Here is a 57,671-nt window from a genome sequence, read left to right as displayed (position 1 = left end):
GGCAACATGCAGACCACCGGCATTACTTATGCCAGCGACATCATGCGCCGTTTCGGCATCGCCTTTGGTGCGCGGGTAGAACAGTTCCCGGTGCCCGCCTTCTTCGACCATGCCTCCACGAAGACCGCCATGTGGAATGAGCGCAGCGTCCAACGCGTGCTCGATCTGCAAGCCAGGATGAGCATCGCCATCTTCGGTGTCGGCTCGGTGCATTCGGACTACCCCAGCCACGTCTACGCAGGTGGGTACCTCGATGAAACGGACTTGAACTTGTTGGCCAGCTCGGACGTCGTGGGCGACGTTGCCACCGTCTTTTTCCGCGCCGACGGCTCTTCCGACGGCATCACCCTCAACGAGCGGTCAACCGGCCCAAGCCACGAGCAACTACGGCAGGTGCGTCGCCGGATCTGCGTCGTCTCTGGTGCATCCAAGATCAACGGGCTTCGCGGAGCACTCGAAGCGAAACTGGCAACAGATCTGATCCTGGACGAGGCCACGGCGAAGCGCCTGGTCAGTTTCGGCAGCCCTTCCTGAATAATTGAAGGACCCTGAAACATTCCCGGCATCGAGGTAGGTAGAGTCTTGGCTATGAAACCCTCGCCTAGGCTCAGTCTCAACAATGGTGTCTTGATTGACCAGTTGGGGTTCGGGCTCTACAAGGTGCCGCCGGCGGATGCCACTTCTTTGGTCGCCACTGCGCTGGGCGCCGGCTACAGGCATTTCGATACAGCGTCCATGTACGGCAACGAGACCGGGGTCGGACGCGGCATCGGCAGTGCGGTCATACCCCCGCCCGGCATCGACAGCAACACGGGAGGCTCCGGGGAAGGAACTCACGGCCTCTCCCGCGAAGACGTCTTTGTCACCACCAAGCTCTGGAACGACGACCAGGGGTACGACTCCACGCTGCGCGCCTTCGATACCTCCATGGCCAATCTCGGCCTCGACTACGTCGACCTGTACCTGATCCATTGGCCTTGCGCTGGGCGTGGATTGTTCCAGGAGAGCTACCGGGCAATGGAAACCCTGTACCGTGAGGGCCGGGTGCGCGCGATCGGCGTCTCCAACTTCCAGCCGGCCCACCTCGAAGCGCTCATGCAAAAAGCCGAAGTGGTTCCTGCGGTGAACCAGATTGAGCTGCACCCGTGGTTGCAGCAGACCAGGCTCCGGACCCTCCACGAGCAGTTGCGCATCCGCACGGAGGCGTGGAGCCCGTTGGGGCGTGGCCAGGTCCTCCAGGATCCGGCAGTCAGTGCTCTCGCGGATAAATATGGAAAGACACCTGCCCAAATCATCATCCGCTGGCACCTCCAGCTCGGAAATATCGTGATTCCCAAAGCCAGTACCGCGGCACGCATCCAGGAGAACTTCGACGTCTTCGGCTTCGAGCTTGATGCCGACGACATGGATGGCTTGGCCGCCCTCGAACGCCACCACCGCACCGGGTCACACCCGGACAACGTCAACTAGGACCTGCCGAATGGAACAAGTGGACACCAACCACTCCCCCGAACCCGCACCAGCCTCCCTACGGGAGTTCTTCAGCAAGGCCTTGGCCTCTAGGACGAGTGCCTCGGACATCGACCTCGACGGCAGCAACGTCGCCTATTGGTGCTACGAACCGGTCACGGTGACCCCGGCGACGCGCACCATACTGGTCATTCACGGTTTCCGCGGCGACCACCACGGCCTGCTCCGCGTAGTGGACCACCTGCCGGAAATGCGCGTCATCATGCCCGACCTTCCCGGCTTTGGCAGCTCGGAGCCTTTCGCCGGAGACACCCACACCGTGGAACGCTACGGGAAGTTCATCACCGGTTTCATGGCGGCCTTGGGCCTCGGAGCGGACACAGTTCTCTTGGGGCACTCCTTCGGATCCATCGTCGCCAGCCACTTCGCCGCCGCGAACCCGGGCGCCATCCGCCCGCTGATCCTGGTCAATCCCATCGCCGCCCCCGCGCTTGAGGGCCCCAAAGGCCTCATGACCAAGCTCGCGGTCCTGTACTACCAGGTCTCCGCCAAGCTCCCGCGCCGGCTTGGACTCGCCGTCTTGCGCAGCCGCCTCATTGTCCGCGTCATGAGCGCCGCGATGGCCAAGACCCGGGACAAGGAACTCCGGGCCTTTGTCCATGGCCAGCACGATGCGTACTTCTCCGCGTTCGCCGACCGCGCTAGCCTGCTGGAGTCTTTCCGGGCTTCGGTGTCCAGCCATGTGGCCGAGGTCGCCGGGCAATTGGACCTTCCTGTGTTGTTGGTGGCCGGCGAGAAAGACGAGATCGCGCTGCTCAAGGACCAGCACAAGCTACTGGAGATGCTCCCGGACGGCGCGCTGGAAGTGATTCCCGACGTCGGGCATTTGATCCATTACGAGACACCGGCGCCGGCCGCCGCCGCCATCCGCAGTTTCCTGGAGGAACACCCCGCGTGAAAATCGTCATAGATGCCCGCTTCACCCGCACGGACCATCATGACGGGATCAGCCGCTACGGATCGAGCCTCATCGCGGCGACGTCCAAGATCGCGGATGTCACCATGCTCATCAGTGACAAGCGCCAATTGGCGCTCCTCCCGGACGTCCCCTACGTTCACATCAGCAGCCCGCTGTCCCCCCGCGAACTGTTCGTGGCGCGTGAAGTCAACAAGCTCGGCGCCGACGTCGTGGTCTGCCCCATGCAGACCATGGGAACCTGGGGCCGCAAGTACGGGCTGGTCCTGACCCTGCACGACCTCATCTACTATGAGCACCCTGCCCCTCCGGGCTTCCTGCCCGCACCCGTGCGGCTGCTCTGGCGGCTCTACCACAAGGCCTACTGGCCGCAGCGATTGCTTCTCAACCGGGCCGACATTGTGGCGACCATCAGCCACACCACCGAGTCGCTCATGGCGAAGTTCAATCTCACGCGCCGCCCGGTCCGGATCGTGGGCAACGCGCCACAGCCGGGCCAGAAGCCGCGCGATCCCGCAGCCGGCGCCGAGAAATCCCTGCTCTACATGGGCTCTTTCATGCCCTACAAAAACGTGGAGACCATGATCCAGGGAATGGCCGATTTGCCAGGATTCACGCTGCATCTGCTCAGCAGGATCACCCCCCAGCGCCGTGCGGAGCTGGAGCCCCTGGTCCCGCCTGGCGCCCAGGTCGAGTTCCACAACGGCGTCACGGATGCCGAATACGATTCCCTCCTGCTCCGGGCCACCGCCCTCGTCAGCCTGTCCAAGGCAGAAGGTTACGGGCTGCCCCTGGTCGAGGCGATGGCACTTGGCACTCCCGTGATCGCCAGCGACACCCCCATCTTCCGTGAGGTCGGCGGGGACGCCGTGAGCTACGTACACCCCGAATCGCCCGGCGAGTTCGCCGCAGCGGTCAAGGCCCTTGAAGACGGCGAATTGTGGCAGGCACGGTCGCGCCGCTCCGTGGAACGCGCGGCTGATTTCAATTGGGACGAGTCTGCGCGCCAACTGCTGGCGGTGGCCGAAGAGATCGTTGCGATGCGGAGCCGCAAACGGCGCTGAGGACGCTAGAGGACGTCGACGCCGTCGAGCCGCAGTTGCACCGGTCCTGAGGTGCGCTTCGCCGCACTGGCGGCTTTGACGGCCCTCATGGAACGGGTGGCAACGGCTGCTTGGGCATACGGAATGAAGATCAGCGTCCGGACGTCCGGATCGTCGTCCCTCCCTGAAGCGCGCTGCGCCGATAGTGCAAGGGAGACCGGCGCTGGGCCCGCAGTGCGGAGCTGGATGGTGTCGGCCAGGCTTTCGGTGAAATGCACGACGTCGGCCCGCTTGCCCGTCACTGAGGCGATCCGCACGGCGGGCGGTAACTGGAGTTCCTGCCGCAGTGCCAGTTCTCGGGAGGCATATCCAGCGGGGTCCCAGCGCAGCAGGGCACCCGTCGCGGCGGTGTCGTCTGCGGTGACAACGACGAGCCCGCCTTCGTTCGCGGGCCGCACGAGGGCCGCGGCATTGAACCATCGCCGAACGGTGTCCTCCCCGGCACGCAGGTTTTCCCTGCGCAGGAGCGAATTGCCATCCAGGAGCAGCGCCGCTGCGTAGCCGCCGGCTGCGATCGGCTCAGCCCCCACGGTCGCCACCACCAGGGCGCGGGCATCGGACACTGTGGCTTTGACTTGGTCTCCCGACGATGTCACCACAGCCTTGCCTGGAAAAGCCCTGCCCAGTTCTTCCGCTGTCCGCAGCACACCGGCTGCGCCTCTGCGAAGGCGGCCTGCGCCGCAATGCCGGCAGCGCCATTCCGGGGCCGGCGTGGAGCACCAGCGGCACTGCGGCAGGGCCGATTGTCCGGCGATTGCGAGGGGTCCCTGGCAGTTGTTGCACCTGGCGGTTTCGCGGCACTCCTCGCAGACAAGGGAGGGGGCGTAGCCGGCCCGGGCCACCTGCACCAGGACGGGGCCGCGTTCCAGTCCCTCTTTGGCGGCCCGCCAGGCGGCGCCGGGCAATCGTGCGATCTTCGCCAAGGGGTCGTGCTCCTGCTCGAAGCTGTCAGCCGTATTGAGCACCCGGGGCGTCCTGGCGCGGACCACTTGCCGGGGAGCTTCCACCGGCACGGCCCACCCGCCCTCAACGAGCCGTTGAAGCTCGGTGCTGCGGCTATGCGCAGCCATGAGGCACGCCGCTGATTCCTGTTCGGAACGCAAGAGCAGGATTTCCCTGGTGTGGGCGTAGGGAGCGCGCTGGTCAATGTGGAGGTCGTCGCCGTCGTCCCAGCACACCACGAGGCCAAGGTCCTGCACCGGAGCGTACGCGGCGGAGCGGGTGCCGACAGCCACCTGTGCCGCGCCGCTGAGGAGCCGGAGGTAGCTCCGGTACCGCGGCGTCTGGCCGTCGTCGGCCGTCAGCCGCGCGACGTCTCCTGGTGGCAGGACAGCGCGCAGTGCCGCCTCCATGCGGTCGAGATCACGATAGTCGGGAACGACGACGACGGCGCCCCGCCCTGAGGAGCGGACTGCCGCCACCGCGGATGCCACGAGCTCGGGCCAGCCTGCGGTTCCAAAACCCTGCGTTGCCGTCAAGACCGCGCGGGGTGAGCCACCCCCGGCCAGGTGTTGCAAGTATGGCGCTCCGTTGGTGTAGGAAGCCCACGCCGCGTGCGCCTGCGAGGCCGAGCCCTGGGGCGCCTCGGTGTGTTCGGCAGGGGTGGCCGGCTCGTCCGAAAGGGAATCGCCGGACAGGAGCAGCTTCTCCAGCCGCGCGACGCGGGGCGGAATGGCGGTCCGGAGGACATCGCTGAGCGTTCCGGCGTAGCGGGCCGCGACACTCGTGGCAAGGTCCAGCAACGCCGGAGTCAGCACCGGGACGGCTGAAACCACCTTAAGAAGGGGAGTCAGGGCATGCCCGGCTTCCGACGATTCCATGCGCTCCAGGACGTAGCCGCTGAGTTCCTGGCCGCTGAAGCGGACTTTGACCCGGACGCCTGCCAGGGCCGTCTTCTCCAACTCGGCCGGGACACTGTAGTCAAAGGGCCTGTCGAGATGCGGCAAGGATGATTCGATCAAGATCCGCGCCACCGGGTTGCTCGCCGCGAGCGGCGGCCCGCCGACGTCGTTCGCGCGCGAGGGGAAGCCTTGGAGCAAGGACGGCTGATGGGCCGGCGAAGACGACACCATGGCAAACGGAAGCAGCGAACCATCGCTCATGCTTGTCACCTCCCTGGAGTGCCGGATGCCTTCGTCCAATCCAAGCAGGCCCCACCGACAATTCCGGATTCCGGCCGGCACCGACTGTCACGGGCAAGCCGATTCAGGCGTTGAAGAATTCCTTCAATTCGTCCACGCGGTCCAATCGTTCCCACGTGAAATCCGGCTCGTCGCGGCCGAAGTGGCCATGCGCCGCCGTCTTGGCGTAGATGGGGCGCTTGAGGTCGAGGGCGTCAATGATGGCGCGCGGACGGAGGTCGAAGATCTCCGCAATCGCTTCGCTGATCTTGGCCGGGTCGACAGTCTCGGTACCAAAGGTTTCCACGTAGGTACCCACCGGACGTGCCTGGCCGATCGCGTAGGCGATCTGGATTTCGGCCCGCTTGGCCAAGCCTGCTGCCACAACGTTCTTTGCTACCCAGCGCATCGCGTAGGCCGCCGAGCGGTCCACCTTCGACGGATCCTTGCCGGAGAAGGCACCGCCACCGTGGCGGGCCATGCCGCCGTACGTATCAACGATGATCTTGCGGCCTGTCAGCCCGGCATCGCCGACGGGACCGCCGATGACGAAGGCGCCGGCGGGATTCAGGATATTCGCGACGTGGGAGATATCCAGGTTGGCCGCAGCCAGGACGGGGTCGATCACGTGCGAGGCGAGATCGGCGCGCAAGAGATCGAGGTGGGTTCCCTCTGCGTGCTGGCTGGAGATAACCACCGTTTCAACGGAAACCGGACGGTCACGGTCGTAGCCGACCGTCACCTGGGTCTTGCCGTCGGGGCGCAAGTAGGCCAGTTCGCCGCTCTTGCGGACTTCGGTAAGGCGCTCCGAAAGGCGGTGTGCGAGCCAAATGGGCGTCGGCATGTAGGACGGGGTCTCATCGCTCGCGTAGCCGAACATGATGCCCTGGTCACCGGCGCCCTGAAGGTCGTAGTCGTCCTCCTGGCGGCCTTCGCGGGCTTCGAGCGAATTGAAGACGCCACCGGCGATGTCGTTGGACTGCTGTCCGATGGAGACAGACACCCCGCAACGGGCGCCGTCAAAGCCATTGGCCGACGAGTCGTACCCTATTCCGAGGATGGTCTCGCGGACGATCTGCGGGATTTCAACATACGCGTCCGTCGTGACTTCACCGGCTACATGCACCAAGCCCGTGGTGGCCATGGTTTCAACAGCCACGCGCGACTCAGGGTCTGCCGCCAGGAGCGCATCAAGGATGGCGTCGCTGATCTGGTCGCAGATTTTGTCCGGGTGCCCTTCCGTAACCGACTCCGAGGTGAAGAGCCGGAGCTTGGACGGGGTGCCGTGGGATTCATGGTGCAGCGGTAAAGTCACTCGACTACCTTACTCGGTTGGGGGCGGCCGGCTTCCGCCGTATGTCCCTATGCTAAGGATGGACCAGCCAGGAAATGAGCCTCGCCCGGCGCCTACGTCGCCGGGCGTACTCGGCTTAGTTCAGTGCTGATCCGGTCAATGACAGCGGCCGCGACGTCGGATTTGGAACCCGCCGCCGACTGCGGCGCCGCGCCATGGCCGGAGAGAATGATCACAGAGTTCTGGTCCTGGCCGAACACTCGCCCGACGCCGACCTGGTTGACCACCAAAAGGTCACAGCCTTTGCGTTTGAGCTTGGCGGTGGCGTGTTCCAGGACGTCGCCGTCTTCGTCCCCGGTTTCGGCCGCAAACCCGATGATCAACTGCGTGGATGCCGCGGCGTCGCGTCGCACTACCAGTTCATGCAGGATGTCCGGGTTCTGCACGAGGCGTACCACGGGGGCGTCGTTGCCGTTCACCTTCTTGATTTTCGTGTCTGAAACCTCGGCAGGACGGAAATCCGCGACAGCCGCGGCCATGATCACGACGTCGGAGCCGACGGCGGCTTCCAGCGCGGCGTCACGGAGCTCCAGTGCGGATTCAACCTGGACCAGTTCGACGCCGGCAGGTGCCTGGACGTCCATGTGGGCAGCGAGGAACCTCACACGCGCTCCTGCGTCAAGGGCCGCGGCGGCCAGCGCAACACCCTGCTTGCCGGAAGACCTGTTCCCAAGGAAACGGACCGGATCCAGGGCTTCCCGGGTGCCGCCTGCGGAAATCGTGATGGTGCGCCCTGCCAGGGGTTTGGGTCCAGCAAGCGGGGTTGAGGGCGAGGAGGCGTCGACCAAAGCCATGGCCGCCGCGAAGATCGCTTCCGGCTCGGGCAGCCTGCCCGGCCCGGAATCCGCTCCTGTCAGACGGCCCACCGCGGGTTCCAGGACGGTGATGCCCCTGCTGCGCAGTGTTTCCACATTCGCCTGGGTGGCTTGGTTGTGCCACATTTCGGTGTGCATCGCCGGAGCGAAAAGCACCGGACCATGCGCCATGAGCAGTGTGTTGGTGAGCAGATCCCCCGCTTGGCCGGTTGCCGCCTTGGCCAGCAGGTCGGCAGTTGCCGGGGCGACCACAATGAGATCCGCTTCATGGCCGAGGCGGACGTGGTTGACCTTCTCGACGTCGTCAAAGACGCTGTTGCTCACCGGATTGCCCGAGAGGGCCTCCCACGTAGCCACGCCGACAAAGCGGATGGCGGCCTCCGTGGGAATGACCGTGACGTTGTGTCCGGCTTCAGTAAAAAGCCGGAGGAGCGATGCAACCTTGTAGGCTGCGATCCCTCCCCCGACTCCGAGGACTATGCGCACGTGACCTCCGTCAACAGGCAGTCTGTTTACTCTGCGGGCTCGATGGGCGTGGAAACCAGCAGGCCTTCGTTGATCTCGCGCAGGGCGATGGAAAGCGACTTCTCGTTCAGCTTGGTGTCGACCAGCGGGCCAACGTACTCGAAGAGGCCCTCGTGCAGCTGGGCGTAGTACGCGTTGATCTGGCGCGCGCGCTTGGCGCCGAAAATCACCAGGCCGTACTTTGAATCGGCAGCAGCAAGCAGCTCGTCGATCGGCGGGTTGATGATGCCTTCAAGGTTCGTGGACACGAATTCTCCAAATTCTAACGGGCTGACAAGTGCTAGCGCTTAGCGCTGGTGCGGGGTAAGCCCCATGAGTGAAACAAGCTCGTCCGCTGCCCGGCGTACGTCGTCATTGATGACGGTGTGGTCAAACTCCGGTTCAGCGGCAAGTTCCAGTTTAGCGGTTTCCAGCCGTCGCTGCTGTTCCTCCGGGGTTTCGGTGCCGCGGCCCACCAAGCGGCGGACCATTTCGTCCCAGCTGGGCGGAGCGAGGAACACGAAGTTGGCGTCCGGAACTGCCGCCTTGACCTGGCGGGCGCCCTGCAGATCGATCTCCAACAGCACGGACTTGCCTTCGGCGATGGCAGCGTCCACGGTGCTGCGGAGCGTGCCGTAGCGGTTCTTTCCGTGGACGACGGCCCACTCAAGCAACTGGCCGTCCGCAACGAGTGCGTCGAATTCTTCGGCGGACTTGAAGTAGTAGTGGACACCGTCCTTCTCCCCCGGCCGCGGTGCGCGGGTGGTGGCTGAAACCGACAGCCAGACCTCGGGGTAATTGTCCCGGATGTATGTAGATACTGTTCCCTTGCCAACGGCAGTGGGGCCTGCGAGGACGGTCAGTCCCGGATTCTTGCTCACATCGTCCTTCGTGGAGATTCTATATATGCTGCGTATCTTCTAAACGCTGCATTTGTTGAACGCTGCATTCGTTTAAACTCTGTATTTGTCTTCCATAAAATCTATCAGCGACCGGGATTGGTGAATTCCCAGGCCCCTGAGCCTGCGTGAAGGAGCGATCCCGATCTCCGCCATGATGGCCGCTGCCCGTACGGGGCCAATGCCCGGTACGGCCTCGATCAGCTCGGAAACGCGCATTCGGGCGATGGCCTCGTCAGTCTGCGCCGACTTGATCAGACCGGCAATGCTGAGTTCGCCCGTCCTAAGCTGTTCCTTCGCGAGTGCGCGTCTTGCCCGGGCTCTCGCTGCCTTTTCCAAGGCATCGGAACGTTCCTCTGGCGACAGAGCCTTTAAGGTCACTGACACATCCCCCTTTGGCCGGCATCGAGTGCGTAGCGGATTGGACTGATCCCGAAGCTATCGCGTGCCCAGTGCGGAGCGCAATGCATTGGACCGACGAAGATCAGGCTCAGGCTTCCAGCAAGCCGTCGCGGGTGGACTCGGTGGCGGATCGTAGTCCGGCAATTGTTGGACCAGCCGCCAGGATTCCGCGGCTCGACGTCCCGAGGACCGCCGGGTATGCCGCGCCGAAAGTGGCACGCAGATCCGCCGGCGTGGCTCCTTGCGCGCCCAGCCCGGGCGCAAGGATGGGCCCATGGACGGCGTCGAGGTCCAGCCCGAGTTCCACGAGCGCCCTGCCGATCGTGGCACCCACCACGAGACCGACAGACCCCATGGCACCGGGATAACGGCGGTTCTCCTCGGCCGCGGCTTCGGCGATCCGCCGGGCCACCGATTCCGTACCGCCAACATGCTGCACGGACTTGCCCTCCGGGTTGGACGTCAGGGCGAGCACGAAAACACCACGGCCGGACTCCGCCGCGAGGTCGAGCGCCGGGCGCAGCGACTCGAAGCCGAGGTACGGGCTCAGCGTCACCGAGTCTGCTGCCAAGGCGGAGCCATCCCGTAGCCAGGCGTCGGCGTAGGCAGCCATCGTGGAGCCTATGTCTCCGCGCTTGGCGTCGGCGATGCTCAATACTCCGGCGTCCGATGCGGCCGCAAGGGTCCGTTCCAGGACCGCCATGCCTGCCGAGCCGTGACGCTCATAGAGTGCCACCTGCGGCTTGACCGCGGCAGCGAGCGTTGCCACGGCCTCCACGACGGTGAGCGAAAAGCGCTCCAGGCCGGCGACGTCGTCGTTCAATCCCCAGTCCGCCAAGAGCCCCGGGTGGGGGTCAATGCCGACGCACAAGGGGCCGCGGGCGGCCATTGCGGCAGCCAGGCGGGAACCGAAAGGCTCCCTTCCCGGCTGCGCAAGTGAACGCTGCCCGGCTGCGGCAGACTCAGGCATTGACGGCCTCGGCTGCCGCGGCCTGGGAAGCTGACAGTGCCGCTGCGTGCTCCTGCAGGCTCGTCACCGACCACTCGTAGGTGCGCAGTGCCTCGATGGCCTGCACGGCGGCGTTGAACTCGGCAACCGTAGTGATGCAGGGGATGCCGATGGACGTTGCGGCCGCCCGGAGTTCGTAGCCGTCGCTGCGGGCCTCGCCGCCGGAAGGCGTGTTGAAGACCATGTCGATTTCGCCGGCGATGATGAGGTCCGCGATGGTTCCTTCGCCTTCGGCGCTGCTGCCTTCGGCGACCTTGCGGACCGGGGTGGCCTGGATGCCGTTGCGGCGCAGGACATCCGCGGTGCCACCCGTCGAGACGATCTCGAAACCGAGATCGGACAGGCGCTTGACGCCCATGATCACCGATCGCTTGTCCCGGTTGGCCACAGAGACGAAGATCTTGCCTTCGGTGGGCAACGCGTTGTTGGCCGCGGCCTGGCTCTTGGCGAAAGCGGTGTCGAAGTGCTTGTCGATGCCCATGACCTCACCGGTGGAGCGCATTTCCGGGCCGAGCAGCGAGTCCACTACCTTGCCTTCCGGGGTCCTGAAGCGGCTGAACGGCAGCACGGCCTCCTTCACCGCGACAGGCGCGTCGAGGGGCAGGGTTGAACCGTCGCCCGTCTCCGGCAGCATCTTGTAGGCGCTGCGGAGCTGGTTGATGGTGACGCCGGTGCCGATCAGGGCCGCAGCCTTGGCCATTTGCACGCCCGTTGCCTTTGAGACGAACGGAACGGTGCGGGAAGCGCGCGGGTTGGCCTCGAGCACGTAGAGCACGTCTGAAGCCAGCGCGAACTGGATGTTGATGAGGCCACGGACGCCGACGCCTTCAGCGATGGCCCGGGTGGCCGTGCGGACGCGTTCGATCACGTTGCTGCCCAGGGTGATCGGGGGCAGGACGCACGCGGAGTCACCGGAGTGGATGCCGGCTTCCTCGATGTGCTCCATGATGCCGCCGAGGTACATGTCCGTGCCGTCGAAGAGCGCGTCGACGTCGATTTCGACGGCGTCCTCGAGGAAGCGGTCGATCAGCACCGGGTGGTCCGGGGTGATTTCGGTGGCGTTGGCGATGTAGCGCGAGAGGTTGGCCTCGTCGTAGACGATCTCCATGCCGCGTCCGCCCAGCACGTAGGACGGGCGGACGAGGACCGGGTAGCCGATTTCGTCGGCGATCTTCTTCGCGTCCTCGAAGGACACAGCGGTGCCGTTCTTCGGGGCGATCAGTCCGGCCTGGTCAAGCACTCGCGAGAACATGCCGCGGTGCTCGGCAAGGTCGATCGCTTCCGGGGAGGTACCCAGGATCGGCACGCCGGCGTCCGCCAGCTGCTGTGCGAGCTTGAGCGGGGTCTGTCCGCCGAGCTGCACGAACACGCCCATGACGCCGCCCGTGCGCTCCTCGGCCGCGATGACTTCGAGGACATCCTCGAGAGTCAACGGTTCGAAGTAGAGGCGCGTTGAGACGTCGTAGTCCGTGGAGACGGTTTCCGGGTTGCAGTTGACCATGACGGTCTCGTAACCGGCCTTGCGCAACGCCATGGAGGCGTGGACGCACGAGTAATCGAACTCGATGCCCTGGCCGATGCGGTTCGGTCCCGAACCCAGGATGATGACGGAAGGCTTGGAGTGCAGGCCGACCTCGTCCTCCTCGTCATATGACGAGTAGTGGTACGGGGTGTAGGCAGCAAATTCAGCGGCACAGGTGTCCACCGTCTTGTAAACCGGACGGATGCCCAGGGCCTGCCGGACGCCGCGGACAACGGCCTCCGGGTTGTGCGTCAGGGCGCCGATCTGCTCGTCCGAGAAACCGTGGCGCTTGGCGTTGCGGAGCATGTCTTCCGTCAGGGCGCCGGCCTTGCGGATCTCGTGGGACATTTCGTTGAGCAGCTGCAGCTGGTCGAGGAACCACGGATCGATCTTGGTTGCGGCGTAGAGTTCCTCAACCGAGGCGCCGCCGAGCAGGGCGCGCTGGACCTGGTGGAGGCGGTCCGTCGTCGGGCGCTTGGACTTCTCGATGAGTTCCGGAACTTCCCATTCGGGAACGTGGCTGAAGTCCAGCTGCGAGCCCTTCTGCTCGAGGGAGCGAAGGGCCTTCTGCAGGGCTTCCGTGAAGTTGCGGCCCATGGCCATGGCTTCACCGACGGACTTCATGGTGGTGGTCAGCGTGTTGTCCGCGGCCGGGAACTTCTCGAACGCGAATCGCGGAACCTTGACGACGACGTAGTCGAGCGTCGGCTCGAACGATGCCGGAGTCTTCTGCGTGATGTCGTTGGGGATCTCGTCCAGGGTGTAGCCCAGGGAGAGCTTGGTGGCGATCTTGGCGATCGCGAAGCCGGTGGCCTTGGAAGCCAGCGCCGAGGATCGCGAAACCCGCGGGTTCATTTCGATGACGACGACGCGTCCTGTGTCCGGCTCAATGGCGAACTGGATGTTGCAGCCACCCGTGTCGACGCCGACTTCGCGGATGACGGCGATGGAGATGTCGCGCAGCCTCTGGTACTCGCGGTCCGTCAGGGTCAGGGCCGGGGCAACCGTGATGGAGTCGCCCGTGTGGACACCCACCGGATCGAAGTTCTCGATGGAGCAGACAACAACGACGTTGTCGTTCTTGTCGCGCATCATCTCCAGCTCGTACTCTTTCCAGCCAAGGATGCTCTCTTCGAGCAGGACCTCGGAGGTGGGGCTGTACTGCAGGCCCTGGCCCACGATGCGGCGCAGGTCGTCCTCGTTGTACGCCAGGCCCGAGCCCAGGCCGCCCATGGTGAAGGATGGGCGGACAACCATCGGGTAGCCGAGGTCTTCCGCCGCAGTCAGTGCTTCATCCATGGTGTGGATGATGTGGCTGCGCGCCGACTCGGCGCCGCAGCGTTCCACGACGCCCTTGAACTTTTCGCGGTCCTCGCCGAGTTCGATCGCGGCAATGTTGGCACCGATGAGTTCGACGTTGTACTTCTCGAGCACGCCGTTCTTGTCGAGCGCGATGGCCGTGTTGAGGGCCGTCTGTCCACCCAAGGTAGGCAGGACGGCGTCCGGGCGCTCCTTGGCGATGATCTTTTCCACTACCTCCGGGGTGATGGGCTCCACGTAGGTGGCATCGGCGAACTCGGGGTCCGTCATGATGGTGGCCGGGTTGGAGTTCACGAGGATGACGCGCAGGCCCTCCTCTTTGAGCACCCGCAGGGCCTGGGTTCCGGAGTAGTCGAATTCGGCCGCCTGGCCGATGACGATCGGGCCGGACCCGATAACGAGGACGCTCTTGAGATCTGTACGCTTTGGCATTACTTGGTGTCCTCGTTCTTCGCGGAGTTCGATGTCTGAGTGTCGGTGCCCTGTGCGGCGTCCTGGCCGTTCTTCGTGCTCTCCATCAGCTCGATGAAGCGGTCGAAGAGGTAGGCGGCGTCGTGCGGTCCGGCCGCGGCTTCGGGGTGGTACTGGACCGAGAAGGCCGGAATGTCGAGGCAGGCGAGTCCTTCGACGACGTCGTCGTTGAGGCTCACGTGGCTGACCTCGACCCGGCCGAAGCGCTCTTCGGGAGCCATGGTGGCACCGTCCATGGGAGCGTCGACGGCGAAGCCGTGGTTCTGCGAGGTGATTTCGACTTTGCCCGTGCGGCGGTCCATCACCGGCTGGTTGATTCCGCGGTGGCCGTACTTGAGCTTGTAGGTACCGAATCCGAGGGCGCGGCCCAGGATCTGGTTGCCGAAGCAGATTCCGAAGTACGGCAGCTTCTCATCGAGCACGGAGCGGAGCAGTTTCACCTGGGCATCCGCCGTGGCGGGGTCTCCGGGGCCGTTGGACATGAAGAAGCCGTCAGGGTTGACTGCCTTGACGTCTTCCAGTGTTGCGGTGGCCGGCAGGACATGGACACGTACGCCGCGTTCGGCGAAGCGGACCGGGGTCATGGCCTTGATGCCAAGGTCGATCGCGGCGATGCTGAATTTCGGCTCGCCGTCCCAGCCATGGTCCGCGGGCTCGACGACGTATGCTTCGTCGATGCTCACTTCTTCGGCCAAGCGGGCACCTTCCATGGGTGCGCTGGCCAGGACGGTGTCCAGGAGCTCCTTGTCGGTGGCCTGGGCTGCCTCGCCGGAGAAGATTCCGGCCCGCATGGTCTTGTGCTCACGCAGGTGCCGGGTGATGGCGCGGGTGTCCACGGCCTGGATGCCGACGATGCCCTGTTCGACGAGCTCTGCGTCGAGGCTGCGCTCCGAGCGCCAGTTCGATGGGCGGCGCGCGGCGTCGCGGACCACGTAGCCGGCCACCCAGATGCGGCGGGACTCGGCGTCTTCTTTGTTCACACCGGTGTTCCCGATATGCGGAGCCGTCTGGACCACCAGTTGGCGGGCGTAGGAGGGGTCCGTAATGGTTTCCTGGTAGCCGGTCATACCGGTGGCGAAGACCGCCTCGCCCAGGGCCACGCCCGTGGCGCCGTAGCTGCGGCCGCGGAACGTGCGGCCGTCTTCGAGGACCAGCACTGCCGCGGAGGACTCTGCTGGGTTGGTATTGCCTGTCACTGCGTTGGTGTCCGTCACTTTGTTACTTTCCACTATCGGCATCTGCCTGGGGGGCTGCAGAGATCAAATCTTGAAGTGCTTCGAGGAGCGGTTGCTTGTCAGCGGCGCGCCTGGGCCTGAATCCGGTATCGAGTTCGTGTTCTCCAAGCATCCAGCTCAAGACCACGAGTCCATCCTTCTCCACGAACTTGCCTGCCATTCCGTTGGCGCTGCCGCAATCGGTCACGGCTTCCGCCGGAACGAACAATGGTGAGGTCCCCTTCCGGTCGAAGAGGATGCCTTCCGGATGGACGCTCATTTCCGCGTTGCCGCGGAAGCCAAGCCCGTGGACGGCCACCCGGTCGAGCCAGTCTCCCGCCGTCGTCGTGGCCACATACTGCCCTTCAGCCACAATGCCTGCCGGGCCGAGCGGTTCAGGTACATCCGGAAGCTGCCCGAGGCCGGCCTGCCGCTTGAGCCTGCCGCGCCAACCTATCGCAATGAGTCCGGCCGCGACCGCGGCGAGAACCACAACGAGGAGCAGCGAAGCAATCTTGGTGTCCATCAGTTGCTGCCGGCGCCGGCCGGCTCCGCTGCGTGGCGGTACGGCGTGTTGAGCTTTCCGTCCAGTACGGTCGGGTGGCCCTTGAAGAAGGTGGCGACGACGGCGCCCGGCAGCTCTTTGCCCGCAAAGGGTGAGTTCCGGCCCATGGTCGCCATCTTATGCGGATCCACGGTCCACCGGGCAGCCGGATCCACGAGGATGACGTTCGCGGGCTCGCCGGCCTCGAGCGGACGTCCCTGATCCGCCACGCGGCCAATGGCCGCGGGAACCGTGGACGTGACCCGGGCGAAGTCGGCCCACGTCATGAGTCCGGTTTCGATCATGGTTTCCTGGACTACCGACAAAGCAGTCTCCAGTCCCGTCATGCCCATGGCCGCCTGGGCCCACTCGCACTCTTTGTGCTCGCTCGGGTGCGGGGCATGGTCCGTGCCGACGACGTCGATGGTGCCGTCCGCGAGCCCGGCACGGAGCGCCTGGACATCCGCGTCGGTGCGCAGGGGCGGGTTGACTTTGTAGACGGGGTCGTAGCTGCGGACCAGTTCGTCGGTGAGCAGCAAGTGGTGGGGTGTGACCTCCGCGGTGACGTTGATCCCGCGTTCCTTGGCCCAACGGACGATCTCCACCGAGCCGGCGGTGGATACGTGGCAGACGTGGAGGCGCGAACCGACGTGCTGGGCCAGGAGGACGTCCCGGGCGATGATGCTTTCCTCGGCGACTGCCGGCCAACCGGCCAGGCCGAGGACCGCGGACACGGTGCCCTCGTTCATCTGGGCACCCGCGGTGAGGCGGGGTTCCTGCGCGTGCTGGGCTACGACGCCGTCGAACGCCTTGACGTACTCCAGGGCGCGGCGCATCAGCACGGGATCGTGGACGCAGATGCCGTCGTCGGAGAAGACCCGGACCTGCGCGCGGGAGTCCGCCATGGCGCCGAGTTCGGCGAGCTGCTCGCCGGCGAGCCCGACCGTAACGGCGCCCACCGGGCGGACGTCCACCCAACCGGAGGCGCGGCCCAGGCTGTGGACCTGCTCGACGACGCCGGCCGTGTCCGCCACCGGGTTGCTGTTGGCCATGGCGTGGACCGCGGTGTAGCCGCCAAGGGCCGCGGCGCGGGTACCCGTCTCCACGGTTTCCGCGTCTTCGCGGCCAGGTTCGCGCAAGTGCGTGTGGATGTCTACCATGCCCGGAAGCGCCACGAGGCCCGCGGCCTCGATCACGGTGGCACCGTCGGCGGTAAGGCCGGTGCCGCGCTCAGCGATGACGCCGTCGCGGATCAGCAGGTCCTCGGCGTCGCCACCCAGGATGGCCGCACCTCGGATCAAATAGGTACCCGTTGCTGTCCCTGTTGAGGTCTGGGTCATCAGTTGCTCTCCTTATCGGAACGGGCGGTGCCCGGCATGGGGGCGGCTTCACGGGAATCCCCCGAGAGCAGCAAGTACAGGGCGGCCATCCGGACCGACACGCCATTGCGGACCTGGGCCAGGACGGTGGAGCGCGGCGAATCGGCGGCGGCGGAAGAAATCTCCAGCCCGCGGTTCATGGGGCCGGGGTGCATGATGATGGTGTCCTTGAGCCCGAGGTCGTCGAGGGCGCGGAGGCGGGCATCGTCGAAGCCCCAGCGCCGCGAATACTCGCGGGTGGAAGGGAAGAAGGAAGCGTTCATGCGCTCACCTTGGACGCGCAGCATCATCATGGCGTCCACTCCGGCCTCGAGGGTCTCGTCGAGGTTGTAGCTGACCTTGCAAGGCCAGTGTTCGACGCCGATCGGCAGCAAAGTGGGCGGGGCCACCAGGGTTACTTCCGCACCAAGCGTGCGCAGGAGCCACACGTTGGATCGGGCGACGCGGGAGTGCAGGACGTCGCCGGCGATGGCGACGCGCATCCCCGTGAGGTCCGCGCCCGTGGACGCCGAGCCGTGCAACGCGGACCAGTGGCGGCGCATCGTGAAGGCGTCGAGGAGTGCCTGCGTGGGGTGTTCGTGGGTACCGTCCCCGGCGTTGATGACGGCCGCATCGATCCAGTCGGTGGCGGCCAGGCGGTGCGGAGCTCCGGAGGCCCAGTGGCGGATGACTACCGCATCGGCCCCCATGGCTGCGAGGGTCTGCGCGGTGTCCTTGAGGGACTCGCCTTTCGAAACCGAGGAACCCTTGGCTGCGAAGTTGATGACGTCGGCGGACAGCCGCTTCGCCGCGGCCTCGAAGGAAATGCGGGTGCGGGTGGAGTCCTCGAAGAAGAGGTTGACCACGGTGCGGCCGCGCAGGGCGGGCAGCTTCTTGACCTCCCTGTCCCCCACTGCGGCCATCTCTTCGGCGGTGTCCAGGATCCGGATGGCGTTCTCGGCACTCAGGTTCTCGGTGGAGAGCAGGTGTTTCATGCGCCCGCCTCGATCACTACTTCATTGATGGGCTGGCCATCAACGGAATCGAGTTCCTCGAGGTGGACCCGGACCTTTTCCGAAGAAGACGTGGGCAGGTTCTTGCCGACGTGGTCCGCGCGGATCGGCAGTTCACGGTGCCCGCGGTCCACGAGGACGGCAAGGCGGACGATGCGTGGCCTGCCGAGGTCGATGATGGCGTCGAGGGCTGCCCGGATGGTGCGGCCCGAGTACAGGACGTCGTCGATGAGGACAACAACCTTGTTGTCGATGCCGGACAACGGCAGCTTGGTGGGGTATGGAGGCCTGGCGGGCTGGTGCGAAAGATCGTCACGGAACATGGTGACGTCCAGCTGACCGACAATCGCGGAAGCGTTGACGGACGGATCCGCGGCGGCGATTTTCTCTGCCAGCCGCACTGCCAGCGGATAACCGCGGCGCGGGATGCCCAAAAGAACCAGGTCCTGGGAGCCTTTGTTGGCTTCGAGGATCTCGTGGGCGATACGAGTGAGCGCACGATCGATATCCGCGTGGTTGAGAACAACCCGGGACGGCACCGGCGCAGTGACTTCAGTCATCGCTCGTCTCCCCTTTCCCCGCCTCACGGGACGGAATTAAAAAAGGAACATTTGCTCTTCAAAATTACCACAGGGCTCAGGCCTGCCGGACGCGCCCGGGGCCAGGGCGCTGCGTTTTAGCTCACAGTTGCGGGTACGACGAAGGGCCGGTGCCCGCGGTTTCCCGTGGCTCCGGCCCTTCGTCTGCTTCCAATGCCGCTTATGCGAGCAGTGAAGGCTTCAGCGTCTGCAAGCGGCCGAGGAGGCCGTTGATGAACGCAGGAGATTCGTCGGTGGACATGACCTTGGCCAGGGCTACCGCTTCGCTGACTGCTACGCCGTCAGGCACGTCGTCGTTGTAGAGGAGTTCCCAGGCGCCGATCCGCAGGATGATGCGGTCTACCGCCGGCATCCGCTCCAAGGTCCAGCCCTGGGCGTAGGTCTGCAGGAACTCGTCGATGGTGGGCTGCATGGCAACCACGCCTTCCACGATGTCCACCGTGTACGGGTTGACGACGAGGTCGGTCATTTCCCGGCGGGCCTTCAAGACCTCGAAAGCGGAGGCGGAACGCTGCTCCGCCTCGAACAGTACTTCGAGGGCCCTGTTACGGGCCTTACCACGGGCGCTCACTAGTCGTTGACCCGGCCCAGGTAGCTGCCGTCGCGGGTGTCGACCTTGACCTTGGTGTTGTTCTCAACGAAGAGGGGCACCTGGATCTCGTAGCCGGTCTCGAGGGTAGCCGGCTTCGTTCCGGCCGAGGAGCGGTCGCCCTGCAGGCCCGGCTCGGTGTAGGTGATTTCGAGGACAACGCTCGGGGGCAGTTCGATGTAGAGCGGGGTGCCCTCGTGGATGGCGATGTTGACCATCTGGTTTTCCAGCATGAAGTTGGTGGCGTCGCCTACCGTGGCACCGGAAACCGTGATCTGGTCGAAGTCCTGGGTGTCCATGAACACGAAGTCCGCGCCGTCCTGGTACAGGTACTGGTAGTCGCGGCGGTCAACCGTGGCGGTTTCGATCTTGAGGCCGGCGTTGAAGGTCTTGTCGACCACTTTGCCCGACATGACGTTGCGCATCTTCGTGCGCACGAACGCGCCGCCCTTGCCCGGCTTGACGTGCTGGAACTCAATGATGTTCCAGAGCTGGCCCTCGAGCTTCAGCACGGTTCCATTCTTGATGTCATTTGTGGTTGCCACTAGTATCCTCTGGTTTCTCTCACTGGTGCTAGCTACTGCTTTAGCTACTGGTTTAGCTTCCAGCCGACTATGCCAAGCAGGCATGCCGTGACGGCCGCCAGCGCGTATTTATCAAAAATCCAAAGTCCATTCTACCGGCAAAATGCGCCGAGCCTGGCCGCGCCCGTGTCAGGAGGCGAACTCGAGGACGTTCCGGGCGCGCTGCAGGGCCACAGCAGAGGAGTAGATCAGCGAAGCGTCGGCCGCCAAGGCGACCCGCAGGTCCAAGGCCTTGGTAAACGATTCTGCAGCGGCGACGTGATTGCCGGCCACAAAATAAGCCCGCCCCAAGTATTGGTGCACCACAGGTTCCTTGGCGGTGCCGTGGACTTCGCCCAGGAGTTGGCGGAAGAGCTCCACGGCCCGGTCAAAGCGGTTGGTGGCACGGTGCAGTTCGGCCTCGAAGATCCGTAATTTGAACGACTCGGGATCGTTGTAGCGCGCCTCGGCCAACAACTCGGCGGCTTCACCCGGGTGGCCTTCGAGCATGAGGGCCATGATGCGGTCGGCCGGATCGCTCGACTCGGCCAGTGCGGACTGCATGGCTTCCTCGTTGACGATGGCCGGCAGGAGGGTGTCAGGGTTGGTGCGCACCCCGGGGAATCCGCCCGTGGGCCAATCGCTGATGCTGCTGAAGGTCTCGGTGGTCATGATGCGATCTCCTGGTAGGCAGCGAAGAGCAACGAGGTGTCCGGGACGTCAAGGATTCCGGGCTTTGCGACGCCGTCGAGCACCACGAAGCGCAAGAGGTCTCCGCGGGATTTCTTGTCACGGCGCATGCCGTCCAGCAGGCCCTGCCAGCGGTCCCGGCGGTAGGTGACCGGCAACCCGAGTCCCTCCAGGATGGTGCGGTGCCTGTCGGCGTCGACGTCGGAAAGCCGGCCGACGCTGCGGGCGAGCTCGGCGGCAAACATCATGCCGACCGAAACCGCTGCGCCGTGGCGCCACGAGTAGCGTTCCACGAGTTCGATCGCATGGCCAAGGGTGTGCCCGTAGTTGAGGATTTCACGCAGGCCGGATTCCTTGAGGTCTTCGGAAACCACCTTCGCTTTGACCGCGATGGCGCGTTCGATGAGCTCGCGGAGCACCGCCGAGCCTGGATCGGTGACTTCCTCCGGCTTGTTTTCGACGAGTTCCAGGATGGCGGGATCGGCAATGAATCCGCACTTGATGACCTCCGCCATTCCGGAGATCAACTCGTTCTTGGGCAGCGTCTGGAGTGTGTCCAGGTCCGCGAGGACAGCCGCGGGCGGATGGAAGGAACCTACCAGGTTCTTGCCTTCGGCCGTGTTGATGCCGGTCTTGCCGCCAACCGATGCGTCCACCATACCGAGGAGGCTCGTGGGCATGTGGATGACCTTGACGCCGCGCAGCCACGTTGCGGCGACGAATCCGGCCAGGTCGGTGACCGCGCCGCCGCCGACCGCCACGATGGCGTCGGAGCGGGTGAAGTCGTTCTGGCCAAGCACTTGCCAGCAGAAGGCGGCAACCTGGATGTGCTTGCCTTCTTCGGCGTCGGGGATCTCGGCTGTGAGGGCCGTGAACCCGGCAGCCTCGAGTTCGGCGCGGACCGTATCGCCCGTGAGGCGCAGGGCACGAGGGTGGATCACGAGAACCCGCCGGACCCGCTCGCCCAGCTTCGCGGGAAGGGTCTCCAGGAGCCCGCGCCCGACAACGACGTCATAGTTCTCGTTGGCGGACTGGCCAGTGACCTTGATGACAGTTGCTTCGTTGCTCACTTTTGCACTTCCTCTTTCAAGGCCGCGTATTCACGCAGTCTTTCCTCCACGTGGAGGGCGATTTCCGCCACTGTCCCGGACCGGACGTCGACGATGATGTCTGCAAGGCGTTCATAGACTGGACGCCGGGCGGCAAAAAGGGTCTCCCAGCGGGCCATGGCGTCACCGGCCAGGAGTGGCCGGCCTGTGTTGCGGGCAATGCGCTCGGCGACAGTCTCGGCGTCGCACTCAAGGTAGATCACGGTGCAGTCGCCCAGCAGCTGCTGCGTGCCCGAATCGAGCACTGCGCCGCCACCCAGCGAGACTACGGCACGGTTGATGTTCGCAGCGTCGACGGCGCGTGCCACCGTCCTGGCCTCGATCTCCCGGAATGCGTGTTCTCCGCGACCGGCGAAAATATCCGCAATCGTGCCGTGGTGCTCAACGATGACGGCGTCCGTGTCCACGAAGGGCACGCCCAATTGTTGGGCGAGTTGCTGGCCGATGACCGACTTGCCGACGGCCATTGGCCCAACCAAAACGATCGCGCGCCCATAACCGGCGCCCGAGTTACCGCGGACCACTAGTGGCCGACCGAGTCCAGGGTTGCCGGGATGCTGTCCAGGTAACCCCGAAGGTTCCGGGCGGTCTCAGCGACCGAGTCACCGCCGAACTTCTCGGCAACGGCCTCGGCCAACACCAGGGCAACCATGGCCTCGGCCACGACACCCGCCGCCGGAACGGCACAGACGTCGGAGCGCTGGTGGTGCGCCTTGGCTGCCTCACCGGTGCTCACGTCAATGGTCTTCAACGCACGCGGGACGGTGGCGATGGGCTTCATGGCGGCACGGACACGCAGGACTTCGCCGATGCTCATGCCGCCTTCGATGCCACCGGCCCGGTTGGTCTTGCGGACGATCCGGCCGGTCTTGTCCTTGACGATTTCATCGTGCGCGGCGGAGCCACGGCGGGCCGCTGTCAGGAAGCCATCGCCGACTTCGACGCCCTTGATTGCCTGGATGCCCATCAGGGCAGCGGCCAGGCGGGAGTCGAGGCGACGGTCCCAGTGCACGTAGCTTCCGAGCCCCGGCGGAAGGCCGTAGGCCAGGACTTCGACAACACCGCCGAGGGTTTCGCCTTCCTTGTGTGCTGCGTCGACCTCGGCCACCATGGCGTCGGAGGTCTCCCGGTCGAAACAACGCAAAGGATCGGCGTCGAGGGCCAGGACGTCGGACGGCACGGGCAGGGGGCGGCCCTCGGGCACGGTCACGCTCGCGATGGATACGGTGTGGCTCACGAGCTCGATGCCAAGCTGCTTCAGGAATTGCGAAGCGACGGTACCCAAGGCGACACGCGTGGCGGTCTCGCGGGCGCTGGCGCGTTCCAACACAGGGCGGGCCTCAGGGAATCCGTACTTCTGCATGCCTGTGAAGTCCGCATGGCCGGGCCGCGGACGTGTCAACGGCGCATTGCGGGCTTGGTCCGCGAGGACTGCGGGGTCCACCGGGTCGGCAGACATGATCTGCTCCCATTTGGGCCATTCGGTGTTGCCGATCTGGATCGCGACGGGGCCACCCTGCGTCACACCGTGCCTGACGCCGCCAAGGATGGTCACTTCGTCCTGCTCGAACTTCATCCGGGCGCCGCGGCCATAGCCGAGACGGCGACGCGCCAAGGCGTCACGTATTTCCTCGCTGGTCAGTTCAACACCGGCGGGGACGCCTTCAACAATTCCGAGCAGTGCCGGGCCATGGGATTCACCGGCAGTCAACCAACGCAACATATATCCAATCCTGCCATGTAAGGCCCCTACTAGACCCGCCGGGGAAGCCCGACTGAGTCACACATCACATCTATGACATCGGCGGTGACGTCGGCTCCTGAAAACAAACGGATTTGCTCCACGGCCTGATAGAGCAACATCTCGAGGCCCGGAACCACCACTCCGCCCCGCGAACGCCATGCTTCGGCAATACGGCTGGGCCAAGGATCGTAGGCCACATCGAGCAGCACACCTGTGCCGACGTCGGGAAGCGTGCCGACGGGAAGCTGCTCAAGCTGCGCCGCAATGCCGTCCGCCGCCCGCGGCGGAAGTGTGGAGATCACCAGATCCGCTCCTGCCATGCCAACAGCCGCTTCGGTCATCGGCCGGAGGTGGATGGAAAGCCCGACGGCGGCTGCCGCGGCTTTCGCCTCGGCGGCCCGCCCGGCGTCGCGCACAAAGACGTCAACGTGTTTCGAGCCGAGCTCCCGGAGCGCCGCAATAGCCGCTGCCGAGGTCCCTCCGCCGCCAAGGACCGCCGAGCCCGGCTGCTCCTTGACTCCTGCATTCCTGACGGCGTCGACTATGCCCGCCACATCCGTGTTGTGGCCGACCCGCCGCACGCCGTACTCAGTCGCTTCGAAAGCCACCGTGTTGATGACGCCCAAGTACGCACCGGCCCCCCGGACCTCGTCGACTTCGTCCACCATGGCGGTCTTGAGGGGCATGGTGACGGACAAACCGCACCAGTCATCCCCGTCCACGAGGCCCGCCATGAAGGCCGGGAGCCGCTCCACCGTTACATCGATCGCCGAGTATTCGATGTCGAGCCCGAGCTTCGCGTAGGCCGCTCGGTGGAGCGCTGGTGACTTCGAGTGGCTGATGGGGTGCCCCAGGACGGCAGCACGTCTACTCACACGCACCGTCCGGCGTTGGCAGCACACCAGGCGTTGTATTGGTCAACGTATTTGAGGTGTTCCGCCAGGGTGCTGGAGAACTTGGTTTCCTTGGTGTCGAGATTGATCGTCACCCAGTAAAGGTAGTTGTTGGCTGTCGGCTTGGCGGCGGCATCGATCGCCGTCTTGCCGGGTGAACCGATGGGGYCGACCGGCAGGCCCACGTTGGCGTAGGTGTTGTAGGGGTTGCCCTTGTCGGCCTTCTGGGCGTCGGTCAGGTGGAAGGTCTTGGTACCCAGGCCGTACGTAACGGTGGCGTCGGACTGGATGAGCCCGTTCGTCTCGGTGTTGCCCGGCTTGAGCCTGTTGTAAATGGCGCCGGCCACGTTGCCGTAATCGGCCTGCCCGCCTTCAGCCTGCACGATGCTGGCCACCGTGATGGTCTGGTACTGCTTGGCGGGATCCGTGACACCCTGGGCCTTGAGCTCGTCGGTAGTGGCCGTGACCAGCTTCTGGAGGATGTCCTTGGCAGAGGTTCCAACGGGGAAACGGTACTCCCCCGGTGCCAGGAAGCCTTCCAGGTTCTTTGCCTGGGCAGGGACGCCAAACTGGGCCGGCGAGTCGCTGAGCGCCTTCAACTCGGAGAGAGGTATGCCCGAACCCTTGGAGATCGCGTCAAGGGATTCACCGATGCGCAATCCGGCACTCAATGCGAAGTACATGATCTTGGAAGAATCCTTGCCGAGGAGCACATTCACCGCATCGGAGTTCTTCATTTCCGTTTTGAAAGTGAAATCACCGGGTGAGAGCTCACCACCGGCGGCAGTGAAGGCTGCCACGAAAGAATCGGCGTCGGCAATGACGTGCTGGCTCTGGAGGTTGCTCGCGACCAGCTTGGGGCCGGAGCCCGGAGCAACCGTGATGGTGACCGAGCCGGTGCCCGGGCCTGGGTAGTCGCTGACCTTGTCCATCCCGAGCAATGGCTTCAGGAACTGTGCACCAACGGCAACCGCTGCGACGAACACCGTGAGGGTGAGCAGGAGCGCGACAAGCCGACGGCGCCTGCGGACTTTCTTCGAGGGGACCTTCGGCGCAGGAGTCGCAGCTGCCATGAGGTCGTGCGCACCGTGCTCCTCGTGGACCCCGTAGTCGAACTGGGGGTCGTGGTGCGCATAACCTTCGTCATGGGCCTGCAGGTCGTGAAACTCGTCATCGTGTGCAACGTCGTAGCTGTGAACAGCGTCGTGCTCGACGACATCGGGGTGGAGAGTATCGTGCCTGACGTCGTCGGGGTGCGCCACGTCGTAGTGCTCGACCTCTGGCTGCACTGTGTCGTCGATGGGGTGCACAGCGTCAACGGGCTGCAGGGGAACTTCAGGCTGCGCTGGGTCAGGGTGCTCCTGCAGGTCCTCTTGGGACCGGACTGCTTCTCCATGGTTACCGTCGCCATGGATACCGTCGTCGTGGAGGTCAGCGGCGTGCGTGGTCGCTTCCGGGGCCGCCGGCGCATAGTCCGGGACGAATGCAGGCTGCGGTTTCGGGACTGCGACAGGTTCAAAGTGGACAGGCACAGGTGGTGGCAACACCTCCTGGTTCTGCGTCTCCAGGAATCGTTCCCTGGCACGGATTTCACGACGCGTCAGAGGCCGGGTACGGTCTTCTGCTGCGTCGTTGGAGGGGTCGTTGTTGACCGGGCTCACTATTGTCTTCCCCTCGTTGGAGAGTGTGGATCAATGCCGGAGGCCGGCAGCGGCGCACTGGCACCGTCAATGTGTTGGGGTGGCATTGGCGCCTGCACGCGCCTGCCCACATCCGCACCTCTGGCTTTTTGCATGTCGATCGCGTGCTGCAGAATTCCGGCAGCGGCAACCTGATCCACCACTTTACGATGATCCTTGCTGCTCATGCCAGCTTCATGGAGATTGCGGTGGGCCGTCACAGTACTGAGCCTCTCGTCCACCATGTTGACTGGAACATCGAGTCCTTGGCGCTGCAAGTGGGCTGCCAGCAAGTCCGCGTAGTCCGTGGCCATGGCCGCAGAAGCGTGTTCTTCGCCCTTCATCGTCCGCGGCAGGCCGACGAAGATCTGGACTACGCCGAGCTCCTCGGCATGCCGGACAATGACCCCGATATCGGAATTCTTCTTGGCGTCCCGGCTTACCGTCTTGAACGGCGTGGCCAGGATCCCGTCCGGGTCGCAGATGGCGACTCCCACACGGACGGTCCCGACGTCTACCCCCAGTTTGATGCCCCGGGGGTAGTCGTCGTTGCTCGCAATGGCCTCCAAAATCAGCGCTTGGCGATCGCGTCCACAACGGCCGCAAGGGCCGGTGCGATCTTCGCGTCGTCGGTTCCGCCGCCTTGGGCGACGTCGTCCTTGCCGCCACCGCCGCCACCGAGGATTCCTGCGGCCACGCGGACAAGGGCGCCTGCCTTGACGCCCGCTTCACGCGCTGCCTCGTTGGTGGCGATGATGATGACCGGACGATCGTTGCTGACACCGGCCACGGCAACCGTGGAAGCTTCGGAGCCGAGCCGGTTTCGGATGTCCATGGCGAGGCTGCGGAGGTCGTCCGCTCCCCCGACTTGGCCGGCGTCGTGCGCCACTACCCGGACGCCTGCGGCATCCTGGGCCGTGGCAACGAGGTTCGCAGCGGCTGCGGTCAGCTGTTCCTTGCGGAGGCGGTCGAGTTCCTTTTCCGTTGCCTTGAGCTTGGCCAAGGTGCTGGAGATCCGGTCCGCCAACTGGCCCGACGGGACCTTGAGCATCTCCGTAAGCTCGGTGACCAAGGCTCGCTCAGCTGCGAGGTGCCGGAAGGCGTCGAGGCCGACGAAGGCTTCCACGCGGCGGTTTCCCGAACCCACGGATTGCTCGCCGAGCAGCGACAGGCTCCCGATGAGGGAGGTGTTGGCCACATGGGTGCCACCGCAAAGCTCACGGGACCACGCGCCGTCGATCTCCACGACGCGGACTTCGCTGCCGTAGTTTTCGCCGAAGAGGGCCATGGCGCCCAGGGCCTTTGCCTCGGCGAGGCCCATCACCTTGGTGTCCACCCGGAAGTTATTGCGGATGGCGATGTTCGAGACCTCTTCGATCTCGGACTTCGTGGCTGCGCTCAATCCCTCGCCCCAGGCGAAGTCGAAGCGTAGGTAACCGGCCTTGTTGAAAGAGCCACGCTGGGTGGCTTCCGGGCCGAGGATCTGGTGCAGGGCGGCGTGCACGATGTGGGTGCCCGTGTGGGCCTGCTCGGCGGCGTGGCGGCGTTCGCGGTCGACGGCGGCACGCACCAAAGCGTCCGAGGCGATCTCGCCTTCGCGGACGATAGCCTTGTGGACGCTCAGGCCCTTCACGGGGCGCTGGACGTCGAGGACCTCGACGACGAAGCCGTCACCGGTGATGAGGCCCTTGTCGGCCGACTGGCCACCCGCCTCTGCGTAAAACGGGGTCTCGTTGAGCACGAGCTCGATTTCGTCGCCCGTGGAGGCGTGGGCAACACGCCGGCCGGAGCTCACGATGCCGCGGACCCGGGCCTCGCCTTCCAGTTCGGTGTAGCCGGTGAAGACCGTCTCGCCCTCGGCCAGGAGCTCCTGGAAGGCCGAGACGTCGGCGTGTCCACCCTTCTTGGCCTTGGCATCCGCCTGGGCGCGCTGGCGCTGCTCCAGCATGAGGCTGCGGAATTCGGCTTCGTCAACCTTCAAGCCGGCCTCCTCGGCCATTTCGAGGGTGAGGTCGATCGGGAATCCGTAGGTGTCGTGAAGGGCGAAGGCATCCTCGCCGGACAGAGGCTTTCCGGCGGCCTTGGAGAGCACCACGGCTTCCTCGAGGCGCGCGGTGCCGGAGGCGATGGTGCGCAGGAAGGCTTTTTCTTCGGCGTAGGCGATGCGGCTGATGCGATCGAAGTCGGTCTCCACCACGGGGTAGACACCCTTCATGGCGTCGCGGGAAGCCGGGAGCAATTGCGGCAGGCAGGCTTCTTCGACCCCGAGGAGGCGCATCGCACGGACGGCACGGCGGATCAGCCGGCGCAGGACGTAGCCGCGGCCTTCGTTGGACGGGGACACGCCGTCGGAAATGAGCATGAGGGCCGAACGGATGTGGTCGGCGACGACGCGCATCCGGACGTCGTCCGTGTGGTGCGGGTCGTCAGCGGACTCGGCAGAGGTGTATTCCTTGCCGGAAAGGGCTGCGGCCTTGTCGATGACGGGACGGACCTGGTCCGTTTCGTACATGTTTTCGACGCCCTGCAGGATCATCGCGAGGCGTTCCATGCCGAGGCCGGTATCGATGTTCTTCTTGGGCAGTTCGCCAACGATGTCGAAGTCCACCTTCGAGCGGACGTTCTCGATCTGGTACTGCATGAACACGAGGTTCCAGATTTCGACATAGCGGTTTTCGTCCGCGATGGGACCGCCTTCGGCGCCATAGGCCGGGCCGCGGTCATAGTAGATTTCCGAGCACGGGCCGGCAGGACCAGGCTGCCCGGTGGACCAGTAGTTGTCGGCCTTCCCCATCCTCTGGATGCGAGACGCAGGGATGCCGGTGTTCTTCAGCCACAAGTCCTGGGCTTCGTCGTCTTCCTCGTAGACGGTCACCCAGAGGCGCTCGACGTCGAGTCCGTAACCGCCGTCGTCGACGCTCTTGGTGAGCAACTCGAAGGCGAACTTGATGGCGTCTTCCTTGAAGTAGTCCCCGAAGGAAAAGTTTCCGCACATCTGGAAGAACGTGCCGTGGCGGGCGGTCTTGCCCACTTCCTCGATATCGCCGGTGCGGATGCACTTCTGGACGCTCGTGGCGCGGTCGAAAGGCGGCTCCTCGCGGGCGGTGAGGTAGGGAATGAAGGGAACCATGCCGGCCACAGTGAAGAGCAGGGAAGGGTCGCTGGATACGAGCGATGCTGAGGGGACGGCTGTGTGGCCCTTGCTGACAAAAAAGTCCACCCAGCGTTTGGTGATCTCCTGCGACTTCATTAGCTGATTACTTACCCTTCTCAATTCACTGCACATGAGTTTGTGCGCGGTTCTGGCATGCGCCATTGCCGCAGCTTCTAATTCTGCCCTGTTGACGGCCGCTTGGGCGAACCGCGGCTGCTAACGGCTGCCGGCGTCGGACTCTACGATGCCAAGCGCGGCCCTGAGGTCGACTTCGCGTTCATTCATTCCGGCGCGCACGGCGTCGGCGAAGTCGTACACGCCGTCGGCCAGCCGCGCAACGGCACGGTTCAGGCCTTCGGGGCCAATGGCGGCCTGTGCTTGGGTGATCTTGCGGAAGGCGATGACTCCGATTGCCATGCCGATCCCCATCCAGACAATTCTTTTCACAGTTTTCCTGACATACGAAGGTCGTGACTTACGAACGGATTCAGCGGCTGCGGCGGCCACTGCCCGGTTTGCGGCGGGCGGCAAAAGCCGAGCGCACTCCATAGCTGAACGCTGCCACCTTGATGAGCGGCGAACCGACTGTTGCGGCCACCAGCGAGGACAAGGCAGAGATGTTGGCGGAGGCGTCGGAAACGTTGGAGGTGATGCCATCCACCTTTTTCAGCTGCTGGTTGGTGGTGGAAACCGTCGCCGTGACCTCGTCCATCAGGGGGGTCGCTCCGTCGCTCAAGGAACGGATGGAGGTGCAGACCTCRTCGAAGACGCGCCCTAGTTTGAGGATCGGCACGGCCAACAGCACTACAAGGAGCGCGAAAACTCCGGCCGCGATCAGGCCTGCAATATCGCCACCAGTCATGGACACTCGTCTCCTAGCATTTGTTGCTTTGCCGCTGGTTCGCCATGTGGTTCTACACAGGCACCCCGGCGTGGCTTCCCCAAGTACCTTACATACAAAGAAGCCCGCGGCGCGTGCCACGGGCTTCTTTGTATGTGCTTGCTGGGAATTAGCGAGCGTAGAATTCGACCACGAGCTGCTCTTCGCAGGTCACGGGGACCTCGGAGCGCTTCGGGCGACGAACCAGGCGTGCCTGGAGGGCGTCGATCTTGACGTCCAGGTATGCCGGAACGACGTTCAGGACGTGTGCGCCGGCAGCTGCAACCTGGAACGGAGCCATGACTTCGCTACGGCTGTGAACGTGGATGAGCTGGCCTTCCGCAACGCGGAACGACGGGCGGTCCACGCGGATGCCGTCAACGAGGATGTGGCGGTGCACAACCAGCTGGCGGGCCTGGGCGATGGTGCGGGCGAAGCCGGCACGCAGCACGAGGGCGTCGAGACGCATTTCGAGCAGTTCGATCAGGTTTTCACCGGTCAGGCCCTTGGTGCGACGTGCTTCTTCGAAGGCACGGGTCATCTGGGCTTCGCGGATGCCGTACTGGGCGCGCAGACGCTGCTTTTCGCGCAGACGTACGGCGTAGTCAGAGTCCTGCTTCTTGCGGGCACGGCCATGCTCACCGGGGCCGTACGGACGGCGCTCCATGTACTTGGCGGCCTTGGGAGTCAGAGCGATGCCGAGTGCACGCGAAAGGCGTGCGGTACGGCGAGCACGAGTGTTGTTAGCCACTTGTGTCCTTCCAATATCTGCGGTGTGTCAGTGTTACTGGCCTCCATGAGGGAGAGCATCGGCCAACCGCTGCCTTTTGCTACGGGGCGCAGGGCACAGCATCAAAACCTGGATTTTGATGGATTGTGCGCCTGAGCCTTGCCAGACAAGCATCTAGCCTACCATGACGGCTACTTGCCCCGGATGATCCTGCGCAGCCGCTCAAGCCTCGGAGCAATATCCCGTTCGGCGCCGTTTGCCGTGGGCTCGTAATAGTCCCTGCCGACCAGATCGTCCGGAGCGTACTGCTGGGTGGCAACGCCATGCGGGGCATCGTGGGCATACTTGTAGCCTTGGCCGTGCCCAAGGCCTTTCGCTCCTTGGTAGTGCGCGTCCCGCAAATGCGCCGGAATCCCGACCCCCATCCCCGCACGCACATCTGCGATGGCTTTGTTGATGCCCAGGTAGGCGGCATTTGACTTGGGCGCAGTCGCCAGATGCACCACCGCTTCGGCGAGGATGATCCGGCCTTCGGGCATGCCGATCAACTGCACTGCCTGGGCAGCGGCGACGGCGGTCTGCAGCGCCGTCGGATCCGCCATGCCGATGTCCTCGGCGGCCGAAATGACGATCCGGCGCGCCACGAAGCGCGGATCCTCGCCCGCCTCGAGCATGCGGGCCAGATAGTGGAGGGCCGCATCGACGTCGGAACCGCGGATCGACTTGATGAACGCACTGGCAACGTCATAGTGCTGGTCTCCCGCACGGTCGTAGCGGACGGCAGCCGCGTCCAGCGCCCGCTCCGTATGGCGGAGTTCGACGACGACCGGAGCCTCGGGGGCACCGTCACCGGCCAGCCCTTCCTCTTCAGAAGCGTCTTCGGACGCGTCGCCGTCGTCGTGGTTCCTGTCACCGTAGGCGACGCCGGCAGCGGCCTCGAGCGCGGTGAGCGCACGGCGGGCATCGCCCCCGGACAAGCGGACCAGGTGCTCCAAGGCTTCCGGGGTGAGCTCCACTCCCCCTGCCAAGCCGCGGGCATCGGCAACGGCGCGCTGCAGCAGCGCTTCGATGTCGCTATCGGTGAGCGGTTTCAAGGTAAGCAGCAGTGACCTGGAAAGCAGCGGCGAGACCACCGAGAACGAAGGGTTCTCGGTGGTAGCTGCAACCAGGACCACCCAGCGGTTCTCGACCCCGGGAAGCAGGGCGTCCTGCTGGGCTTTGTTGAAGCGGTGGATCTCATCCAGGAACAGCACCGTGGTGGTCCGATAGAGATCCCGGGCAGTCAAGGCATTTTCCATGACCAGGCGGACATCCTTGACGCCCGCGGTAATGGCGGACAATTCGACGAACTTCCGGCCGGGTCCGCGGGCAATGACGTGTGCCAGCGTCGTCTTGCCCGTACCCGGGGGTCCCCACAAGATGACCGAACTCGGGCCGGCAGGACCGGCGGCGTTGGCCCCTGCGGCAAGCTGCCGCAACGGAGACCCCTGGCCCAGCAAATGCTGCTGGCCCACAACGTCGTCGAGGGTCCGGGGCCTCATACGGACAGCCAAAGGGCTCCGCGGCGACGCCGGACGCCCTGTGCCTGCGCGTCCATCGCTGGAACGGTCCGAATCCGCCTGGCTGCCGGCGTCGTCGTCATTGTCCGCGTCGGCACCAAAGAGATCTTCCACATGGATAGGCTACTCATGATTCCAGCGAAGGAGACATCAACGTGGAGACCCGGCCGTCCGGCCCCAACGAAAAGCCGCCGCCAGGGGCGGTGCGCACCGCTTTCATCCCCGGTCCGCGGTTGACCGGCTGGGTGGAGCGCTTCGCCGCGAGCCATGGCGCCGTTCAGGAAGAGCCCGACGACGGCGGCACGCTCCTGCGGGCGGCCGATGGCGCTACCGCGCTATTAAGGGCCCCCTGGCCTGTCGATGGACGGCCCGGCAGGGGCGCAACCGCGGTTGAGCGCCTGGCGTCGCTTGCTTCGCAGGAACGGCGGCTCGGAATCATCCTGGTGCGCCGGGGCGGCTACGCGGTGGGGGTGGTGAGCGGCGGCAAAGTGTCCGCCTCCAAATCGGGTTCACGTTACGTTCAATCCCGCTCGGCTGCAGGTGGATCCTCGCAGCAGCGCTTTGCCCGTCGTCGTGAGAACCAGGCCAACGCACTGACGGAAGCGGTGGCCGGTTATGCCGCCGCTGTGTTCGCCGGAGACAGTATTGAATATCTCGTTCTGGGCGGAGACACCGCACTCTCCGCGGCGGTCCTCGAAGAAAAGGCGTTGAAGGAATATTCGTCCCGGGCGAAGCTCGTGTTCCTGGCGGTTGCCGACCCCAACGCAACCGTACTTCGCAGGGCTGCGGCGGATGCCTGCGCCGTGCGGATCGACGTCACGGATCCGTTGTAGGAGGGGCGCCGGGCCAGCTAACAGCCCGACAACGCCCGCTGCGGCCGGGCCTGCCGGTAGAGGTACCTGCCGTGCTCTGCGAACCCCGCGCCGTCGTACAGGGTCCGGGCGCCGGTATTCGAGGCCGTTACCAGTAGCCAGAACTCGGACACGCCTCGGTGGGCGCCCGCTTCCAGAAGCGCTTCAAGCACCTGCCGCCCGTAGCCACGGCGGCGGTGCTTGGCCGCAGTTGCCATGCAGTAGATGCCTCCCTTGCCGCCCACCAGGGCGAGGCGCCCGACGGCGGCCGGGACGCCGTCGTCGTCCTTCGCGAGAGCGTAGACGGAAGGGCAAGACACCAGAATCCTCCGGGCGATGTCCAGCTCGGCGTCTCCCCCGCGGCCGTCAACGGACCACCACAGCCGGAGCCACTCTTCGGAAGGCTCCTCCGAGATCTCGACGCCGGTTGCCGGGCCACCGGGCAGGGTAGCTGGAAGGGCGCCGCCCGGACGGACCATGATGAGGGTCTCCGACTGCCGGGTGAATCGCTGCGCATCGAGCACACTGTTGAGGCCCGCGCTTCGCTCATCGTCGAAAATCTGGAAGATCAGCGGCAGGCGCCGGGAGCGGTACCACTGCGTGGCGGCCCGTACTGCCGACTCGTGGTCGCTGGCCTGCTCCCTGGGCCAGACCGAGTTTGCCCGCTGTGTCACGCCTCCGGCGGCCCGCATGACCCATCCCCCGGTGTCCTCACGGTCCGGGGCGGGCCATGCCCGGTCCATGAGCTCCTCGATCGATTCAAGGCCCATTTCCTGTGTCACGCGTCCTCCTCGAATTCAGTCGACGTCATGCTACGCCGAAGGCCCCCGCAATGTGCGAGGGCCTTCGGGCTACTTCTACGGTTCCAGCTACTCCGGCTTCGCTGCCGCTGCCTGCGGCTTGGCTTCAGGCTTGAAGTCGACTCCGGCTTCCTTGCGCTGCTGCGCCGTGATGGGCGCAGGAGCAGCGGTCAGGGGGTCGTAGCCGCCGCCGGACTTCGGGAAAGCGATGACGTCGCGGATCGAGTCCACGCCGGCCAGAAGGGCCACGACCCGGTCCCACCCGAAGGCCATGCCGCCGTGCGGAGGTGCGCCGTACTTGAATCCCTCGAGCAGGAAGCCGAACTTGGTCTGCGCGTCTTCCTTGTCCAGGCCCATGAGCTCGAAAACGCGCTCCTGGACATCGGCCTCGTGGATACGGATGGATCCGCCGCCGATTTCGTTGCCGTTGCACACGATGTCGTAGGCGTACGACAGGGCCGCTTCCGGGTCCTTGTCAAAGGAGTCCAGGAACTCGGGCTTCGGGGAGGTGAAGGCGTGGTGCAGGGCCGTCCACTGTCCGCCACCTACCGCGACGTCGCCGGAAGCGACGGCTGCGGCAGCCGGTTCGAACATCGGGGCGTCCACGATCCAGACGAAAGCCCAGTCCTTGGGATCGATCAGGCCGGTGCGGTGGCCGATCTCGACGCGGGCAGCACCCAGCAAGGCGCGGGATGGTGACTTCTCGCCGGCGGCGAAGAAGATGCAGTCGCCGGGCTTTGCGCCGACGGCGTCAGCCAGGCCGGCACGCTCGGCGTCCGTGAGGTTCTTGGCAACGGGGCCCGTGAGCTCGCCGTCTTCCTTGAACAACACGTAGGCGAGACCCTTGGCGCCACGCTGCTTGGCCCATTCCTGCCAGGCGTCCAGCGCGCGGCGGGCCTGCGAGGCTCCGCCTGGCATGACGACGGCGCCAACGTAGGGCGCCTTGAAGACGCCGAAGTTCGTGTCCTTGAAGAACTCCGTCAATTCAGTGAGCTCCAGGCCGAAGCGCAGGTCCGGCTTGTCGGAGCCGTACTTGGCCATCGCCTCGTGGTACGTCATGCGGCGGATCGGCGTCGGGATCTCGACGTCGATCAGCTGCCATAGTGCCTTGACGATGCCTTCGCCGAGCTCAATGATGTCGTCCTGGTCAACGAAGCTGGCTTCGATGTCGAGCTGGGTGAATTCCGGCTGGCGGTCCGCACGGAAGTCTTCGTCGCGGTAGCAACGGGCGATCTGGTAGTACTTTTCGAAACCGCCAACCTGGAGCAGCTGCTTGAAAAGCTGCGGGGACTGCGGAAGCGCATACCAGGAACCCGGTGCCAGACGCGCCGGAACCACGAAGTCGCGGGCGCCTTCCGGCGTCGAGCGCGTCAGCGTGGGAGTCTCGATCTCAACGTAACCCTGCTGGTGAAGCAGCTCGCGGGCCACGCGGTTCGCTTCGGAACGCAGGCGCAGGTTCCGGGCGGGGCCGGGGCGGCGCAGGTCAAGGTAACGGTGCTTGAGTCGCGCTTCTTCACCGACCTCCACGTGCTCGTCGATCTGGAACGGAAGGGGATCCGAAGTGTTGAGGATCACCACTTTCTCGGCAATGACCTCGATCTCGCCGGTGGCGAGGTGCGGGTTCTCGTTGCCCTCGGGACGCTTGCTGACGGTGCCCACGATCTGCAGCACGTATTCATTGCGCAGGCCGTGGAAGACCTCTTCCTCGCGGACAACCACCTGGGCGACACCGGACGCGTCACGCAGATCGACGAAGGCCACGCCACCGTGATCTCGGCGGCGGCCTACCCAGCCAGCCAGGGTGACGGTCTGTCCAATGTGCTCGGAACGCAGGGATCCGAGGTCATGTGTGCGCAGCACAGCATTCCTTTCAACATGATTTTCAGGACCATGACAAAACGATCCCGTTCGAGTTTACCCGTATGAACGAAGCGTGGCCCCACCGGGCGCGGCCCGCTCCCGCCCGGGCCCGCGGGGTTTTGCCTTGAGGCGCCGGTTCGTGGCTATCGCGTGGTGATGCGGACGTGGAGATCCTCGGGTGACGGCTCCCAGTTGGCCGGATCCGCGTCGACTTGCTCCCCGGTGCGGATGTCCTTCACTTGGTGCTTGCCGTCGTCGTCCGTGAACCAGACGAAAGGAATGCCGCGTCGGTCGGCGAATTTGATCTGCTTGCCGAACTTCTCGGCCTTCGCCGCAACTTCGGTGGCGATCCCCCGTCCACGCAGCTGGGCCGCCACATCCTGGGCCGCAGACCAGCTGTCGTCGTTGTTCAGCGCCACCAGGACTGCCGTGGGAACCGAGCGCGACGCCGTCGCGAATTCCTGGCTCAGGATGCGGGAGACCAGGCGGGTCACGCCGATCGACAGCCCGACGCCGGGGAACTTGCGGTTGCCCTTGCTGGCGAGGGCGTCGTAGCGGCCGCCGGAGCAAATGGAACCGAGTTGCTCGTGTCCCACCAGGACGGTTTCGACGACCGTACCGGTGTAGTAGTCGAGGCCGCGGGCGATGCTGAGGTCGGCAACAACTTTGCCGGGGGCGCGCTGCACGGCAGCCTCGATGACTTGTTCCAGCTCGCTGAGGCCCTCTTCAAGAAGCTCGTCCGATACGCCAAGCGCACGCACCTGCGCCACGAAGGACGTGTCCTCGGTGCGGATGCTGGCAAGCTTCAAAGCAAGCGCTGCCTGCTCATCCGTGGCGCCAAGCTCGCTCCTGAGCAATTCGGCAACTTTCGCTTCGCCGATCTTTTCGAGCTTGTCGATGCTTCGAAGCACGCCGGCAGTGTCGGTGAGGCCGATACCGCGGTAGAAGCCCTCGGCCAACTTGCGGTTGTTGATGCGCAGGCGGAAGTCCGGAATGGGAAGGGCGCTCAACGCTTCCGCGATGACGAGGGCGATCTCGACGTCGTAGCGGAAAGGCAGCTCGCCGTCGCCCACGACGTCGATGTCCGCCTGCGTGAACTCGCGGGCGCGGCCCTCCTGGGGCCGCTCCCCCCGCCACACCTTCTGGATCTGGTAGCGGCGGAACGGGAACGCCAGGTAGCCGGCGTTCTCGACGACATAGCGGGCAAACGGCACCGTGAGGTCGAAGTGGAGCGCCAAGGCGTTGGGATCTGCCTTGTCCGACTTTCCGCCTTCGCCGCCGTCCTCGTCTTCCTGCAGCCGGCTCAGTCCGTATACCTCTTTGTCTATCTCGCCCTTGCGGAGAAGCTGGCCGACGGTTTCGACAGCGCGCGTCTCGATGGAAGAGAAGCCGTGGAGTTCAAACGTCTTGCGCAACGTGTCCAGCACATGCAGTTCCACCAACCGTTCCTGGGGAAGCCACTCGGGGAATCCGGACAGGGAGGCGGTACGGGCCATGGTGGAAATTTCTCCTCAATGATTGCGCGGGCCGGACCCAGCGCCACGAACCACGGGCCGATTCGGCTCAGGATGGGCTGGCGTCCAGCCAGTCATGCATAAACTATGTGCGGCAGCCAGTTTATGCTTTCGGCGCCTGCACATCTAATGCGGGCGCCCGGGTTCGGCTTGCTTGCGAGGGAAGCTTGTCCAGACAACCAGGAGGACCATTGTCTACAAGGCCGCGGGACAACCGTGAAGCCAAACGGCGCATCAGGCAGATGGAAGCCAAGCGCGAGCTTCGGCGTGCACAGGGCAAGCGCCGCCGCCGGGACAATGTGATCGCGGTCAGCGTGGGTGCCGCCGCCCTGATTGCCGCCGTCGTGCTCCAACTCACGGTGTTCAACTCGAATCCGAGCGAATCGGAGTTCGCAGCGGCCCAAGCCGGGCTGAGTTCGCCGTCCGCCTCTGCCAACCCCTCCGCTTCGGCCGCGGCGACGGGCTCGAATAGCGCCGGCATTCCCAAAGCGGACACGGCCGCAGGTAAGACTTTCACTGGCCAGCTCAGCCTCAATGGAGGGACAGTCGGCGTCGAACTGGATGGCACAACAGCTCCCCAGGCCGCAGCAGTGTTCAAATCCCTCACTGACGCGAGTTATTACAGCGGCCTCAAGTGCCCTCGATTGACTACCGCCGACAATTTCTCGGTGCTGCAGTGCGGAGCCAAGGGGACGGACACCACAGACGACCCCAACTTCCACTGGGGACCACTTGAGAACACCCCGGCGAACAACACCTACCCGGCCGGAACCATCGCCGTCGCCAGGACCGGCAACAACGCCTATGGCAACGGGCACCAGTTCTTCATTGTGTACAAGGACACCGTCATTCCCCCGGACTCCGCCGGCGGGTACACGGTGGTCGGCAAGGTGACGAGCGGCATGGACGTGGTGACGAAGATCGCCCAAGCCGGTATTAATCCGGGGAGCAGCGCCACCGACGGCACCCCTGTGGCAGCTGTCACGATAGACTCGTTTTCTCTGAAGTAACTAGCCCGGACCATGGTCCACGGCGCATTACCTTAGTAATCCCTCCAAGCGAAAGACTTTTAGCGGTGACAGACAGTCAGAAATCCGACGAAACTGCAGTAGTGGCCAACGACGAAGAAACCCAGGCTCCCGTAGCTGAGCAGGCCGGCGTTGCGCCGGTTGCCCCGGTGGCCGACGCGGCAGAACCCGCGCCCAAGCCTGCCTCTCCGGCGCCACGTCCGGCCCCCTCGCATGCGCCTTCCCCCGCAGCATTTGCTGCCCGCCCCAAGGCAGCCGCCAGTGTTATTCCGGCCGCGCCGGCAGCCCAGCCTACGGCTGTGTCCCTGGCGGAAGCCGCCAAGTGGGGGCGCGCCGAGGGTGACGGCCACGTCTTCCTGACCATCGACGGCGAAGAGCAGCCGGTGGGACAGTACCCGGGAGTGAGCACCGACGAGGCGCTGGCATACTTCGCCCGGAAGTACGACGACGTTGTTGCGCAGATCGTTTTGATGGAACACCGCGTGGAGTCCAAGGCCCCGGCCACGGACATGCAGAAGACGGTCGAGCACCTGCGTGAGCAGCTGGCAGAGCGAAACATGGTGGGCGACATCCGCACTGCCGAGGCTCGACTCGATGCCTTGGCTGGACAGATTTCCGAGTTGGAGAAGTCCGAGAAAGCTGCACACGACGCCGCACGATCCGCGGAGCTCGCGGCACGCGAGGCGATCGTCGCCGAAGCCGAATCCATCGCATCCCAGGATCCGTCCCAGGTCCAGTGGAAGACGTCCAGCGCCCGCATGAACGAACTCTTCGAGAGCTGGAAGACAGCCCAGAAGAACGGCATCCGGCTTGGACGAAGCAACGAGGACGCGCTGTGGAAGCGGTTCCGCTCGGCCCGTACCGTCTTTGACCGCCACCGCCGTGCGTACTTCTCCCAATTGGACAGCACCAACTCGGCGGCCAAGGTCGCCAAGGAACAGCTGATCGTCGAGGCCGAAGCCCTCTCCAGTTCCACGGATTGGGGATTCGCCGCCGGCGAATACCGCCGTCTCATGGACCAGTGGAAGGCTACGCCTCGCGCCAGCCGCAAGGATGACGACGCCCTCTGGCTCCGTTTCCGTGCCGCGCAGGACGTATTCTTCAGCAACCGCCAGGCTGCCAACGACGAGATCGACCAGCAGTACACGGCAAACCTTGCCGTCAAGGAAGAGCTCGTTGTCGAGGCACAGGCCCTGCTGCCGATCACGGACCTCAATGCTGCCAAGAAGGCCCTGCAGTCCATCCGCGACCGCTGGGAAGAAGCCGGCAAGGTCCCCCGCGCCGACATGGGCAGGATCGAAGCCGGCCTTCGCAAGGTTGAGGACGCCGTCCGCGACGCCGAAGAGGACAAATGGCGCCGGAGCAACCCGGAGACGAAGGCCCGCACCAACAGCGCCTTGTCGCAGCTGGAAGCGGCTATCGCCGGCCTGAGGGAAGACCTGGAAAAGGCCGAAAAGGCCGGAGACCAGCGCCGCATCAAGAACGCCCGTGAGGCCCTTGAAGCACGAGAGGCCTGGCTTGACCAGATCCAGCGTTCGGCAAGCGATCTCGCGTAGTAGTAGTTGTAGTAGTTGTAGTAGTAGTAGAGCTTGAACCAACAGGCCCCGTGCCGGTTATCCACATAACCGACACGGGGCCTGTTCCCGTTGCGGCAGCCACGCGATGATTGCTGAATGGCCCCGAGATTACCGCCTCCGCAGCAACAGGACTTCCCTGCCCAAGAGCTGTACGCGCCCAGCCCGCAGTTCACGTGGGCCGAGCTTCAATCAATGGCTACGGACGGCGTGCTCACACCACTCTACGAGAAGAGTTTCACTCCCTCGGGGCTGGATGTCACGCCTCGGCTCCGAGCCCGCGCGGCCGCCCTGGTGGTTCCGGATCGCATTCGCAGGAAGGTCATCGCGGGGCGCATGACGGCGGCCTGGATTTACGGTTGCGCGGATGCCCCAGAGAGGCTTTCGCTTCTCGTGGACGCCAAACACCGTATATCGAGCTTGCGTTCGGCCCGCGGCTGTATCTTGCACGAAGTCCGTTTAGGCCAACTGGACGTGGTCAGCATCGGCGGGCTGCTCGTGACCAGTCCCCTGCGGACGGCCGTGGATGTGGCCCTACACGTAGAAGCCAGCAGGGCCTTGCCCGCACTGCGGATGCTGCTGTCCCGGGATGAATTGGGCGTCCGGCTGCGGCTCTTGACCCTCGCGGTGGAGGCGTCCACGAGGGTGCCCCACAAGAAAGCTGCACTGCGCAAGATTGCCGCGTTGGCTCGGACCGCTGACCCGCCGCCTTCCGACGTCTTGCCGCCTGAGGTAGCCGCCTGAGTTGCTAGGTTCAGCTTCTCCTGCGGTTGCCCGTGGTCCGGTAGACGTCAAAGACCCCGTCGATCCTGCGCACGGCACTGAGCACGTGGTGAAGGTACTTAGGATCGCCCATTTCGAACGCGAAGCGGGAGATGGCTACCCGGTCGCTGGAGGTGTGCACGGAAGCAGCCAGGATGTTGACGTGGTTTTCCGAAAGCACGCGGGTGACATCCGAAAGCAACGACTTCCGGTCCAAGGCTTCCACCTGGATCTCCACCAGGAAGACGCTGGATTGGGTCGGAGCCCATTCAACCTCGACGATGCGATCGGGCTGGTCACGGAGGTCCGAGACATTCGTACAGTCCGTGCGGTGTACCGACACCCCCGAGCCGCGGGTCACGAACCCGAGGATCGGATCAGGCGGTACAGGCGTGCAGCACCGGGCCAGCTTCACCCAGACATCTCCCACGCCGCGGACAATGACGCCGGAGTCCGAGTACCGGGTCTTCTGGAGTTGCGAGGGAATGCTGACTTCGTCGAGGTCCTCATCGGGCGTCTCATGCCCACCGAGGTGCTCCATGAGCTTTTCCATGACGGACTGCGCCGAAGTGTGCCCGTCTCCGACGCCGGCATACAGGCCGGAAATGTCGACGTAGTGGAATTCCTCGGCCACCGTGGACAAGGCGTCATGTGTCATGAGCCGTTGCAGGGGCAGGTTCTGCTTACGCATGGCGCGGGTCAGCTGGTCCTTGCCCCGCTCGATGGCCTCTTCGCGGCGTTCCTTGCTGAACCACTGCCGGATCTTGTTGCGCGCCCGGGCGCTTTTGACGAAATGCTGCCAGTCCTGGCTCGGTCCTGCGCCCTCGGCCTTGGAGGTGAAGATCTCCACCCAGTCGCCGTGATTGAGTTCGCTGTTGAGCGGAACCAGCTTGCCGTTGACGCGCGCACCGATGGTCCGGTGACCCACTTCGGTGTGCACCGCGTAGGCGAAGTCCACCGGTGTCGATCCTGCGGGAAGGGCCATGACCTCGCCCTTGGGGGTGAAGACGAACACTTCCCGGGCATTGATTTCAAAACGCAGCGAGTCCAGGAATTCGCCCGGATCCGATGTTTCCTGCTGCCAGTCGACCAGGGAACGCAACCAGCCCATGTCGCCGTCCTTGGGGCTCCCCGGACCTACGGCGGTCCGGTTGGGCTGGTCCTTGTACTTCCAGTGTGCCGCCACGCCATACTCGGCACGGCGATGCATTTCGTGGGTACGGATCTGGATCTCAACGGGCTTGCCCCCGGGCCCGATCACGGTGGTGTGCAAGGACTGGTACATGTTGAACTTCGGCATGGCGATGTAGTCCTTGAACCGTCCCGGAAGGGGGTTCCAGCGCGAATGCAAGGTGCCAAGAGCCGCGTAACAGTCACGGACGGAATCCACGAGGACACGCACGCCCATGAGGTCGTTGATGTCGTCGAAGTCCTTGTCCCGGACAATCATCTTTTGGTAGATCGAGTAGTAATGCTTGGGGCGGCCCGTGATGGTGGCCTTGATGCGGGCGACGCGCAGGTCTTCGGCAATCTGGTTGCGGATGACGCTCAGGCTCTTCTCGCGCTCTGGAGTGCGGTCCCCCACCATCCGGACGATTTCTTCATACACCTTCGGGTACAAGGCGGCGAAGGAAAGATCCTCAAGTTCCCATTTGATGGTGTTCATGCCAAGGCGGTGGGCCAGCGGTGCAAAGATCTCAAGTGTTTCGCGCGCTTTGCGGGCGGAAGATTCAGCGGAAACAAAGCGCCACGTACGGGCGTTGTGCAGCCGGTCCGCCAGCTTGATCATCAGTACCCGGATGTCCTTGGCCATGGCCACGACCATCTTGCGGACGGTCTCGGACTGTGCGGCCTCACCGAATTGGACTTTGTCCAGCTTGGTGACGCCGTCCACGAGCATTGCGACCTCGGGGCCGAAATCACGCGTCAGGTCAGCGAGGGTGTAGGGAGTGTCCTCGACGGTGTCGTGCAGGAGTGCAGCAGCAAGGGTTGTGCCTGTGAGGCCCAGCTCGGCCAGGATCGTGGCCACCGCAACGGGGTGGGTGATGTACGGATCGCCGCTCTTCCGCTTCTGGCCCTGGTGGCTGCGCTCTGCCACGGTAAAGGCCCGCTGGATGAGATCGAGGTCTTCTTTGGGGTTGTTGGCCCTGACGGTCCGCAGGAGCGGTTCGAGGATGGGCGAATAGGTGCTCGTGCCCCGTCCCGTCAACTTCGCCAGCCTGGAGCGCGTCCGCTCGCGTCGTCCAGGGAACGTCGGGCGCACGCCCGGGGAGTCCACGGGCACACCGTCCACGGTGCTTCCCGTAGCTGCAGTTGCGGTGCCGGGCACGCGGCTCAGGCCGTCCTCTCCGCCCGCCGGCGGCGCCGACGTCGTACGTTCCTCCACAAAAGCACCTCTCACGACTGACTTAATTCTCCCAGTCTATTCCCGCTGGTGAGCTCTCCAAGAACCGGTACCCAGATGACGGAGCCGGGAACGCAAAAGGGCCGGTCACCACTTTTCGGCGGTGACCGGCCCTTCAAGGGGAAACGAGGCTAAACGGCCGCTGCTTCCGAGTTCGCGCTGACGGCTGCCGCGCGCCGGGTCGCCACCTTCTTGGCCTGCTTCTGCAGCTCGGGTTCGCTCTGGCGCAGCCACGCGTAGAGCGGAGCCGCGATGAAGATCGTCGCCGCCGTACCGATCAGGATGCCGACGAACAGGGCGAGGGACAGGTCGCGGAGCGTGCCGGCGCCCAACAATCCGGCGCCGATGAACAGAATCGCGGCGACCGGCAATACTGCCACCATCATGGTGTTGATGGAGCGCACCAGGGTTTGGTTGACGGCAAGGTTGACCTCTTCGGCGAAAGTGCGCCGGCTGGAGGTCGCGATGTCCGAGGTGTTTTCACGGATCTTGTCGAAAACCACCACGGTGTCGTACAGGGAGTAGCTGAGGACCGTCAGGAAGCCGATGATGGCCGACGGTGTCACCTCGAAATCGCTCAAGGAGTAGACACCGGCCGTAGTGAACATCGTGACCAGCATGCCGGCAAGGGCAGAAACCGACATCTTCCAGGTGCGGAAGTACAACGCCATCAAAAGAGCGGCCAGCCCAACGAACACCGCGAGGCCGATCAGGGCCTGCTTGGTGACATCCTGCCCCCAGGTGGGGCCGATGAAGGTCGAGGTGACCTGGTTTTCGGTCACGCCGTAGGCCTTCGCGAGATCCGTCTTGATCTTGATGGTCTGGTCATCGCTGAGTTTGTCGGTCTGGATGCGCATAGTGCTGCCAGCGACGTTGGCGACGCGCGGAACGGCACCAGCAACGACGTCGTGGACTGCCTTCTCGCCCGGGGCGGATTCGGTGGTCTTCACGTTGGACACCGTGAACTCGGAGCCGCCCCGGAAGTCGATTCCGAGGTTGTACCCGCCCTTGACCACCGGCAGGAGGATGGAGATCGCCACCGCTACTGCGGCGATGATGAACCAGATCTTCTTGCTGGAAACGAAGTTGTAAGAACGCTTGCCCGTGTAGAGCTCGTTGCCGAACTTTGCGAAGCTCGTGGTCATTACTTCTCCTCCTTGGTGCCGTTGGAAGAACCAGTCAACTGGGCCTGCTTCTCGGCAAGCCGGCGTTCGGCGATGGTCATGCGGCGCTCGGCTTCAGCGGCAGCACCGGTGTTGCGGGCGCGCACGACGGCGGGCTTCTCCGTTGGCGTGCGGAGCCGGCCGGCACCGCGGTACAGCGGCACGGCGCCCAGTCGCTCAGGGTCGAGGCCGGAGAAGCGGTGCCCCTCGCCGAAGAACTTGGTCCGGGCCAGCACTTGGAGCGTGGGGTGCGTGAACATGAACACGACCAGGAGGTCTGCCAGCGCGGTGAGGCCAAGGGTGAAGGCGAAGCCGCGGACGTTTCCAACAGCGACGAAGTACAGCACCAAGGCCGCGAGCAGGTTGACGGCCTTGGACGCGAGGACCGTGCGCTTGGCGCGCTTCCAACCGTTAGCGACGGCGGACACGAGGCCCTTGCCCTCACGAAGTTCGTCACGGATGCGTTCGAAGTACACGATGAAGGAGTCGGCTGTCTGGCCAATGGCCACGATAAGACCTGCCACACCGGCAAGGGACAGCCGGTAGTTTTCAGTCCAGCCAAGGATCGCGATGGCTAGGTATGTCAGTCCACCAGCCACAACGAGCGAGAGGATGGTGACAAAGCCCAAGGCCCGGTACTGGAAGAGCGAATAGACCACCACGAGCAGGAGCCCGATCACACCGGCCATCAGGCCAAGACGAAGCTGCTCGCCACCGAGGGTGGCGGAAATCTGTTCCTCGGACTGAATATCGAAGCTGATGGGCAAAGCGCCGTAGCGAAGCTGGTCCGACAACGCCTGTGCCGAGGCCTGCGTGAAGTTACCCGTGATCTGCGGCTTGCCATCGGTAATGACTGCGAGGGCACGCGGCGCGGAAATAACCTGGTCATCCAGGACGATGGCGAACTGGGCCTTGGGGTCGTTGCCGCCCTGCGCCTGCGATGCCACGTAGAACTGGTTGAGCCTCTGCGTAACGTCCTTGAAGGTCTTGGTGGCGTTGGCATCGAACGTGATGGTCACGCCCCACGCATTGGTGACCGAGCCCTGCGCGCCCTGGACGGGATCGAAGGAGGACGACACGATGTCCTGGCCCTTCACTTCGACCGGGCCAAGGATGTACTTGACGGCAGGAGTCTTGGCCGTTGCCGGCTCGCAGGTCACCAGCGGCTTGGCGGGATCCGACCGCGGCTGCTTATCCTGGGCCGGGTTGACGCAGTCCAAGGCTTCGAAGGCCTTGTAGACGTCGGCTGTGACCCAGTTGCTGTCGCTGGCGTTGGTCGGCGCAGCGGTGGGCTTGGGCAGGCTCGCGTCCGGCGTGCGGGATGCGACCGGAACGGCCGCAGGGTCACCGGTGGTGATCACTGGGCGGAAGTTCATGTCGGCAGATGCCTGGATCAGGGCACGGGTTTCCGAACTTGGCGTACCGGGAAGGCTTACCACGACGTTACGGCCGGACTGCGTGGTGATTTCCGCTTCGGCGACACCGGAGCTGTCAACGCGTTGGCGGATAATCGCGACGGCCTGGTTCAACTGTTCTTCGTTGATGCCGGTTGATCCTTCGACCTTGGGCGCGAGAATCATTTGCGTGCCGCCCTCGAGGTCAAGCGCGAGCTTTGGGGCCCAGCTGGCGTGACCAGTGATGACGCCGCCACCGAGGACTGCTGTCAGTACAGCGAATATTGCGACAAGCCAGATCAGCACCCTGCGGGCTGCATTTTTGTGGCCGGTTCGTGCCATGTTCGATCTTCCTGTTGATGACGGAACAGCCGCCGACGTGCACGGGTGAGCGCAGGCCGGCGGCGATTCATTGCCGTAGAACTATTCCCGCTTGTAGAGCGGGTACGGGCTAGTTGTCCTTCTTGCCCTCGTCGTTGAGGCGCTTGAGGGTCTCGTCCGGGGTCTCCGCGGATGCAGATGCATCGGCATCCGCGGCCGTCAGCGACGACGCGTCGTCCGGAACGTCAACTGCGGCCTCCTCGGCGGGCTCAACGATCTTGGTGACGGCCTGGCGGTGCACCGTGGCGAGGTTGCCCGGGGACAGTTCCAGGACAACCTTGTTCTCGGCGTCGTCCATTGAGACGATTCGGCCGAACAGTCCGAAACTGGTCATGACGTCAACGCCGGGGGCAAACTGGGACTGCAGCTTGGCCTGCTGTTGCTGCGTCTTCTTGTTGCGGCGGAACATCATGAAGATGAAGACGCCGAGCATGGCGAACAGCAGGATTGTCATTGGATCCACAGGGAAGTTCCGTTCTTTACTTACGTTTTTGGTTTCACGGCCATGTCTGCCCGGTGGATCCGGCGGCCGTGGAGCTTTCGCCCACTTGGCCGCACAATGCTCCGACGGGCGGGCACAGAACCAAGGACTCGAACGTGCCGAGTGTCATACCAGTCTAGAGGGTTAAGCTGAATGGATCGTGCTAACGGCCGGTGTCGATGCTTTCCGCCCCGTTTTCGCTATCCTCGAACAACGCCAGCGGGTCCTGCCCGAACACTCCTGGCGGCACGGCGTATCCGAGGTGCGTCCAGGCTGACGCCATGGCAATCCTGCCGCGCGGCGTCCGTCCCAAGAGGCCTTCGCGCACCAGGTACGGCTCAGCGACCGTTTCGACGGTCTCCGGTTCCTCCCCCACGGCGATAGCGAGGGTGGAGAGCCCTACGGGACCGCCGTTGAACTTGAGGATCAGGGCTTCCAGCACAGCACGGTCCAGGCGATCCAAGCCACGCTGGTCCACCTCGTACATGTCCAACGCAGCGGAGGCGGCACGGGCATCGATTTGTTCGATGCCGTGAACCAAAGCCCAGTCCCGGACACGGCGAAGCAGCCGGTTGGCGATACGCGGGGTTCCGCGGGAACGGCCCGCAATCTCGCTGAAGCCGGCCGAGTTGACTTTCAGGTCAAGCAGTCCGGCCGAGCGGCGCAGTACGAGTTCCAGCTCCGCCACTGAGTAGAACTCCAGGTGCCCGGTAAAACCAAAGCGGTCACGCAGCGGTCCAGGCAGCAGGCCGGCCCGCGTGGTGGCGCCCACGAGGGTGAAAGGCGGCAGCTCAAGCGGAATGGCAGTGGCGCCTGCGCCCTTGCCCACCACGATGTCCACCCGGAAGTCTTCCATGGCCATGTACAGCATTTCCTCTGCGGGCCGGGACATCCGGTGGATTTCGTCGAGGAAGAGCACTTCGCCTTCAGAAAGCGAGGAGAGGATGGCCGCAAGGTCTCCGGCGTGCTGGATGGCCGGCCCGCTGCTGATGCGCAAGGGTGCGTTCATCTCGGCGGCGATGATCATGGAGAGAGTGGTCTTGCCGAGCCCAGGAGGGCCCGAAAGCAGGACGTGGTCCGCGCTGCGGCCGCGCATCCTCGAGGCTTCCAGCACGAGCGAGAGTTGCTTTCGGACACGGTGCTGGCCTACGAAGTCGTGGAGGTTCTTCGGGCGAAGTGCGGCTTCGATGATGCGCTCTTCGGGTTCCTCTCCCCCGGTAACGAGGGACTGCTCAGCCACGGCTGCCTACCCGGTTTCCGGCGCGGGCGCCGTCCTGCCCGAGCCAGCGAAGGGTTGCGCGCAGGATCTGGGCGACGTTGCCGGCGTCGGCAAGTTCCGGGGAATCGGCCATTGCCTTGTCGATGCTGCCGGCAGCGTCCTTCTCCGACCAGCCCAGGCTCGTCATTGCGGCGACCACCTGCGGCTTCCAGACAGACTCGGCCGCGACGGCGGGGGCGGCCCCGGGCGCGGTGCCGTGGGGAACGAGTTTGCCCGCCAGTTCCAGGACGATCCTGCCGGCCACTTTCGGGCCGATACCGGGGACCTTGGTGAATGACTTGGCATCGCCGGAATGCGCGGCCACCCGGATCGCCTCGGGCTCGTGGACGGCCAGGACTGCAAGGGCCAGGCGCGGCCCCACCCCGCTCACACTGAGCAGGACATCGAAAACTTCGCGTTCGTCGTCGTTCGAGAAACCAAAGAGCGTCAGGGAGTCCTCCCGGACGATCAACGAAGTGAACAGCTTCGCTTCCTCGCCGACGTGCAGGTGGCTGAGGGTTTGGGGCGTGGCGTAGACGCTCATACCGGCGCCGTTGAGATCGATGACGGCCGTGGAGAGACTGACGTGTGCCACGGTTCCGCGGAGAAAACTGATCAAGACCCGGCTCCTGAAGTACTGCCCCGCGCATGCTGCGCCGCGGGCTATCCGAACATATCTACGAATACCCTAGCAAGGGCCACCGACAATTACCGGGCGCGGCGCGCTTTCGCTTCGGCTTCAGCCCAGGCTCGCTGGGCGGGCGTCAATGCGCTGCTCCCCGGTCCGGTGGTGGCAACTGCGGCACCGCTGCCGGCCCGCCACGCGTGGGTGACAGCGAGGGCCAACGCGTCCGCGGCGTCGGCCGGGCGGGGCGGAGCGTCAAGACGAAGGATCTTGGTGATGAGTTTCGTCACCGCTTCCTTGTTGGAGGTGCCGCTTCCCGTCACGGCGGCTTTGACCTCCGACGGCGTGTGGAGCGCCACCGGGATGCCCCGCCGCGCGGCGGCCGCGATGACGACGCCGGATGCCTGGGCAACGCCCATGACCGTACTGACGTTCAACTGGGAGAACACCCGTTCGACCGCGAGAACGTCGGGTTTATAGAGGTCCAGCCATTCATCGATGGCCTTGGCTATGACCAGCAGTCGCTGGTCCAATGATTGCTCCGGGGAGGTTCCCACGACGCAGACAGCCACCATCGTGGCGCGGCGGTTCCGTTCGACGTCGACCACTCCGAAGCCGCAACGGGTGAGGCCCGGATCGACTCCCAATACGCGAAGAGTCAAGTCCGGGCCTCCCTGTTTGTTGTGAAGCTGTGTGGCAAGCGGGCGCTACTCGGCTTCGAGCGCAGCCTGGACTTCCTCGCTCATGTCCGCGTTGGTATAAACGTTCTGGACGTCGTCGAGATCTTCGAGGGCGTCGACGAGCTTCATGAACTTCTTGGCACCGTCAAGGTCCAGCGGCACCTGCATGGACGGGACGAATTCAGCTTCGTCCGTGTCGTATTCGATGCCGGCCTCCGTGAGGGCTTCGCGGATTGCCGGGAGATCGGTGGGTTCCGAGTGGATTTCCCAGTTGTCGCCGTTGTCCTTGACTTCTTCTGCGCCGGCGTCGAGCACTGCCATCAGGATGTCGTCTTCGCTGAGCCCGTTCTTGGGCAGGTTGACCACGCCCTTGCGGGTGAAGAGGTAGCTCACGGAGCCGGGATCGGCGATAGTGCCGCCGTTGCGGGAAATCGCCAGGCGGACCTCGGAGGCGGCACGGTTCTTGTTGTCCGTGAGGCACTCGATCAGGAGGGCGGAACCCTGCGGGCCGCGGGCCTCGTACATGATCTCCGTGTAGTCGACCACTTCGCCGGTGAGGCCGGCTCCGCGCTTGATGGCGCGGTCGATGTTGTCGGCGGGGACCGAGGTTTTCTTGGCTTTGGTCACAGCCAGTTCGAGGCTCGGGTTGCCGGCAAGGTCCGGTCCGCCCATGCGGGCCGCGACTTCGATGTTCTTGATCAGTTTGGCGAACGACTTGGCCCGGCGGCTATCGAGGATGGCCTTCTTGTGCTTGGTCGTCGCCCATTTGGAGTGGCCTGACATGCTTTAAACTTCCCCTCTGATCATTCGAATAAACAATTCATGCACACGCTTCTCCCCAGTCACTTCCGGGTGGAAGGAGGTGGCCAGCAACCGACCTGAGCGCACTGCAACAATTCTAGCCAACCCGTGCAAAGTGTCCGTGTGGGTCGCTTTGCCCGGTTCCACCTGCGCAAGGATTTCGACGCCGGGTCCGACCCGTTCCACCCACGGTCCGCGGATGAAGACGGCGTGGACGGGGTCGACGCCGGACTCGCCTGCGCTGAACTCGAGGCCCTTGAAGTCAAGATCGGTTTCGAAGGACTCGCGCTGCCGGCCGAAGGCATTGCGACGGACCGTGATGTCCAATCCACCGAAAGTCTGCTGCGGATTTCCGGCAAGGTCCGTGGCGGGATCGGCGATGTCGTCCGCCAGCAGGATCATGCCGGCGCAGGATCCATACACCGGCAGCCCGGACGCGATCTGCTTGCGGATGGGATCGGCGAGTTCGAAGATGCGCGCCAGCTTGTCGATGGTAGTCGACTCGCCGCCGGGAATGATGAGGCCGTCAATGTCGTCGAGCTCCGCCGGACGCCGGATGCCGACGCCGGTGGCACCGGCCGCTTCGACAGCGTGGATGTGCTCACGAAAATCGCCTTGTAGTGCGAGGACGCCGATGCGCAGGCCCGCGCCCACGCTTGATGACGCCTCGGAAGGGGGATTGGTCATTCGACCATCATAATGCGCTGCCACTGCCGGGCTTGCGCCTGCAACCCGATCGCGGCTTTACGGCACGTGGTTTATGCACCAACTGGGATATATTACAGAGCATGTTTTCGTTCACCGTTCCACTCGGCAAGCTGGTCCGTGCTGTGTCCCGGCTGCGCGGCGGGGGTTCGGCTTTGCCCGGCCTCGTGGTCGAGAAGATCGACCCCGGCTTCATGCAGAGGACGCTGTCCTCGCTCCCCCACGGTGTGGCGGTGGTGAGCGGAACCAACGGCAAGACGACCACCACAAAAATGGTGGTGGAGCTCCTGGAGAGCCAGGGCTTGAAGGTCTTCACCAACCGGACAGGCAGCAACTTCACCCGTGGCGTTGCGGCCGCTCTCCTGGGTGAGGTGGACTGGCGCGGCAGGTTGGACGCCGACGTCGCGGTGTTGGAACTCGACGAGGCACACGCCGTGCATTTCGTGAACAAGGTGCCGCCGCGCTATTGCCTTCTCCTCAACGTCCTGCGCGACCAACTGGACCGTTTCGGCGAAATCGACACCACGGCGCTACTCCTCCAGCGCATCGCCGAGCGAACCACCGGGACCGTGGTCCTGAACCGCGAGGATCCCCGGGTCGCCCGTATTGCCGGAGCCGTGAGCGGCCCCGAGGTGCTCTACTTCGGATTGGACGAATCGCTCCGCAGCACCTTCCCGAACGACGACGACATGCGGGCCGCGGCTCCGGAAACCAGCCCCCGCGGTGAGGTCCCCGCATCCCCGGCGGCCGACGTCGTGCTCCGCCGGGTCGGTACCGACGACGCCGACTTCGAGTTCGACGGAACCCTTGTGTCCACCTACATGAAACTCCGTGGCGTCTACAACATCTTCAATGCCGCGGCCGCGTTGGTCCTCGCCAGGAGCATCACCGGGGCAAGCGGGAGGCCCGGCGACTCCGCCAAGCTGGTCAAGGCGCTCTCCGAAGTGGCTCCGGCGTTTGGCCGCGGGGAGAGCCTGACGGTGGACGGCCAGCCTTTTGAGTTGGTCCTCGTGAAGAACCCGAGCGGTTTCCGCCTGGGCCTGAAGTCTTTCCCGGCGAAGGGCTACGCGTCCATGATCGCCATCAATGACAACTATGCCGACGGCCGGGACATGTCGTGGCTTTGGGACGTTGAATTCGACTCCCTGCGCGAGGACGGTGTCGAGGTCGTCACCGGCGTCCGTGCCTATGACATGGCACTGCGCCTCCAGTACGACGAGGTCCGCTTCGGCTCAGTGGACACCGACATCACTGCGGCCTTGGCCGAATTCATCCGGGGTTCGGCCGGCAAACCGAAACGCGTATTCTGCACGTACACCGCGATGTTGGCCATCCGGCGCGAACTCTCCAAAATCACCACAGTAGAGGTGGTCTCATGACCCCGGCCGAAGGTACCGCACACACTAGCAAAGGCACCATCCGGGTCCTGCAGCTGTACCCCCGTGACATGAACATCTACGGGGACTGGGGCAATGCGCTCGTCTTGCGGCAGCGCCTGCTCTGGCACGGTTACACGCCCGAGCTCCTTGAATACAATGTGGGCGACGACTTCCCCGAAGATGTCGATCTCATTGTGGGCGGTGGCGGCCAGGACAGCGGCCAGGTAGTCATCCAGGACGATCTCCAGTCACGCGGCGAGCAACTGCGCGGGATGGCCGAGGACGGAACGCCCATGCTGGTCATTTGCGGGCTCTACCAGCTTTTCGGCAAGTTCTTCAAGACGAAGAGCGGACCTGTTATCCCCGGTATCGGCATCCTTGACGTCGAGACCATCGGTACGGACGAACGCCTCATCGGAAACGTCACGCTCACTTCACCCGAGTTCGGTGAAATCATGGGTTACGAAAACCACAGCGGACAGACCTCCCTGGGTGCCGGCGTCGAGCCGCTCGGCACCGTGTCCAAGGGCGCCGGCAACAACAGCAAAGACAACCACGAAGGCGCCAGGCACCGGAATGTGGTTGCCAGCTACTTGCACGGTTCCCTGTTGCCCAAGAATCCGGCCATCGCCGATTTCCTGATCCGGACCGCCGTCGAACGCAAGTACGGTACTTTCGTCCCCGGAACGCCCGACGACGACTTTGCCCGCCTCGCGCGCGAACACGCGGCGCGGCGGCCGCGCTAACACGGGGAAAACCGTTGTGGGCGGGGCCCCTGCATGAAAGGGTTGCTTCATGACGAACCCTCTCTTGGAGCCGAGTACCCTTCCCTTCGGCTTGCCGCCCTTCGCAAAGATCCAGGACAGCCACTTCGCCGAAGCCGTGGATGCGGGCCTCGTTGAGCACCTGGCCGAGATCCAGTCCATCGTCGACAACCCGGAGCCCGCATCCTTCGAAAACACGGCGGTCGCGATGGAACGCTCCGGCCGCCTGCTGGAGCGGGCAGCAGCGGCCTTCTTCACATTGGTTTCCGCCGACGCCTCGGAGGCCATCCGCGAACTCGAAACCGAGCTGTCTCCCCGGTTCGTGAGCCATCAGGACGCGGTCTATCTCAACCGCGGACTGTACGAGCGATTCGCGGCCGTAGACACTTCAGGACTTGATGACGAAGCCACCCGCCTGGTGCAGGAGTACCTTCGGGAATTCCGCCAGTCGGGGATCCAGCTCGACCCGGCTGACCAGGAAAAACTCAAGAGCCTCAACGCGGAACTCTCCCGATTGGGAACGGAGTACGGGCAACGGGTCAAGGAAGCCATGAAGGCGGCCGCCCTGGTGGTGGATGACGCCACAGAACTTGCCGGCCTGCCGGCGGACGACATCGCCAGTGCTGCGGAGGCCGCACGCACTGCCGGGCACGAGGGAAAATACCTCCTGACCCTCATACAGCCGAGCAACCAGCCTGCTTTGGCTTCTTTGCAGAACCGCGAGCTCCGCCGTCGCCTGTTTGAGGCGTCCGTTGCGAGGGGAAGCGACGGCGGCAGCCTGGACGTCCAGGAACTGGTGAAGGCGATGGTGCGTTTGCGGGCCGAGAAGGCGACACTCCTCGGGTTCGGCAACTACGCCGAAATGGTCATGGACCGCCAGACCGCCCCCGATTTCGCGGCCGTGCAAGCGATGCTCAACCGACTTGCTCCGGCCGCCATCCGCAACGCCGACGCAGAAGCGGCTGCCCTGGCGGAGAGCGCAGGGCACCCATTGGAAGCATGGGACTGGGCGTACTACTCCTCGAAGGTCCGGCGGGAGCGCTACGAAGTGGACGAACAACTCCTTCGGCCCTATTTCGAATTGGACCGGGTACTCGTGGACGGCGTGTTCTTCGCAGCCACGAGCCTCTTCGGTATTACTTTCCACGTGCGGAATGACCTTGAGGGGTACCACCCCGATGTCCGCGTCTGGGAGGTGCGAAACGGAGACGGCTCCGAGCTTGGTCTCTTCCTGGGCGACTACTACGCGCGGGACTCAAAGCGCGGCGGCGCCTGGATGAACTCGCTCGTCGAACAATCAGCACTCCTGGGTAACAAGCCGGTGGTGATCAACAACCTGAACATCTCCAAACCGCCGGCCGGAGAACCCACCCTGCTTACCCTGGACGAGGTCCGGACCACGTTCCACGAGTTCGGCCATGCCTTGCACGGACTCTTCTCCAACGTCATGTATCCCCGGTTTTCCGGCACCTCGGTCCCCCGGGACTTCGTGGAGTATCCGTCGCAGGTCAACGAGATGTGGATCATGTGGCCCGAGATTATCGGTAACTACGCCCGGCATCACGCGACTGGCGAAGCGCTTCCCCAGGACATCATCGACCGCCTCAACGAGTCCAAGCTTTGGGGCGAAGGCTTCGCCACGACGGAATACCTCGGCGCCGCCCTTTTGGACCTGGCCTGGCACGTGCTGGACGTCGACGGCGTTCCTCAGGACGCGCTGGACTTCGAAGCCAAGGCATTGGCTGCTGCAGGCGTGGCGCACTCCCTCATTCCGCCCCGGTACCGCACGGGGTACTTCCAGCACATCTTCGCCGGGGACTTCTACGCCGCCGGGTACTACTCGTACATCTGGAGTGAAGTGCTGGACGCGGAAACGGTGGACTGGTTCACGGAAAAAGGCGGGCTGCTGCGCGAGAACGGCGAACGATTCCGTTCGGAGCTGCTCTCCCGTGGCAACAGCCGCGATCCGTTGGAATCATTCCGCACGCTCCGCGGCCGCGACGCCTCCCTCGAGCCGCTCCTCAAGCGCCGCGGCCTCGAATAGCTGCTGGGCCGCCCCAACTGACTCGCAGTTAATGTCGTTATGGAGCCTCATAACGACAACAACTGGGAGTCAGTTGGGTTAACGCACGATGCCGGCCGGTCACCGAAGAAGGTGACCGGCCGGCGTCGTACTTAGCGGGAGAGCGATGCGATGGACGGTGCGACCCGCCAGCGCAAGGCGCCGGGCGGTGTGATCCGGCAGCCTGCGTAAAAGGGCCCCCGCCCCGAGCCGCGGCAGCGAGTCGCGGGGAATAGCAGGCCGAGGATCAGCGCCGACCGGCGCCAACAAACCGCGCCGTCTGGCGCGTCGGCTTAACGAAGGCCTACCAGCCGCGCTCGGCGAGGCGGTGGGGTTCGGGGATTTCCTCGACGTTGATGCCCACCATGGCTTCGCCCAGGCCGCGGGAGACCTTGGCGATGACGTCGGGGTCGTCGAAGAAGGTGGTGGCCTTCACGACGGCGGCGGCACGCTGGGCCGGGTTGCCGGACTTGAAGATGCCCGAGCCGACGAACACGCCGTCGGCGCCGAGCTGCATCATCATCGCGGCGTCGGCCGGGGTGGCGATGCCGCCGGCGGTGAACAGCACGACGGGGAGCTTGCCGGTGGCGGCGATTTCCTTGACGAGCTCGTACGGTGCCTGCAGTTCCTTGGCCGCGACGTAGAGTTCGTCCTCGGGCAGGGTGGAGAGGCGGAGGATCTCGGCGCGGATCTGGCGCATGTGGGTGGTGGCGTTGGAGACGTCGCCGGTGCCGGCTTCGCCCTTGGAGCGGATCATGGCCGCGCCCTCGTTAATGCGGCGCAGCGCCTCGCCCAGGTTGGTGGCACCACAGACGAAGGGAACGGTGAAGTTCCACTTGTCGATGTGGTGGGTGTAGTCGGCCGGGGTCAGGACCTCGGACTCGTCGATGTAGTCAACACCGAGGGACTGCAGGACCTGTGCCTCGACGAAGTGGCCGATGCGGGCCTTGGCCATGACGGGGATGGACACCGCGGCGATGATCTGGTCGATCATGTCCGGGTCCGACATGCGGGACACGCCACCCTGGGCGCGGATGTCCGCGGGAACGCGCTCGAGCGCCATGACGGCCACGGCACCGGCATCTTCGGCGATGCGGGCCTGCTCGACGTTGACGACGTCCATGATGACGCCGCCCTTGAGCATCTCGGCCATGCCGCGCTTGACGCGGCTGCTGCCCGTAACGCTGGCTGCGGACGAACCGGCTTCGTTGCTTACATCAGGTGTAGACACAAAAACCCCTATGGGTAGATAGAAGACCTTGGCCGGGGCGCAGGCGGACGGAGGCCACACACAGCGCGCACCGGATTTCCAGGTCACATTGACCAAGTAACTTCAATACTAGTCCCCCGCGCTGTGACCGTCGTACTCGATTACCAGCCCCGGCCACGCGGTCGCGCCGGCACCGGCGGGCGTCGCGCACCCGGTGATATTGGTCCCGCGTGTCGCGGATACTTCAGGTGCATTGACGGCAGCAAGTTGGTGGGCGGATTCACGGCGCGGGAATCTGTCTTCTGCAATTGTGAGTTCACCGCCGGCCTGATCGCCGAGGCGATCCGGGTTCATTGGGAGCTCAGCACCTGATTCTTGGGACGTGTGTTCCTTGTTTCGCTTTTCGCGACGCCGAACGGCCGTGCGGGAGGTAAAAATGTCCGACCCCCGTGACAGGGTTTATTCATGGAAGGCATCGGTCAACTCGTCGCACCTCGGGCGGCCGCGCCCGACGGCGGGATCCCGTCGCCGGGACGCCTGTCCCGCCGGCTGAAGCCCGTCCCCGCCCGGCACGCGCAGTTCCGAAACCCGGCCCAGTTCCAGATCCCTTCCCGACTCCAAAACCCGGCCGCCGTGCCGTCCGCCGCGGGTGGCCTTGATCTGGCGGTCGCGGCGATGGATGCGCTGCGCTCAACCGCCGTCGCCGACGCCCGCTCGTTCGGTTTCCTTGATGCCGCGGATTTCGCCGGCACGGTCGAAGAGATCTCCCGGACGGTCGAGTTCCTGCAGCTCGTCGCGGCCCAGGCCGTGGAACGGACCCGCAGCGAAGCCCAGGCCTCCCGCCGGCCGTCCGCGGCGCCGGGCTGGCGGACCGGCTGGAGCGAACCCGCCGCAGCAGATACGGGAACCGCAGCAGCGGACGCGGGAGGTCAGTCAGACCCGGCAACCGCGCCGGATGCGCCGGGCTCCGCGCCCGGCCCCACGGCAGCGGCCGCGGTCGACGACGGCTACCGGAACGCCGCCGAATTCCTGCGCGCCCGGCTGCGGATCGGCATCGGCGAAGCCCGGCGACGGCTCGCCCTGGCCTCCGGCGTGCTCCCGCAGACAGGACTCACCGGACAAGACCTCCCCGCACGCCACGAACTCCTCGCCGCGGCCCTGTCCACCGCAGCCGTGCCGACCCGCTCGGCCACGATCATCAGCACGGCCCTGGAGCAGGTACGCCACCACGCCGACCCGGACACCGCCCGCCAGATGGAACACTCCCTCACCCGCACCGCCCTGGAAAGCGATCCCGACTTCGTGCACCGGACAGCCAAACGCTGGATCGACGCCATCGACCAGGACGGAACCGAACCCCGCGAAGAAGAACTCCGCCACCGCCAAGGAGCGTTCATCCGCAAACCCCGCCACGGCCTGCACCACCTGGAAATCTTCGCCACCGCCGAACAATACGAAACCCTCGCCACCGCCATGAACACCGCCACCAACCCCCGCCTCCAGCACACCACCGACACCAACGCAGCCGACGACGGCGGCGCGGCCGACGCCGACGCAGCCGACGGCGACGGCGCGGCTGACACCGGCGCGCACCCCGCCCTGGACCGCCGCTCCCGGGCCCAGAAACTCCTCGACGGGCTCACCGGCGCCTGCGCAGCGGCCCTGACCACCGGGCAACTGCCCGCCAACGGC

General features: G+C 64.7%; 52 protein-coding genes (1 of these 52 running past the window's edge). 12 read left to right on the top strand and 40 right to left on the bottom strand.

Annotated features, from left to right (window positions below; translation table 11 throughout):
• The 4 genes in view from AB4068_RS12795 to AB4068_RS12780 are tightly spaced (at most 54 nt apart) and all read left to right on the top strand, a layout consistent with a single transcriptional unit that may run on beyond the window.
• On the top strand, nucleotides 1-534 hold the 3' portion of the coding sequence (locus AB4068_RS12795) for a sugar-binding transcriptional regulator (protein WP_059389187.1). It extends 429 nt beyond the left edge of the window; only the last 534 of its 963 coding nucleotides appear in the window; its start codon lies off the left edge, out of view; the stop codon is at nucleotides 532-534.
• Between the two features lie 54 nt (nucleotides 535-588).
• A complete protein-coding gene (locus tag AB4068_RS12790) occupies nucleotides 589-1,470 on the top strand; it encodes an aldo/keto reductase (RefSeq protein ID WP_284989285.1) in 882 nt (293 codons plus the stop codon).
• A gap of 10 nt (nucleotides 1,471-1,480) precedes the next feature.
• Nucleotides 1,481-2,428 (top strand): alpha/beta fold hydrolase, encoded by a 948-nt coding sequence (locus AB4068_RS12785; protein ID WP_441433570.1) that lies wholly within the window; start codon nucleotides 1,481-1,483, stop codon nucleotides 2,426-2,428.
• Entirely contained in the window at nucleotides 2,425-3,510 is a 1,086-nt protein-coding gene (locus AB4068_RS12780; protein WP_284989283.1) for a glycosyltransferase family 4 protein, read from the top strand. Before AB4068_RS12785 ends, AB4068_RS12780 begins: the two co-directional genes overlap by 4 nt.
• A 5-nt stretch (nucleotides 3,511-3,515) precedes the next feature.
• Here the strand turns inward: AB4068_RS12780 and AB4068_RS12775 are convergent, their stop codons facing one another.
• The 27 genes from AB4068_RS12775 to AB4068_RS12645 form a co-directional block, all read right to left on the bottom strand.
• Nucleotides 3,516-5,621, bottom strand: coding sequence for a primosomal protein N' (locus AB4068_RS12775; protein ID WP_441433575.1), 2,106 nt, complete (start codon nucleotides 5,619-5,621; stop codon nucleotides 3,516-3,518).
• A 133-nt stretch (nucleotides 5,622-5,754) separates the two neighbouring features.
• The gene (gene metK, locus AB4068_RS12770) at nucleotides 5,755-6,984 is read right to left on the bottom strand and encodes a methionine adenosyltransferase (RefSeq protein WP_306959795.1); all 1,230 of its coding nucleotides are present in this window, start codon (nucleotides 6,982-6,984) and stop codon (nucleotides 5,755-5,757) included.
• Between the two features lie 92 nt (nucleotides 6,985-7,076).
• Complete coding sequence (coaBC, locus tag AB4068_RS12765; RefSeq protein WP_441433569.1) at nucleotides 7,077-8,324, bottom strand: bifunctional phosphopantothenoylcysteine decarboxylase/phosphopantothenate--cysteine ligase CoaBC; 1,248 nt, start codon at nucleotides 8,322-8,324, stop codon at nucleotides 7,077-7,079.
• Nucleotides 8,325-8,350: 26 nt separating this feature from the next.
• A complete protein-coding gene (rpoZ, locus tag AB4068_RS12760) occupies nucleotides 8,351-8,611 on the bottom strand; it encodes a DNA-directed RNA polymerase subunit omega (RefSeq protein ID WP_028267125.1) in 261 nt (86 codons plus the stop codon).
• Nucleotides 8,612-8,650: 39 nt separating this feature from the next.
• Entirely contained in the window at nucleotides 8,651-9,223 is a 573-nt protein-coding gene (gmk, locus tag AB4068_RS12755; RefSeq protein ID WP_441433568.1) for a guanylate kinase, read from the bottom strand.
• Between the two features lie 72 nt (nucleotides 9,224-9,295).
• A complete protein-coding gene (gene mihF / locus AB4068_RS12750) occupies nucleotides 9,296-9,622 on the bottom strand; it encodes an integration host factor, actinobacterial type (RefSeq protein WP_084784535.1) in 327 nt (108 codons plus the stop codon).
• A 109-nt stretch (nucleotides 9,623-9,731) separates the two neighbouring features.
• On the bottom strand, nucleotides 9,732-10,613 hold the full coding sequence (pyrF, locus tag AB4068_RS12745; RefSeq protein ID WP_306959791.1) for an orotidine-5'-phosphate decarboxylase: 882 nt from the start codon (nucleotides 10,611-10,613) through the stop codon (nucleotides 9,732-9,734).
• Complete coding sequence (gene carB / locus AB4068_RS12740) at nucleotides 10,606-13,926, bottom strand: carbamoyl-phosphate synthase large subunit (protein WP_284989279.1); 3,321 nt, start codon at nucleotides 13,924-13,926, stop codon at nucleotides 10,606-10,608. Before carB ends, pyrF begins: the two co-directional genes overlap by 8 nt.
• Entirely contained in the window at nucleotides 13,926-15,203 is a 1,278-nt protein-coding gene (gene carA, locus AB4068_RS12735) for a glutamine-hydrolyzing carbamoyl-phosphate synthase small subunit (RefSeq protein WP_306959788.1), read from the bottom strand. The genes carB and carA overlap by 1 nt, the downstream gene beginning before the upstream one ends.
• Nucleotides 15,184-15,705, bottom strand: a complete 522-nt coding sequence (locus AB4068_RS12730) for a PH-like domain-containing protein (protein ID WP_441433567.1) — start codon at nucleotides 15,703-15,705, stop codon at nucleotides 15,184-15,186. The genes carA and AB4068_RS12730 overlap by 20 nt, the downstream gene beginning before the upstream one ends.
• Nucleotides 15,705-17,063, bottom strand: a complete 1,359-nt coding sequence (locus AB4068_RS12725; protein WP_441433566.1) for a dihydroorotase — start codon at nucleotides 17,061-17,063, stop codon at nucleotides 15,705-15,707. Before AB4068_RS12725 ends, AB4068_RS12730 begins: the two co-directional genes overlap by 1 nt.
• Nucleotides 17,063-18,076 carry an aspartate carbamoyltransferase catalytic subunit gene (locus tag AB4068_RS12720; RefSeq protein WP_307053991.1) on the bottom strand — a complete coding sequence of 338 codons (1,014 nt, stop codon included), beginning with the start codon at nucleotides 18,074-18,076 and terminating at the stop codon, nucleotides 17,063-17,065. The genes AB4068_RS12725 and AB4068_RS12720 overlap by 1 nt, the downstream gene beginning before the upstream one ends.
• Nucleotides 18,073-18,654 (bottom strand): bifunctional pyr operon transcriptional regulator/uracil phosphoribosyltransferase PyrR, encoded by a 582-nt coding sequence (gene pyrR, locus AB4068_RS12715; protein ID WP_059389191.1) that lies wholly within the window; start codon nucleotides 18,652-18,654, stop codon nucleotides 18,073-18,075. The genes AB4068_RS12720 and pyrR overlap by 4 nt, the downstream gene beginning before the upstream one ends.
• A gap of 199 nt (nucleotides 18,655-18,853) precedes the next feature.
• Nucleotides 18,854-19,264: a transcription antitermination factor NusB gene (gene nusB / locus AB4068_RS12710; RefSeq protein WP_059389192.1), complete on the bottom strand. Its 411-nt coding sequence runs from the start codon at nucleotides 19,262-19,264 to the stop codon at nucleotides 18,854-18,856.
• Complete coding sequence (gene efp, locus AB4068_RS12705) at nucleotides 19,264-19,827, bottom strand: elongation factor P (RefSeq protein ID WP_028267136.1); 564 nt, start codon at nucleotides 19,825-19,827, stop codon at nucleotides 19,264-19,266. The genes nusB and efp overlap by 1 nt, the downstream gene beginning before the upstream one ends.
• Before the next feature lie 168 nt (nucleotides 19,828-19,995).
• A complete protein-coding gene (locus AB4068_RS12700) occupies nucleotides 19,996-20,517 on the bottom strand; it encodes a tetratricopeptide repeat protein (RefSeq protein ID WP_059389193.1) in 522 nt (173 codons plus the stop codon).
• Nucleotides 20,514-21,605, bottom strand: a complete 1,092-nt coding sequence (aroB, locus tag AB4068_RS12695) for a 3-dehydroquinate synthase (RefSeq protein WP_284989274.1) — start codon at nucleotides 21,603-21,605, stop codon at nucleotides 20,514-20,516. Before aroB ends, AB4068_RS12700 begins: the two co-directional genes overlap by 4 nt.
• Entirely contained in the window at nucleotides 21,602-22,168 is a 567-nt protein-coding gene (locus AB4068_RS12690) for a shikimate kinase (RefSeq protein ID WP_275937070.1), read from the bottom strand. Before AB4068_RS12690 ends, aroB begins: the two co-directional genes overlap by 4 nt.
• Nucleotides 22,168-23,367: a chorismate synthase gene (gene aroC, locus AB4068_RS12685; RefSeq protein ID WP_441433565.1), complete on the bottom strand. Its 1,200-nt coding sequence runs from the start codon at nucleotides 23,365-23,367 to the stop codon at nucleotides 22,168-22,170. Before aroC ends, AB4068_RS12690 begins: the two co-directional genes overlap by 1 nt.
• 29 nt (nucleotides 23,368-23,396) lie before the next feature.
• Nucleotides 23,397-24,263, bottom strand: coding sequence for a shikimate dehydrogenase (locus tag AB4068_RS12680; RefSeq protein ID WP_306959777.1), 867 nt, complete (start codon nucleotides 24,261-24,263; stop codon nucleotides 23,397-23,399).
• On the bottom strand, nucleotides 24,260-25,942 hold the full coding sequence (gene mltG, locus AB4068_RS12675; RefSeq protein ID WP_441433564.1) for an endolytic transglycosylase MltG: 1,683 nt from the start codon (nucleotides 25,940-25,942) through the stop codon (nucleotides 24,260-24,262). Before mltG ends, AB4068_RS12680 begins: the two co-directional genes overlap by 4 nt.
• The gene (gene ruvX, locus AB4068_RS12670) at nucleotides 25,942-26,529 is read right to left on the bottom strand and encodes a Holliday junction resolvase RuvX (RefSeq protein ID WP_441433563.1); all 588 of its coding nucleotides are present in this window, start codon (nucleotides 26,527-26,529) and stop codon (nucleotides 25,942-25,944) included. Before ruvX ends, mltG begins: the two co-directional genes overlap by 1 nt.
• 2 nt (nucleotides 26,530-26,531) lie before the next feature.
• Complete coding sequence (gene alaS, locus AB4068_RS12665; protein ID WP_441433562.1) at nucleotides 26,532-29,210, bottom strand: alanine--tRNA ligase; 2,679 nt, start codon at nucleotides 29,208-29,210, stop codon at nucleotides 26,532-26,534.
• A gap of 120 nt (nucleotides 29,211-29,330) precedes the next feature.
• Nucleotides 29,331-29,543, bottom strand: coding sequence for a hypothetical protein (locus AB4068_RS12660; RefSeq protein WP_059389200.1), 213 nt, complete (start codon nucleotides 29,541-29,543; stop codon nucleotides 29,331-29,333).
• 58 nt (nucleotides 29,544-29,601) lie between these two features.
• Complete coding sequence (locus tag AB4068_RS12655) at nucleotides 29,602-29,976, bottom strand: DUF948 domain-containing protein (protein ID WP_441433561.1); 375 nt, start codon at nucleotides 29,974-29,976, stop codon at nucleotides 29,602-29,604.
• A 148-nt stretch (nucleotides 29,977-30,124) separates the two neighbouring features.
• Nucleotides 30,125-30,745, bottom strand: a complete 621-nt coding sequence (rpsD, locus tag AB4068_RS12650) for a 30S ribosomal protein S4 (protein WP_028267147.1) — start codon at nucleotides 30,743-30,745, stop codon at nucleotides 30,125-30,127.
• Nucleotides 30,746-30,915: 170 nt separating this feature from the next.
• Complete coding sequence (locus tag AB4068_RS12645) at nucleotides 30,916-32,397, bottom strand: replication-associated recombination protein A (protein ID WP_307053986.1); 1,482 nt, start codon at nucleotides 32,395-32,397, stop codon at nucleotides 30,916-30,918.
• A gap of 41 nt (nucleotides 32,398-32,438) precedes the next feature.
• Here AB4068_RS12645 and AB4068_RS12640 point away from each other — a divergent pair, with 41 nt between their 5' ends.
• Nucleotides 32,439-33,116, top strand: coding sequence for an acVLRF1 family peptidyl-tRNA hydrolase (locus AB4068_RS12640; protein WP_441433560.1), 678 nt, complete (start codon nucleotides 32,439-32,441; stop codon nucleotides 33,114-33,116).
• Nucleotides 33,117-33,133: 17 nt separating this feature from the next.
• Here the strand turns inward: AB4068_RS12640 and AB4068_RS12635 are convergent, their stop codons facing one another.
• The 3 genes from AB4068_RS12635 to hisS all read right to left on the bottom strand — a co-directional run bounded on the left by AB4068_RS12635 (nucleotide 33,134) and on the right by hisS (nucleotide 37,290).
• Complete coding sequence (locus tag AB4068_RS12635) at nucleotides 33,134-33,904, bottom strand: GNAT family N-acetyltransferase (protein ID WP_441433574.1); 771 nt, start codon at nucleotides 33,902-33,904, stop codon at nucleotides 33,134-33,136.
• Between the two features lie 99 nt (nucleotides 33,905-34,003).
• Nucleotides 34,004-35,794: an aspartate--tRNA ligase gene (gene aspS, locus AB4068_RS12630; protein ID WP_306959769.1), complete on the bottom strand. Its 1,791-nt coding sequence runs from the start codon at nucleotides 35,792-35,794 to the stop codon at nucleotides 34,004-34,006.
• Between the two features lie 143 nt (nucleotides 35,795-35,937).
• On the bottom strand, nucleotides 35,938-37,290 hold the full coding sequence (gene hisS, locus AB4068_RS12625; RefSeq protein WP_441433559.1) for a histidine--tRNA ligase: 1,353 nt from the start codon (nucleotides 37,288-37,290) through the stop codon (nucleotides 35,938-35,940).
• A 260-nt stretch (nucleotides 37,291-37,550) separates the two neighbouring features.
• Between hisS and AB4068_RS12620 the strand changes: the two genes are divergently transcribed.
• The 3 genes from AB4068_RS12620 to AB4068_RS12610 all read left to right on the top strand — a co-directional run bounded on the left by AB4068_RS12620 (nucleotide 37,551) and on the right by AB4068_RS12610 (nucleotide 40,654).
• Nucleotides 37,551-38,318, top strand: coding sequence for a peptidylprolyl isomerase (locus AB4068_RS12620; protein WP_370872108.1), 768 nt, complete (start codon nucleotides 37,551-37,553; stop codon nucleotides 38,316-38,318).
• Between the two features lie 65 nt (nucleotides 38,319-38,383).
• Nucleotides 38,384-39,892 carry a DUF349 domain-containing protein gene (locus tag AB4068_RS12615; RefSeq protein WP_441433558.1) on the top strand — a complete coding sequence of 503 codons (1,509 nt, stop codon included), beginning with the start codon at nucleotides 38,384-38,386 and terminating at the stop codon, nucleotides 39,890-39,892.
• A 213-nt stretch (nucleotides 39,893-40,105) separates the two neighbouring features.
• Nucleotides 40,106-40,654 carry a type IV toxin-antitoxin system AbiEi family antitoxin gene (locus AB4068_RS12610; RefSeq protein WP_441433557.1) on the top strand — a complete coding sequence of 183 codons (549 nt, stop codon included), beginning with the start codon at nucleotides 40,106-40,108 and terminating at the stop codon, nucleotides 40,652-40,654.
• A 10-nt stretch (nucleotides 40,655-40,664) separates the two neighbouring features.
• Here AB4068_RS12610 and AB4068_RS12605 read toward each other — a convergent pair whose 3' ends face one another.
• From AB4068_RS12605 to pdxT, 9 genes are all read right to left on the bottom strand, one after another.
• Nucleotides 40,665-43,058, bottom strand: a complete 2,394-nt coding sequence (locus tag AB4068_RS12605) for a RelA/SpoT family protein (protein WP_272909578.1) — start codon at nucleotides 43,056-43,058, stop codon at nucleotides 40,665-40,667.
• A 149-nt stretch (nucleotides 43,059-43,207) separates the two neighbouring features.
• Nucleotides 43,208-44,221, bottom strand: a complete 1,014-nt coding sequence (gene secF, locus AB4068_RS12600) for a protein translocase subunit SecF (RefSeq protein ID WP_284989261.1) — start codon at nucleotides 44,219-44,221, stop codon at nucleotides 43,208-43,210.
• Complete coding sequence (gene secD / locus AB4068_RS12595) at nucleotides 44,221-45,975, bottom strand: protein translocase subunit SecD (protein WP_284989260.1); 1,755 nt, start codon at nucleotides 45,973-45,975, stop codon at nucleotides 44,221-44,223. The genes secF and secD overlap by 1 nt, the downstream gene beginning before the upstream one ends.
• A gap of 109 nt (nucleotides 45,976-46,084) precedes the next feature.
• Nucleotides 46,085-46,468 carry a preprotein translocase subunit YajC gene (yajC, locus tag AB4068_RS12590; protein ID WP_059389206.1) on the bottom strand — a complete coding sequence of 128 codons (384 nt, stop codon included), beginning with the start codon at nucleotides 46,466-46,468 and terminating at the stop codon, nucleotides 46,085-46,087.
• 190 nt (nucleotides 46,469-46,658) lie between these two features.
• Nucleotides 46,659-47,735: a Holliday junction branch migration DNA helicase RuvB gene (ruvB, locus tag AB4068_RS12585; RefSeq protein ID WP_284989259.1), complete on the bottom strand. Its 1,077-nt coding sequence runs from the start codon at nucleotides 47,733-47,735 to the stop codon at nucleotides 46,659-46,661.
• Nucleotides 47,728-48,372 carry a Holliday junction branch migration protein RuvA gene (ruvA, locus tag AB4068_RS12580; protein WP_284754937.1) on the bottom strand — a complete coding sequence of 215 codons (645 nt, stop codon included), beginning with the start codon at nucleotides 48,370-48,372 and terminating at the stop codon, nucleotides 47,728-47,730. The genes ruvB and ruvA overlap by 8 nt, the downstream gene beginning before the upstream one ends.
• Nucleotides 48,373-48,461: 89 nt before the next feature.
• Complete coding sequence (ruvC, locus tag AB4068_RS12575) at nucleotides 48,462-49,040, bottom strand: crossover junction endodeoxyribonuclease RuvC (RefSeq protein ID WP_441433556.1); 579 nt, start codon at nucleotides 49,038-49,040, stop codon at nucleotides 48,462-48,464.
• A 45-nt stretch (nucleotides 49,041-49,085) separates the two neighbouring features.
• Nucleotides 49,086-49,841, bottom strand: a complete 756-nt coding sequence (locus AB4068_RS12570) for a YebC/PmpR family DNA-binding transcriptional regulator (protein ID WP_307053979.1) — start codon at nucleotides 49,839-49,841, stop codon at nucleotides 49,086-49,088.
• 3 nt (nucleotides 49,842-49,844) lie between these two features.
• Nucleotides 49,845-50,546, bottom strand: a complete 702-nt coding sequence (gene pdxT, locus AB4068_RS12565) for a pyridoxal 5'-phosphate synthase glutaminase subunit PdxT (RefSeq protein WP_059390283.1) — start codon at nucleotides 50,544-50,546, stop codon at nucleotides 49,845-49,847.
• Between the two features lie 101 nt (nucleotides 50,547-50,647).
• On the opposite strand from pdxT, the gene AB4068_RS12560 reads away from it, so the two are divergent.
• Genes AB4068_RS12560 through AB4068_RS12550 form a run of 3 tightly spaced genes read left to right on the top strand, consistent with a single transcriptional unit; the run spans nucleotide 50,648 to nucleotide 54,751 of the window.
• On the top strand, nucleotides 50,648-51,943 hold the full coding sequence (locus AB4068_RS12560; RefSeq protein WP_307053978.1) for a Mur ligase family protein: 1,296 nt from the start codon (nucleotides 50,648-50,650) through the stop codon (nucleotides 51,941-51,943).
• Nucleotides 51,940-52,689, top strand: coding sequence for a type 1 glutamine amidotransferase (locus AB4068_RS12555; RefSeq protein ID WP_284989256.1), 750 nt, complete (start codon nucleotides 51,940-51,942; stop codon nucleotides 52,687-52,689). Before AB4068_RS12560 ends, AB4068_RS12555 begins: the two co-directional genes overlap by 4 nt.
• 49 nt (nucleotides 52,690-52,738) lie before the next feature.
• Complete coding sequence (locus AB4068_RS12550) at nucleotides 52,739-54,751, top strand: M3 family metallopeptidase (protein WP_441433555.1); 2,013 nt, start codon at nucleotides 52,739-52,741, stop codon at nucleotides 54,749-54,751.
• A gap of 322 nt (nucleotides 54,752-55,073) precedes the next feature.
• On the opposite strand, the gene pdxS is transcribed toward AB4068_RS12550, so the two are convergent.
• On the bottom strand, nucleotides 55,074-56,000 hold the full coding sequence (gene pdxS / locus AB4068_RS12545; RefSeq protein WP_306959754.1) for a pyridoxal 5'-phosphate synthase lyase subunit PdxS: 927 nt from the start codon (nucleotides 55,998-56,000) through the stop codon (nucleotides 55,074-55,076).
• A gap of 444 nt (nucleotides 56,001-56,444) precedes the next feature.
• Between pdxS and AB4068_RS12540 the strand changes: the two genes are divergently transcribed.
• The coding region (locus AB4068_RS12540) for a DUF222 domain-containing protein (protein ID WP_441433554.1) at nucleotides 56,445-57,671 on the top strand (1,227 nt) is incomplete at its 3' end.

The organism is Arthrobacter sp. 2RAF22 (assembly GCF_052115325.1).
Classification (GTDB): domain Bacteria; phylum Actinomycetota; class Actinomycetes; order Actinomycetales; family Micrococcaceae; genus Arthrobacter.
This window is presented reverse-complemented; position numbering and strand designations above follow the sequence as displayed.

Coding starts and splice junctions, on each gene's coding strand:
- AB4068_RS12790 (WP_284989285.1), top strand. CDS start 589: ATGAAACCCTCGCCTAGGCTCAGTCTCAACAATGGTGTCTTGATTGAC.
- AB4068_RS12785 (WP_441433570.1), top strand. CDS start 1,481: ATGGAACAAGTGGACACCAACCACTCCCCCGAACCCGCACCAGCCTCC.
- AB4068_RS12775 (WP_441433575.1), bottom strand. CDS start 5,621: ATGGTGTCGTCTTCGCCGGCCCATCAGCCGTCCTTGCTCCAAGGCTTC.
- pyrF (WP_306959791.1), bottom strand. CDS start 10,613: ATGCCTGAGTCTGCCGCAGCCGGGCAGCGTTCACTTGCGCAGCCGGGA.
- carB (WP_284989279.1), bottom strand. CDS start 13,926: ATGCCAAAGCGTACAGATCTCAAGAGCGTCCTCGTTATCGGGTCCGGC.
- carA (WP_306959788.1), bottom strand. CDS start 15,203: ATGCCGATAGTGGAAAGTAACAAAGTGACGGACACCAACGCAGTGACA.
- AB4068_RS12730 (WP_441433567.1), bottom strand. CDS start 15,705: ATGGACACCAAGATTGCTTCGCTGCTCCTCGTTGTGGTTCTCGCCGCG.
- AB4068_RS12725 (WP_441433566.1), bottom strand. CDS start 17,063: ATGACCCAGACCTCAACAGGGACAGCAACGGGTACCTATTTGATCCGA.
- AB4068_RS12720 (WP_307053991.1), bottom strand. CDS start 18,076: ATGAAACACCTGCTCTCCACCGAGAACCTGAGTGCCGAGAACGCCATC.
- pyrR (WP_059389191.1), bottom strand. CDS start 18,654: ATGACTGAAGTCACTGCGCCGGTGCCGTCCCGGGTTGTTCTCAACCAC.
- AB4068_RS12700 (WP_059389193.1), bottom strand. CDS start 20,517: ATGACCACCGAGACCTTCAGCAGCATCAGCGATTGGCCCACGGGCGGA.
- aroC (WP_441433565.1), bottom strand. CDS start 23,367: ATGTTGCGTTGGTTGACTGCCGGTGAATCCCATGGCCCGGCACTGCTC.
- alaS (WP_441433562.1), bottom strand. CDS start 29,210: ATGAAGTCGCAGGAGATCACCAAACGCTGGGTGGACTTTTTTGTCAGC.
- AB4068_RS12660 (WP_059389200.1), bottom strand. CDS start 29,543: ATGGGGATCGGCATGGCAATCGGAGTCATCGCCTTCCGCAAGATCACC.
- AB4068_RS12635 (WP_441433574.1), bottom strand. CDS start 33,904: ATGGGCCTTGAATCGATCGAGGAGCTCATGGACCGGGCATGGCCCGCC.
- hisS (WP_441433559.1), bottom strand. CDS start 37,290: ATGGCCCGTACCGCCTCCCTGTCCGGATTCCCCGAGTGGCTTCCCCAG.
- AB4068_RS12620 (WP_370872108.1), top strand. CDS start 37,551: ATGGAAGCCAAGCGCGAGCTTCGGCGTGCACAGGGCAAGCGCCGCCGC.
- AB4068_RS12610 (WP_441433557.1), top strand. CDS start 40,106: ATGGCTACGGACGGCGTGCTCACACCACTCTACGAGAAGAGTTTCACT.
- secF (WP_284989261.1), bottom strand. CDS start 44,221: ATGACCACGAGCTTCGCAAAGTTCGGCAACGAGCTCTACACGGGCAAG.
- secD (WP_284989260.1), bottom strand. CDS start 45,975: ATGGCACGAACCGGCCACAAAAATGCAGCCCGCAGGGTGCTGATCTGG.
- yajC (WP_059389206.1), bottom strand. CDS start 46,468: ATGACAATCCTGCTGTTCGCCATGCTCGGCGTCTTCATCTTCATGATG.
- AB4068_RS12570 (WP_307053979.1), bottom strand. CDS start 49,841: ATGTCAGGCCACTCCAAATGGGCGACGACCAAGCACAAGAAGGCCATC.
- pdxT (WP_059390283.1), bottom strand. CDS start 50,546: ATGACCAATCCCCCTTCCGAGGCGTCATCAAGCGTGGGCGCGGGCCTG.
- AB4068_RS12560 (WP_307053978.1), top strand. CDS start 50,648: ATGTTTTCGTTCACCGTTCCACTCGGCAAGCTGGTCCGTGCTGTGTCC.
- AB4068_RS12555 (WP_284989256.1), top strand. CDS start 51,940: ATGACCCCGGCCGAAGGTACCGCACACACTAGCAAAGGCACCATCCGG.
- AB4068_RS12550 (WP_441433555.1), top strand. CDS start 52,739: ATGACGAACCCTCTCTTGGAGCCGAGTACCCTTCCCTTCGGCTTGCCG.